Raw genomic sequence first — 57,671 nt, 5'->3', positions numbered from 1 at the left:
TTCTGCTTTTTTTTGCATTGCAGCTATGGAAATTAAATCCGAAGCAATTAATCCGAAACTTCAGGATTATACCCGAGTATCGATACTCCTATCTTTCCCTTTGCACTTTTCGCATTTGATTTGAATGATTAAAGGCGCTCTGCCTTTAGATACATCATCGATCATTTTTTCAATTAATTATCCATCGTTTACCGGCATTTTTTGCAGTACTTACTGATCTGTAGCGATCAGTGTGCGGGCATTTCCCGGTAAGCATATTCCGTACATCAAGATATGCGAATTTCAAAGAAGTCCTGCTGCCTGTTTATAGGCTTGCTAATAACAGCCTATACTTATGCGCAGCAACAAGGTAACACACCGGTTAGTTTAAAAACGCTGCTCAACAGCGTGAACCGAAACGCACCCACATTGCTAACCGATTCGGCAGCTATAGCGGTTAGGCAAGCCCAGGCCGCTGAAACCAGGAGCAGCTGGCTCCCTAACCTGAAACTAAATTACCAGGCAGATTATGGCACTAACAACAATGTTGCCGGCCCGTATTTTGGCTTTGGTATCATTCCTTCCAACTCCAGGGGGGTACGGCCCGAAAGCAATACCACCACCGTTTCAGCCAACGTTGGGGTAGCCGCGCTCGACTGGGAGATCTATAATTTTGGGGCCTATGGTGCTCAAAATAAAGTAGCCAACTCTGATATTCAGGTACAGCAAAACCAGTTTGCTGATTCCAAATATCAGTTGCAGGCTTATGCCATTGGCAATTACCTGCTCCTGACGGAACTGGAAAACTTCCTCACCATCCAGGCGCGGAACATAAAACGCAATCAGGAGATCCGCCGGTCGGTACAGTCGCTCGCCAAAAGTGGGGTAAGGGCAGGCGTTGATACCAGCATTGCCGAGGCCGAACTGTCAAAAGCCCGTTTGAACTATATCGAACTTAACAACCAGGTGAAGCAGGTACAGTTACAGCTTTCGGCTGTCAGCGGCTTACCCTATCAGACAATAGTACCCGATACCGCTGCCGAAACAAATCTTATCAATACCGCAACCGGCCTGGACCCTTTGGTGATCGACACCACCAATCATCCCTTGATCAATTATTATAAATCGGTATATCAAAATAGTTTGCAGCGGGAAACACTCGTCAAAAAAAGCTACAATCCTAAAATATTACTGGAAGGCGCCGTTTGGGGCAGGGGATCAAGTGTTGATGCTAACGACCATTTTAACAGCCTCAGCAGCGGATGGGGGTTCGACAGGAATAATTACCTGGTAGGTATAGGTGTTTCCTATAACCTGTTTGATATCCGTCGCCGCCAGTTAAAATTACGGACACAACGTGCCAATACCGATTACTCCCGGAAAAAGCTGGATGAGCAAAAGCAATTGCTGGCGGTCAATGCCAACCGGTCGGGCGTGGAGCTGCAAACCGCCCGCGAACGCCTGGTTGAGATCCCCAATCAGCTTAAAGCGGCTTCTGACGGGTACCGGCAAAAGCTGTCATTATACAAAAATGGGCTAACCGATATCATTGAGCTTAACGCCGCACTCAATATCCTTTACCGCGCCGAAACTGACTATGTACAGGCCAAATATGCCTATTCAAATGCCCTGTTCCAGCAGGCCGTTACCGGCAACCAGGTAAATACTGTATTAAACCTTTTAAAATAATTTAGCTATGTCAATGGTCACATCCGCACTTAAACGGCCCATCACAACGGTGGTGGTTACCTTGAGCCTGCTCATCTTTGCAGTGCTTAGTGCTATAAAAATACCGATAGATATTTTCCCAAAACTAAACCTGCCCACCATTTATGTTATTGAATCATATGGCGGTATGTCGCCGCAGCAAATGGAGGGTTTTTTTTCAACCCGTTTGCAAGACCAGTTTCTGTATGTAAACGGCATCAAAAGTATTACCAGTAAAAACATTCAGGGTTTAACTATGGTTAAGCTGAGTTTTTACGAGAGCACAGACATGGCCGAAGCACAGGCCCAGGTGGCTTTGCAGGTAAGCCGCGTAATGAGCTTTTTCCCGCCGGGAGCACTGCCGCCGCAGGTTGTAAGGTTTGATGCTTCATCGTTGCCCGTTGGGCAATTGGTACTATCCGCCCCCAATCGCAGCCTGAAGGATATTTATGATATGGCTGCTACTAAAGTAAGGCCGATGTTTGCTACTGTTCCCGGCTTATCGGCCCCGCCGCCGTTTGGTTCAAACGCCAGGTCCATCACCTTAAACGTTGATCCAAATAAATTAAGAAGTTACGGCTTGACGCCCGATGAGGTAGTAAGTGCGTTGGCTAAGTTCAATGTGATGTCGCCTTCGGGTAATTTAAGGTTAGGCAACACTATGTTTGTAACTACGGTTAATACGTTGATTAACCAAACAGATGAATTTGGCAATATCCCTGTAGTTACCAAAAACGGCGTTCCCATTTTGGTAAAAGATGTAGCCCGTGTTGCCGATGCTACCGACGTTACGGTTGATTATGCGCTGATTAATGGCAAGCGCTCTGTTTATTTGCCGGTAGTAAAAACCGCCGATGCCAGTACCTGGAGTGTGGTACAGGCTTTGAAAAAGAAGATTCCGGAAATTCAGGGCCTTTTACCCGACGACGTTAAAATCTCATATGAGTTTGATCAATCCATATTTGTGATAAACGCGGTAAAGAGCCTTATGACAGAAGGCGGTCTGGGCGCATTGCTCACCGGCCTGATGGTATTATTGTTTTTGCGCGACTGGCGAAGCAGTTTGATCGTGGTGATTACTATCCCGGTATCCATTTTGTTAGGTGTATTACTTTTAGGCTTATTCGGCCAAACCATCAATATCATGACACTGAGCGGGCTTGCCCTCGCCATAGGCATTTTGGTTGACCAGGCGACAGTAACTATCGAAAATATTCACCAGCACCTGGAGATGGGCAAAAGCAAAGCACAGGCTATTTATGATGCTTGCCAGGAAATCTCGTTCCCCCTATTGCTCATCCTGCTGTGTATCCTTGCGGTATTCGCGCCATCGTTTATGATGAACGGCGTGCCTAAAGCGATGTTTTTACCCCTGTCGCTATCTATTGGCTTAACGATGATCGTATCGTACATCATAGCGCAAACACTGGTGCCTATTTTATCAAACTGGCTTATCAAAGCCGAAACCTATCAGCATTATGAACATGGGAAATTGCATGCCCATGCCGGCGAAGCTTTAGACCGGCCCGAAGAAGGGCAGGTAAACCATCACCTGCAGCAGGAGCAAAACCATCCCGAAAAGAATGACCTGTTTGAACGGATAAAGATCCGTTTTATACACATCATTGAACGCTGGATGCATAACAAAAAACTAATTGTGCCTGTTTATCTCGTGGTTGTTTTGGGATTGGCCGGTGTGTGTTTTGTCACTATTGGAAAAGATATGATGCCGAAGCTCAACAACGGCCAGTTTCAGATCAGGATCAAAGAGCCGGATGGCACAAGACTTGAACGTACGGAAGACGGGCTGAAACAGGTTTTGCAAATCATCGACAGTACGGTGAACCATCATGTAGCTATCACATCGGCTTATGTGGGCATTGTGCCAAGCAGCTATGGTACCAGCAATCTTTATGTATTTAATACTGGTACACATGAAGCGGTATTACAGGTTAACCTTGATGAAGATTACCACATCAATATGGATGAGCTTAAAGATGCGCTCCGTAAAAACATAGCATCGCGCATGCCCGATCTCCGCATCACTTTTGAACCTATCGACATGACCGAAAAGATCATGAGCCAGGGTGCATCTACACCTATCGAAATAAGGGTAGCGGGTAAGGATATGGCGCAGATAGAAGGCTACTCGAACAAAGTTTTGGCCGGACTTAAAAAGATCAGCTACCTGAGGGATGTGCAAATCAGTCAGCCTTTAAAGTTTCCTGTGGTGGCAATAACGCTCGACAGGTTGAAAGCCGCCCAATTAGGCCTGGATATTAAAGATGTTGCCCGCTCGGTTACAGCAAGTACATCATCAAGCCGTTTTACCGAGAAAAACCTTTGGTTGGATGATAAATCGGCCTATACCTACCAGGTACAGGTGCAAATTCCAGAGTATGTGATGAATACAATGGATGAGTTGAAAGAGATCCCACTGGTGAAAGGCCAAAGTACACCTGTACTGGGTGATATCGCCAGCTTTAAGGTTAATTACGTTCCTGGTGAATATGACCGTACCGGTCCGCGCCGCTTCTTAACCGTGAGCGCCAATATTTACAAGAAGGATTTGGGCACTGCTACTGCCGCGGTGCAGCAGGTGATCAAAACTGTCGGGGCACCGCCTAAAGGCCTGATTGCTGAAGTTAAAGGTATGTCGAGCTTGTTGACAGAAACGCTCGACAGCTTACAGAACGGTTTGATGTTTGCCATTTTGGTGATCTTTTTATTGCTGGCCGCCAATTACCAGTCGTTTAAATTATCCCTTACAGTACTATCTACCGTACCGGCAGTAATATTGGGATCGCTAACAGCATTACTGCTTACCGGTTCAACACTTAACCTGCAAAGTTACATGGGCATGATCATGTCTACAGGAGTATCGGTGGCAAACGCCATCCTGATCGTAACCAATGCTGAAACCCTGAGACTGGATTATAAAGACTCTACAAGGGCAGCCATTACCAGTGCGTCCATCAGGTTAAGACCAATCCTCATGACCAGTTTGGCCATGATGGCAGGTATGATCCCGATGGCATCAGGGATGGGTGAAGCCGGCGAGCAAACCGCGCCATTGGGCCGCGCGGTGATAGGCGGCTTATTTGCCTCAACATTAGCCGCGCTGTTTATACTACCGCAGGTATTTGCCTGGGTACAGCAAAAAACCACTTATGATTCACCGTCCTTAATGAAGGACGTAAATGTTAATGAACCTCAACAACTTGAAACCTCCAATAGCTAATATTATGAAACTAAAATATATTGTACTGTTAAGCAGTATCAGCCTGATGGCCGCATGTGCAGGCAATCAAAAGCCGGTGGACCTCACAGAAACCCAAAAAACCAACCAAAAAGCAAGCGGATATGAAACCGGCAAAGTGTCGGAAAAAGCACTATCAAGCGAAGCCCGCCTTCCCGGCCAGTTAAAACCCTATAACGAGGTAAACTTGTTCCCGAAAGTAAACGGGTTTGTAAAAACCGTTTTTGTTGACCGTGGTACCTTGGTAAAAAAAGGACAATTACTGGTAACCTTAGAAGCGCCGGAAATGGAATCGCAATTGCAGGCTGCCGATTCCCGCTACATGCAGGCCAAAGAGAACGCAGTTGCCAGTAAGGAAAAGTATCAGCGTTTAAAAGAGGCTGCAAAAGAACCTGGATCAGTTTCTCCGCTTGAATTGGATAACGCTTTAGCAAAAATGAAAGCTGATGACGCAATGGCCCGTTCAGAAAGCTCGATCGTGGCATCTGTACGCACCATGCAGGATTACCTGAACATTCGTGCACCGTTTGATGGCATGATCATTCAGCGTAATGTATCCCCGGGAGCTTTGGTAGCCCCGGGTAAAGGTACAGACCTGCCGATGCTTATTTTGCAGGATATCCGCAAGCTGCGTTTAGAGGTTTACATCCCCGAAGATTTCGTAGACAAAGTTGACTTAAAGCAGCAGGTAAAATTCACTTTTAATGCTATGCCGGGGCAGGAACAAACAGCCAAAATCAGTCGCTCGGCCAATGCTTTAGGGAGTATGCGTTCTGAAGCTATCGAAATAGACGTACAAAACCAAAATGGAATACTAAAACCGGGAATGTATGCCGAAGTAAAGATCCCGATGCTTTCGGGCGCCAAATCGTTGTTAGTGCCCAACAATGCCATCATCCGGTCAACCGAGAGGGAATATGTAATAGCTGTAAAAGACGGCAAGGCAGCATTAATTGATATAAAGGAAGGATTATCCAGACATGACTCAACCGAAGTATTTGGGAACCTGAAGGCCAACGATATCATTCTTAAAAATGCCAGCGATGAGGTGAAGGAAGGGACGAATATTAATTGACGCAGTTAGAGGCAATGGCTAAGCGGTTTGGAACAACGCTTTTACATCCGGCCTCAAGGGCAGAGTTGTTGGTTTTATTGTTATAACTCATTAGTTCATGATACATGACGCATTGATTTTGTTTACTAATGTCCATATCAAACCCTTTACTTAAAATTGAGGCAAGGGTAGCTTTTGAAGAAGAGAGAGACATATTTTTTTACCTTTGCCCCTATGGAAACCATCACCTGGCATGATTTTGAAAAAGTAGAACTACGTGTAGGCACTGTATTGGAAGCAATTGATTTCCCGGAAGCCCGTAAACCTGCCTTCAAGGTAAGGGTCGATTTCGGTGAGTTTGGTGTCAGGTGGTCGAGCGCACAGATCACGAAGCATTATACCAAAGAAGAGCTGGTGGGCAGGCAAATTGTAGGCGTGGTTAATTTTCCTAAAAAGCAGATCGCCAATTTCATGTCGGAGTTCCTGGTTACCGGTTTCGCCGACGAGAACGGAGACATTGTGTTAACCGCTGTTGAAAAGCCTGTGCCAAACGGCAGCAAACTTATTTAAATGAGATATATCAGTTTTGAGGATGAGGCCTCTATATCGCCCGATGAATATTTTATGGGCGAGGCGTTAAAAGAAGCCCGCTATGCATTAGAGGAAGATGAAATCCCGATAGGGGCAATTGTGGTTTACAATGGCCGCATTATAGGAAAAGGGCACAATCTTACCGAACGGCTTAACGATGTATCGGCCCATGCCGAAATGCAGGCCCTTACTGCGGCCGCTAATTTAATTGGAGGCAAATACCTGCAAGGCTGTACGCTGTACGTTACTATGGAGCCCTGTGTAATGTGTGCCGGGGCTTCATACTGGTTCCAGGTAAGTAAGATCGTTTTTGGGGCCTATGATAACAAACTCGGGTTCGGCCGCATCAACCAAAAAATAACCCATCCCAAAACAGTGATCACCGGCGGTATCCGCGAAGCTGAATGCAGCCAGCTGGTGAAAGATTTTTTTAAAAGTAAGCGGAAGTAGGGTTGATGGTTCATAGTAATAAAAATAGCTATGAACCATTAACCATCAACTATGAACTAAAAGAAAACATGACAATTATTTAGAACAAAAACTTCAATCAACGCTTATATTTGTTACGTCACAACAAACAGTAAACTTTAAAATAAACAACTAAAATTATGGCATTTACCCTACCGGCGTTATCCTACGCTACTGATGCTCTGGAACCGCACATTGATAAACTGACCATGGAAATTCACCATGGCAAACACCACCAGGCTTATGTTACCAACTTAAACAAAGCTTTGGAAGGTAAGCCTGAGGCTGAAAGCAATATCGACGATATCATTAAAAATATCTCTAAATTCCCCGCTGCTGTGCGTAACAATGGCGGTGGCCACTACAACCATACCTTGTTCTGGACCTTGTTATCACCAAACGGTGGCGGCGAGCCTACAGGCGCTTTAGCTGATGCTATCAAAAGCACTTTCGGTTCATTTGCCGATTTCAAAACTAAAGTATCTGAAGCAGGTGCAACCCGTTTTGGTTCTGGCTGGGCATGGTTAATTGTTACTGCTGATAAAAAATTAGCTGTAACTTCCACTCCTAACCAGGACAACCCATTAATGGACATCGCTGAAGTTAAAGGTACCCCAATTTTAGGTATCGACGTTTGGGAGCATGCTTACTACCTGAAATATCAAAACCGTCGTCCGGATTACTTAGCAGCTATCTGGAATGTGATCAACTGGAACCACGTTGCCGAGCTTTACGCAAAAGCAACCGCTTAATATTATTTAAGCTCATAAACAAAAGCGGCAGGATCTGATGGTCCTGCCGCTTTTGTTTTACTTCATAACTCTTGCGCTCGTTTGTAACGAGCCCGAGAAGTTTGTTTATTTACCTTCCAATTATACACCCACGCTTAATCCCTGCAATAATCTACTAACTTTGTGGACTTTTTTATATCATGATCAAAAAGCCCATAGAAACCCTGCTCCGCGAATCGAAGGAGGAGGGGGAACATTCATTAAAACGCTCGCTTGGGCCCGTTAACCTTATTTTAATTGGGATAGGCATCATCATAGGGGCCGGTTTATTTTCGTTAACCGGTATAGCGGCGGGCCAGCATTCGGGGCCTGCGGTAACCATTTCTTTTTTAATTGCTGCTATTGGCTGTGCTTTCGCTGCCCTTTGTTATGCCGAGTTTTCGGCCATGATACCTGTTGCGGGGAGCGCTTACACCTATTCGTATGCTACCATGGGCGAGCTCTTTGCCTGGATCATAGGCTGGGACCTCGCGCTTGAATATGCCGTGGGCGCAGCAACAGTGGCCATCAGCTGGTCGCAATACCTTACTAAATTTTTATCCTGGTTTGACCTGTATTTGCCTCCACAGCTTACGCTTTCGCCTTTTGAAACTGCTAAGGCTGCCAATGGCAATATTATTAACGGAATCATCAATTTGCCAGCTGCGCTCATTGTGATTTTGGTTACCAGTATCATTATCCGGGGTACAAAAGGTTCGGCATTGGTTAATGCCATTATTGTAACCTTGAAAGTGGGCGTGGTGCTGGTGTTTATTGCGGTTGGATGGTCATTTATTAACCCGCAAAACTATCATCCCTATATCCCGCAAAATACCGGTGTTTGGGGCGATTATGGCTGGTCGGGCATATTGAGAGGGGCGGGATTAGTGTTTTTTGTATTTATTGGGTTTGATGCTGTATCAACTGCGGCGCAGGAGGCCAAAAACCCGCAGCGCAATATGCCTATCGGGATCATCGGCTCGCTGCTGATCTGTACGGTACTCTTTATTGTATTTGCGCACGTAATGACCGGAATGGCCAACTATAAGGAATTTATAGGTTCGGGCGCACCGGTTGCCATCGCCATTGAAAAAACGCATTACCAGTGGTTGAGCAAAGCTATTGTGCTGGCTATTTTAATAGGTTATACCTCGGTGATTTTGGTCGACCTGTTAGGCCAATCGCGTGTGTTTTTCTCTATGTCGAAAGATGGTTTGCTGCCTAAGGTTTTTTCAGAAGTGCATCCCAAATTTCGCACCCCCTGGAAATCGAATATTATGCTTTGCGCTTTTATAGCCCTCTTTGCCGCATTTGTTCCGATACGCGTGGTTGGTGAAATGACCAGCATTGGTACCTTGCTTGCATTTGTTATGGTTTGCGCCGGTGTACTTATTTTACGGAAGCAGCAGCCTGATATTCACCGGCCGTTTAAAACACCCCTTGTGCCATTGGTGCCGGTGCTGGGTATCCTGACCTGTTTTGCCATGATGACGTTTCTACCCGGCGATACCTGGTTGCGTTTGGTCATTTGGCTTGCAATTGGTTTGGTTATCTATTATACTTACGGCAAAAAGAACAGCGTTATCCGCAAAATGCTTGCAGATAAACAATAACGCCATCAATTGATGACCGAAGAGATTTTAAAACTAAAAGTTGAACGCATAAAATGGGAAACTCCAGATACGGCTACATTTTATTTGAGCAGTATTGATAGTAATCTTATCCCTTATACCGCAGGGCAGTTCATCACACTGATATTTAACCACAGGCAGGAAGAGATCAGGCGCTCGTATTCGTTAAGCTCGTCGCCCGATGAACCATACCCTGCAATAACTATTAAGCGCATTACCAACGGTGAAATATCCAGGTTTATGCTCACTAAAATAAAGGAAGGCGATGAGTTAACAGCATTAGCCCCTGCCGGCCGTTTTATCATCAGTGACCATCAGCAGGAAAAGGATCTGTTTTTATTTGCGGGCGGCAGCGGCATTACCCCTATATTTTCGCAACTGAAATATATTTTGAACCGGGAGGGTAAAAGCAGGCTAACCCTCATTTATAGTAATCAAAATGCCGCTTCCATTTTATTCAAAAACGAGCTGGATAAACTGGCAGCCAAACACCCCGAAAGGTTGACAATCATTTACCTGCTTAGCAGCGAAGGTAACCGACTCAACCCCGATAAGGTAGAAAAGCTGGTGAAGCAATACGCCAGCTTCAACCTGGCAAATGCTGAGTTTTACCTTTGCGGCCCGTTTGCTTTTATGCGAATGATCCGGTTCGACCTGGTGTATATGGGGATTGATCAGGTAAAGATCCGCCGCGAAAATTTTGTGCTCGAAACAGTTGCCGTAACAAGCAGCTTTACTAACTTTCCACCTAAAAACATCAAAATAAAATACCGGGGCGAGCTGCACGATATTGTAGTAGGCGAAAACCAATCCATACTGCAGGCCGCCCTGCAAAACAATATCCCATTACCTTATAGCTGCCGGGGAGGAATATGCTCTACCTGCATGGTTAAATGCACCGGCGGTAAAGTTGAAATGGTGAAAAATGATGTACTTACTGAAGCGGATCTTGCACAAGGATGGATCTTGACCTGCACCGGGCATCCCTTGGATGATGAGGTGGTTATTGGCCCCCCAGCCCCCTAAAAGGGGGAGTTATACCAGGAAGCGAAAGAATAATCAACGTAATCAGTGTATCAAAAATCAACGGTCGGTTGGCAAATGCTGCCTTACCGTCCTTCTGTGCACCACCGTTTTTACCTTTTTTGATTTGGATTTTTTGCGTTTGCCGAGCCAGATGATAAAGCCGGTGATTGGCAAGCTTGCACAAATCAAACTGGCCAAAAAAGCAATGGTCTTACCGGGAAGGCCTAAGATTTGCCCTACGTGAACATCATAGTTCATGTTATTCATTTTCATGCCGGCACTTTTTTGTTCATGCGCGGTACGGTTCAATAATTTGCCGGTGTATTTATCGAAAGAATAGCTATCACTTTTATAGTAGTGCAGGGCCTGTGCGTATGCGGTTACGCCTATGGCACCGGCTTTAGCAGCATCGTCATAAATTAAAAACATTTCGGCATTTGGCGAGGCGGCTTTGGCTGATAAATATGCTTTGTTGATAACCTGGGTGGTATCCATTTTACCATTCAACAACGAATCGGACTTGAAAACTACCTTTTCTTCGGGATGCGCTTTGCCCAAATTAGCGGCTGTGTAAATAGCTTCACGCATCCAGTCAAATGATATTGACAGACCTGTTATGGCCAATATGATGGCCACGCTGGTGGCATAAAAGCCCAAAACGTTATGCAAGTCGTAATTAACACGGCGCCAGCGGCCACCCCACTTAATAGTGAAGCTGCGTTTACGGTCGCTTTTACGTTTGGGCCACCAGAGTATTATGCCGGTGATCATCAGCACCACAAAAATTATCACCGATATGCCTACTACCAGGGTGCCGATATTAGCCGGGAGCAACAGGTATAGGTGAATATATTCAACAATAATAAAAAAGTTTGAAGCGGGGCTTTCGGTATGGGTGATCTTACCTGTATAAGGATTCAGATATACAAAAAGGAGGCCCTCTTTCTTGTCCGTTACCAACACCCCCGCAGGGCGACCGATACCGTAATAGTAAACATAACTGGCCGTAGCGCCTTTACGGCCTTTCAGTGCTTCGGCTTTAAGTATTGATGGTGCTATGTAGGGTTTAGCTTGTACCTCAACCTTACGGTAACTGTGTATCGCATCCTGGATCTCGTCCTGAAAGCAAAAGATACAGCCGGTTATACTTACTATAAATACCACCAGCCCGGATATAAATCCAAGCCAGCGATGTATAAACAACAGTGTTTTTTTAAAAGGTGTCATTCATTAAAATTTGTAACCGATACTTAAACGTACGTTTGTTGGTGCTTCTGCCTGCCAGCTGTAAACAGTTTTGCCGTCGGTGCTCAACCCCTCATGACCGCCTGAATAAAGGTATTTGTTAAGCACGTTATTTACATTTAACGCAAAACTCATCTTCTTGATCTGGTAGGATGCGCCTGCATCTAAACGGAAGTAGTTTGGCAGATCAGAAGTGCCTGTGCCGAGGCTCCATGGCAGGCGGTCAAGCTGCCACTGATATCCGGTTGAAAAGCCCAAACCTTTTAAGCTGCCGTGCTGTAAACGGTATGTTAACCAGGCATTGGTAACATGTTTTGCAAAGCCGGGAACAGGATTGCCAACATTTGCAGGGTCGGTATCTTTAGAAATCTTCGAATCGGTATAAGCATAGTTAACCATCAGGCTGAGGCCGGTTATGATTTCGCCGCGGGCATCAAATTCAACACCTTTTGTTTTAGTTTGACCTAATTGCAAAACGTAATTTGCTGCAGATTCACCATGTTTGTCGGGGTCGGTTACCAACTGGTTGTTTTTAAGGATCTGGTAAGCAGATAAGGTAGTATTCCACTTTCCATCAAACCAGTCGCGTTTTAAACCAAGCTCCATGTTGTTGCCTGTAATAGGCTTAACTTTTTGGCCGCCGTATATTTTACCTGTTTGCGGCACAAATGATTGATCATATACCGCATAAGCAGTTGTAGTAGGATCAATGTTAACACTTAACCCAAAACGGGGCGTAAATTTATGCCCTTTGGTATCGCCGGCATAAGGATCGGTTGTAGTGGCATGGGTGTAACGACCAGCTACAGTTAAACGCAATTTCTGATCAAAAAAGCCCAACTCATCCTGTACATAAATTGATTGATATTTTTCGGTATTTACAGCGTTTTTACCACGTTCGCTAAGTGGCACCGATCTATCAAACACAGGTAAAGTAACAGGGCCATTATTTGGATTGTGGATATTGAAAGGGTTTGCGGGATCAGGATCAAGTGAGCCTGATTGAAAATAATCCGGAATATAGTACTTGTCGCCAATATCAAGGCCGCTTAACAGGCGGTGAACAACTTTGCCTGTATTAAATTCGCCGTTTAAAAAAGCCTGGGCAAATTTGTTTTTGTTAACAGCATCCCATAAACCAAGGTTACGGTCAACATCGCCGTTGCTGCTGATGCTGTTTATCCAATAGCTATATGCCGTTTGCTTATAATAAAAATAAGCACCCTGCGCGGTAACTTTCCACTTGCTGTTAAAGGTATGCTCATAAGTTAAAAACGCACTTTGGTCCCGGATGCCCGATGATGGCGAATTTGAAGGCGCGTTAGTAAAGTTGCGCGGCAGTGTTGCATAGCCATCAGTGGAGAACAGGTAGGCGGTACCAAAGGCATTCATGCGCTGGTACTGGTAGGTATACTCGGCAGTGAGGGTATTTTTGCTGTCGAATTTGTAGCGTAATACGGGAGCGATAGCCGTACGGTTGGTAAAATCATACGGGCGCCATGATTTTGAAAGCTGGCCCATCAGGTTGAGGCGGTATTGCAGTTTACCGTTTTTAGTAAGTACGCCGTCAAAATCGGCAGTGGCACGGTAGCTGTTAAAACTGCCTGCAGTAAAACTGAATACCTGGCTGGTAGTGCCGGTAGGCTTTTTGGTAACTACGTTATAAAAACCCGAGGGGTTGCCGTTGGCCAGCATGAATGCAGCAGGGCCTTTTACAAATTCAATCCTGTCAACAAATGACATATCCTCGGTTAGCGGGCCCCAGGTAGCTTCGATGTTCATACCGTTGCGGAAAGGTGCAAGCCTGTCGCCACGGGCATTTACACGGGCATAATTGCCCCAATGCTCCTGCATGGTTAAGCCGCTCACATTGCGCGATACGCCTTCGAGCATGTTAAAGATCTGCTGGTCCTTGATCTGGTCGGAAGATACCACCTGGATATTTTGTGCCACTTCAAGTAAAGGCTCGTTTAACCTCAGGCTGGGTGAGGGGTCGTCGATCTTATATTTTTGTTTCCTGCCCGAAATTAAGACCTCACCAATTTGGTTGGCGTTTTCGCGCAGCATAAAGTTTACGGTAACGCGTTGTCCATCGGCCAGTTCAACTGCTTTTTCTTCAGAAGCCAGGCCCACAAACGTTACTTTAATGGTGTAGCTGCCCGGTTTTACCTTGTTAAAGGTAAACCTTCCGCTTTCGCTGGTAACCGTGCCTGCGGATATGCCATTACCTTTAAGGCTTACGGTTACACCGGGAACGGTTTGGCCATCGGCAGTCGTGATTGTGCCGGTTATGGTGCCGGGTTTTACCTCGGCCAGCGCGGGTATGTTGAAGAGCAGCAAAACTGCACATAATAAAAGAGGAGGAAGCTTACAGAAAGAGTGTATGGATTTGGACATTTTATTCAGGATTAACAGGAATGATAGGGTTGTTAACTTAAAGCAGGAACTGTAATACACTCCTGCTTTTTATTTAATGGCTGTTTTAAAATTTATAGGTTGCGCTTAATGCAAAACTTCTTAGTTTTTGAGGGTTAATGGTGGTGTAACCTATCCAGTATTTTTCATTGGTAAGGTTGTCAAGCATAGCGCCAAACCGGTATTTATTAGTATCATAAAATGCTGATGCTCCTAATACGGTGTAAGCCGGCAGGGTAAATACCCCAATGGCCCGGCTGTTTACGATCTTATTATCGCTGGCATAGTTGCCGCCGAAACCCAGACCAAAACCTTTCACTGCACCTTGATGAAATTTGTAGCTTATCCAAAAATTTGCCAGATATGGCGATGAGGCGGTTGCTGGCCGAAGACCTTCAACGCCGGCATCGGCGCTTTTGGTAAGCTTTGAATCATTATATGAAAAACCTGCTACGATGTTAAGGCCGATTATTGGGTTGGCTATTATTTCGGCTTCAAAACCTTTGCTGTATTGGGTTCCGTCCTGTACCGAAAGAATGGGATTTATGGTGGAAGGACGTACGATATTTTTCACTTTGATATCATAGTAACTTACCGTACCGCTCAATTTACCATCGAAGAGATCAAGTTTTACGCCACCTTCGATTTGATTGGCTTGCTCGGGCTTAAGCGGTCGGTTGTTTTCGGTAGTACCGGTTTTGTTGTTAAAGCTGTTTTGATAATTGGCAAACAGCGATATGTGGTCTTTAACGGGTTGGTAAACCAAACCAAATTTTGGCGAAAAGGCGGTTTGTTTATATGCCCCTGAAGTGGTTTGAGTTGTTGGGTCGTAGTTGCCTTTGTTGTCAAACCTGTCTACGCGTAAACCTGCCGATGCTATCAGTTGATCCGTAATATTAAACACATCAGAGATATAAGCGCTGTAGGTATTCCGTTTAAACATGGAAGGGTAGGTAAAACCATAAATGCCGGTAGCATAAAGGGCACCCATCGCCGCTTTGTTGAAATTGCTATAGTTTTGATTGCCGGTTACAGATACAGTATCGAGCGTACTGCCAAAAAAATATTGTTGCGAGTTTTCCCTGAAGAAATCCAGGCCGCCTACAAACCGGTTACGGAATTTACCTATTTTGAAGTCGCCGTTAAAGTTCTGCTGGATCTCCATCATGTCATCTTTACTTTTGCGGGTTGACTGATCGTTACGGGAAATAGAATCGCCTGGCAACAGGTAGTAGTAAGGGCCAAAACCGTCCGAATAGCTATGGGTGAGGCTCAGGTTGGTACGTGTTGTCCAGGCGTTGGAGATCTTGTATTTTACTTCGCCATAAAAATTCCTGTTTTGTGACGTTTGAGTCAGGTCATTTCCATGATAGCTTTGTTTGTAGTCGAGCTTGAGCTGATCGGCACGACTGTAACCCAGGGCATCGATGGTTTGTCCGTAAGGGAAAAAGAAAATAGATTTTCCGATATTGGTACCATATGACAGTTCAGCATCGGCACTAATGGTTAACCTGTCGGAAGCCTTATAAACAATGCTTGGGTCAATAACCACATTCCGCGAAAAGCCGTTGTTTTGGAAACTACCGTCATGATTAAAAGCAGTATTTAAACGGAAGAGTATCTTTTTATCTTTATCGAGCGGAGTGTTAATATCGGCGCTGCCCCGGTAAAAACCAAAATTGCCGCCAGATAAGCTCACTTCTCCGCCAAATGTATCATAAGGTTTCTTGGTAACACGGTTGATCAGGCCGCCATATGAGGTTAAAGAACTTCCGAATAAAGTAGCAGAGGGGCCTTTAATAATCTCAATCCTGTCGATGTTAGCCGCGTCAATGCCATTAGTTATAATCCCTGCAATGCCGTTACGCATGGTGCTTTGTACAATAAAGCCCCTGCTATTATAATAAGCGCCGCCATCGCCGCCACGACCGGTAGCTTCCCACATTTTTTGGATCCCAGGGGCATTTTTTATAGCATCATCAACAGAAAATATCAATTGTTCCTGCATCAACTGGCTGCTTATGGTATTATAAACTTGTGGGTTTTCGAGGTTGCTTAAAGGCATTTTGGCAACATCCTCGCTTCGTGAACGTTTAAATTTATTGGTTTTATTAGCATTTATATTTACTTCCTGCAAACCATGAATAGTATGATCAACAGTAATAACAGGCAACACAGTTGTTTGCCCGGCTGTTACGGTTACTGGTTTTTCCTGTCCTTTTGTGCCAACTTCAGATACTACAAGTATATAATCTCCTTGCGGGGCTTTAATTTCAAATAAGCCGTTTTCATTGGTTATGGTACCGTACCTGGTGCCTTTAAGTACTGCCGAAACGTTTTCGGCAGGCCCATTTTTTATGGTGATAATTTTACCTTTAAGAATGCCTCTGGCTTGCTGGGCAAGGGCCGGGATGGTGCCTATAAGTAGCACTATAAATGAAAGTGAAAAGATTTTTGAGAAAGATGGTTTGGGTTGATCCATTTTATTTAGACTAAATATAAATAATAGCGCAAAAGTAGTCAGGCGGGTGTTATAATGCAAATTATTTATAATAAATCTAAATAGTACACTTAATGTACTGTTGTTCAGATGCTTGTGGATATAAGAATGGAAAATTGCTAATCCGGTAAGGGATTGTCAAAGCAATACCACCGAAATTATTCAGAAAAAGAGTAGTTAAATTTAAGAATCATGTAAACGGGTTCCTTCCATAATCCTGAAGGCTGTCATCATCTAATGAAGCCTTGCGAAGTCCCCCAAACTTCGTGAGTCTGGTAGATAGATAAGCAATTACTAAATATCCATCACTTCCTTTTTCTTTTTGCTTTTCATCCGCTTTGGCACAAATTCCAGGATTTCAGCTTTCAGCGCTTCAATCATGCGGCGTTTTAAAAAGTTACGTTGTATCACAATGCTTACCTCACGGGCGGGTTCGGGCGATTTAAAATACCGCACCTTATCCAGCTGTTTTTCGCTAAGCTCAGACAGGGCCAACTCGGGGAGGATGGTAGCCCCGTTATTTTGGTCGACCATGCGTTTTAGGGTTTCAACGCTGCCGGTATTGTATTCAAAATGCTGAAAGCCACGGGTTGATTTCCGTCGCTGGCAAATATTCAAAACCTGCTCGCGCATACAATGGCCTTCGTTCAGGATCCAGATCTCCTCCATATCTATATCATCCGGCACAATATTCTTCTTTTTAGAAAGTTTGCTGTTTTTGGATACATAGGCTACAAAATTTTCATAAAATACAGGGATTTCGGTAAGGTTGTTTTCATGAAGCGGGGTAGAAAGGATGCCGCAGTCAAGCATACCGAGTTTTAGCTGTTGAATGATCTCTTCGGTAGTTTGTTCCCATACAATCAATTTTACCTGTGGATATTTTTCAATAAAGCCATGGATGATTTTAGGTAATATATAGGGCGAAACGGTAGGGATGATGCCTACCCGTAATTCGCCCGAAAGTTCCTTTTGCCTGTCGGATATAATTTCTTTGATCTTTTCGCTCTCAGACAGCATTACACGTGCCTGGGTAATTATTTCAATCCCTATTTCGGTAGGCACAACGGGCTGTTTGCTGCGGTCGAAGATCTTAACGCCAAGCGTGTCCTCCAGTTTTTGTACCTGCATGCTTAATGTTGGTTGGGTAACAAAACATTTCTCGGCTGCCAAAACAAAGCTGCGATAGGTATCAACAGCCACAATATACTCCAGTTGTGTGATAGTCATGTAATATAGATAAATGCTATGTAAAGGTAATAAATATTGATTTTATCTATTCAAATATTTCGCAAGGGCTGGATTATAAAAGCAACTAATATGAAAACAAAGAAGAAGGTTAAATACCGGTATTTCTAACAAACTAAAGTCCCGTGAAACGACCGCTTAAATATTGTAAAACAGCTTGCCTGTCCGTCTGTTAAAATAAATTTTTCTGCCGGATTTTTGGATATTATTATTTGTTGTGCAGTTCGGTTGATCTGCCAATAATTTCTCTTAAAACAAAACCATTAAATCCTTACTTTAGGATATATGCTTCCTTTATTAATTGCCGAACAAATTCGCGAGGGCGATGCTTATACTATCGCTAATGAACCTGTTGCTTCTATTGATTTGATGGAACGCGCCTCAAAAGCTTTTGTGGGTTGGTTCGTTAACCGTTTCCCCGATAAAAACGAGCCGATAACTTTTTACTGTGGTACAGGGAATAACGGCGGCGACGGGCTTGCCATTGCGCGTATTTTATGTGACCATCATTATAATAGGCTCAACGTTGTAATAGCCCGATTTTCTGATAAGGCATCGGTGGATTTTAACATCAATTTTGAAAGGCTAAAACAAACTTGCGTATCTATAAAAGAACTTGCCAAGGATGAAGAGATCCCGGCGGATAGCAGCCCGGTAATTATTGACGCCCTGCTCGGCAGCGGCTTGAACAAACCGCTCACCGGCGATTATGAACGGCTTGTTAAGTTCATTAATGATTTGGGCCGAACAGTTGTTGCAGTCGATGTACCCACAGGTTTTTTTTCGGAAGGGGAAGTAGTCAGGGATACTATTGCTATAGAAGCCGACCTTGTAATTACTTTTCAGCAGCCTAAAATCAATTTCCTGTTACCGGAATCGGCACCTTATATCAATTGCTGGGAAGCTGTGAATATTGGCATAGATGAAAAGTTTATCCAGTCGTTAAGTTCACCGTATCAGCTTGTTGAAGAAAAAGATGTGAGACAAATACTAAAACCACGTCGTCGTTTCAGCAATAAAGGCACATTTGGTCATGTGCTGATTATTGCAGGGCAGGCAAAAACCATGGGAGCGGCGCTATTAAGCTCATCAGCTGCAGCACACGCAGGTGCCGGCCTGACGACTGCCTGTATCCCCGAAAGTGGCTTAACCGCACTAAACAGTTATCAGCCCGAAATTATGGCCATAGTCAGGAATGGTGATGAGCAACCTTATATTGATTGGGATAAATTTAGTTCGATAGCTGTGGGGCCTGGTTTAGGCAAGGATGCCGAGGCCTTAACATTATTAAAAGCAATCATCAAAAACTATAAACAACCGCTGGTTATTGATGCCGACGCATTGAACCTGCTTGCAGAAAATAAGGCATTATTAACCCAGCTACCTGCGGGGAGCATCTTAACCCCGCACATGAAAGAGTTTGACAGGCTTTTTGGTGAACATACCAGTTGGTGGCAACGGCTGCAAACCGCTATAAAAAAGGCAAAGGAGTTAAACCTGTGTATCCTGTTGAAAAATGATTATACCATTATCGCAGCACCCAATGGCAAAGTATATTTTAACTCATCAGGAAATGCTGCTATGGCAAGCGGAGGTATGGGCGATGTACTTACCGGCGTAATAGCTGCTTTGCTTGGGCAAAAGCATCCGCCGGATCAAGCCTGCATCATTGGTGCCTATATTCACGGTAAGGCCGGCGATGAACTTGCATTGCCAAACCGGATGCATGTAGTTTTGCCCGGTAAGCTCATTGCGCAATTGCCCGTTACCATGGCAAAGTTAAGGGCATAAAAAAACGGCTGCAAGTATCATACAGCCGTTTTAATTAACTATTAACTGATCTTATAAAGAACTAAATACTCAAATCTGGGGGTTAGGGTTATCAGGTTCACTGTTTCTCGTTTATGTCCTAACTAATCATAAGACGTTTACACGTTCCTATTAGTTACAAAAAAACTAATAATTGGTTTTGGTTTTCGTTAAAAAAATGTTAAATTATTAACCCAGTGTAGTTTAGGTTTACACAAAATACAAGTAATTAACGTATAAAAATCGAAAAGCTTACATCATTTCGGAATAAATCCGAAAAAATGTAAGCTTTTAATCATTATTAAGCCCTGGGAGATCGTTTTCGCTTTAATATTTACCCATTACCACCATTTGTGATAGTGTTGGACTTTCACTACCGCCTCTTGGCTCAAGCGTTACCGCGAAGGCATCTGCCGAGGCTATCGCTTTCATGTTTTTGAATCCGCTTGAATCTGCTGTGGCGTCAAATACACCCAAATCAACAGGTTTGCCGGCCACCAGTGCCCAAAGCTGGTATTGATGCGCTTGGTCATTTGCAGGCAATTTAAGGCCTTCCATGTCAATCACCACTTTTTGTTTGGATGGGCTAAAGGCTACGGTCATCACCGACTCAGACGATTTTTCTGTCCCTTTCAGACGGATCAGTTTAAATGACGTATCCCTTAAAAGGTTCAGCTCGCTATCCTTGGCGCTAACCGTGGTGCTAAAATGCTGGTTTTGCAACTGCATGGCATTTAGCCGGGTATTGGTATCATTAAGGCGGTTGTAAAGGTTATACAAAGCCGCTGCGCTTGCTAACAATAAAACAAGGCATGCGGCAAATGCGTATTTATAAAAATTAATTTCTTTTTCTTTATAGGGCCGTGTAACCACAACGCTTTCCCGTTCTGTATGGGTTTGTGTAGGAAAGTCATTATCGTCGCCAAAATTAGTTAGTAAACTTCCCAATACGCGGCTACGTAAATATTCAGATGGTTCAATCGCGTTTTCTCCGGCATACAATTCCATTGAGCGTTCAATTTCGGCAAGCTCTGCCTTAATAGCAGGGTGCTTTGAAGCCAGTTCTTCAACCTGTAGCTTTTCGGCAGGGGTAACATCCCCTAATACGTAAAGCTCCAGTATCCCTGTTTCAATATATGCTTTTAAATCTTCCACTTCAATTAAAATGTTTTCTGAGTTCCTGGATAGCCATTCTTAACCGGGTTTTAATGGTACCCAACGGAATGCCCAATTCTTCGGCAGCTTCCACATGGGTATAGCCTTTAAAATAAACCAGCTCGATGATCAGTCTTTGCTCAGGTTTTAGTGTTTGCACTAAATTTTTAACCCCCATTAACTCAGGTTTGTAAACCGTGTTTCGTTGCTCGTCAATGAAAGTTACGTTATTTTCAATATCCTGGTTTTTATTCTGATTCTTAAAATCTTTCGATCTGGTCTTATCAATTGCAAGGTTGCGCGCGATATTAACCATCCAGGTAAATAAACGGCCTTTTTCCGTACTGTAGCTTGAAAAGGAATGCCAGATTTTTACAAAAGTTTCCTGTAAAACATCTTCGGCTATAGCGGTGTCATTTATAATGCGTGATATAACCCCGAATAACGAGGCCGAATACATATCATATAAAGCTTCGACGGCAATTTTTTCCCGGTGCCGTAATGACAACACCAGTTCTTCTTCTGACATCGATATTTTTCGTTTCTTACTCAACCCGATGAAGATATAAAGGAATTATCACATTTCAAACAAGTGTTTTTCTGCATGGTAAGATGAGCGTACCAGCGGCCCACTTTCAACATACCTGAACCCTTTTTGAAGACCCAATTCCTTATAACGTGCAAACTGATCGGGATGGATCCAGTCAATCACCGGATGATGGTTACGTGTAGGCTGTAAATACTGCCCCAGTGTAAGTATATGAACACCTGCAGCCAGCAAATCATCCATTGCTTCTAAAACGTCCTCCTCGGTTTCGCCCAAGCCAAGCATAATGCCTGATTTTGTACGCAAACCCGCTTCCGAAATATGTTTCAGGGCTTCAAGACTGCGGTCATATTTTGCCTGGATCCGTACTTCTTTGGTAAGACGCCTTACAGTTTCCAGGTTGTGTGATACAACTTCGGGCCTGGTTTCCAAAACGCGGGCAAGGTTATCCCAGTTGCCTTTAAAATCGGGCAGCAGGGTTTCTAATGTAGTATCGGGGCTTTCACGGCGAATGGCATTGATGGTTTCGGCCCAGATAATGGAACCGCCGTCTTTCAAATCATCACGATCGACAGAGGTAATAACGCAATGTTTTACCTGCATTAGTTTTACAGAAGTTGCTACGCGGTTGGGCTCATCAACATCAACAGCTAAAGGCCTGCCGGTTGCAACTGCACAAAATGAACACGAACGGGTGCAAATATTACCAAGGATCATGAAAGTGGCCGTGCCGGCACCCCAGCACTCGCCCATATTAGGGCAGTTACCGCTTTCGCATATGGTATGCAGTTTATGGGTATCAACAAGGCTGCGTACGTGAGCATATTCTTTTCCTGTAGGAAGCTTAACCCTAAGCCAATCAGGCTTACGTACAGGTTGGCTAACAGCAGGAACTACCGGCAATTCAATCATGGTACAAATGTAGTTAAAAACTGATTATAGTTGTTAGTCCATGGACGATGGTCCATAGCCTATAGAAGATATGATATATTCTTGATAAAAAAGATGAATATCTATACGCCAGGATGAAATCATCGACCATGGTCTATGGACTATCGTCATCAAATCTAATTCAGCACCTCTAAAGTTTCATCAACGGAGATGCCGCTGTGAGATTGGTCAAGAATGCATTCGCCATTTTTAATGAGTAACAGTTGGGGCGATTCGTGGTGTACCTCGAACAATTGCGCTACCTGGTTTGACAGGTCACGGTATTTGATCAGGTCTAGAAAGTAAAGGGGCATATTTTCGGGAAGATTATCCCAGTCAAGCTCAAAACGCCTTTTGGCCATCATGCTGATGGAGCAGCGCGTGCTATGTTTAAATATAAGGCTATATCCTTCTTGTTGTTTGATCGCCATTAGCTGATCGGCCGTCTCCAACGAAATCCAGTTCATATTATTAATAGTTAAAATGCTATAACGTAATTATAACACAAAAACTGTGTAGTGTGTTTAAACAGGTTTAAAAATGACAATTAACTGTTAACGGCCTGTTTTAGGATATGAACCATAAGCCGGGCATAATTTATTTGAGCAGGATGATGCTGTTGCAACTGCCGCGGCTATAAGTGCTATGTAAACTAATTTTTTCATGTTGAGCTAAAATTAATTGCTTTAACGGGTTTTAACTGTTTAATGTTTCAGCAAGGGCTGCCATTTTAATGGCTGTGATAGCTGCTTCGTCGCCTTTATTACCATGCTTACCGCCGGCCCTGTCAATAGCCTGTTGCTGATTATCAGTAGTTAATACACCAAATATAACAGGTTTTGAGTACTTTATGGCAACATTACTTACTCCGTTTGCTACCGCGTCGCAAATAAAATCAAAATGCCTTGTTTCGCCCTGTATTACACATCCCAGGCAAATTGCCGCGTCAAGGTTGCCTTTTTTTAATAACAGATCTGCTCCCGATGTAAGCTCAAAGCTGCCCGGTACCTGGTATGAAAAAATGTTTTCGGCCAGTGCGCCATTGCTTATCAGGCTTTGGTATGCACCCTGGTAAAGCGCATTGGTAATTTCGGCATTCCACTCGGCTACAACTATACCGAAGCGGTACGGTGCTGCTGATGGTATTTCGGTATTTGAAAAATCGGAAAGGTTTTTAAGATGGGTCGCCATTTGATTTCGGATGTTTTTATTTCGAATTTCGGAGGTTCGATTTCGGATTTTGTTAAGTGTTGTGATCAGCGATCAAAATCTGCCTATAAAAAAAATCGATTCCGAATTTAAAGGTATTTAAAACCAGATAAATCCGAAATCGAAATCCTCAAATCCGAAATTAAAATTATTGTTTCGCTTCGGCGCGGGCTATATACTCGTCGATATTTTGAGCTTCAGCGCTTTCAGGATATTCAGTTTTTATTCTTTTATAAGCTTCAGCAGCTTCTTTACTGTTTTTTTGAGCTTCATAAGTTAAACCTAACTTTTTAAGATAAAGCGGCGATAAAAATTTATTCTTTGCTTTATCAGCAGCTTTGCTGAAGTAAGTTTCTGCTTTTTCGTAATCTTTCAGTTCAACATATGCGTCGCCTGTGCTACCAAAAGCTTCGGCTGCTACCATGTTGTCGTCACCGCGGTAATTGGTTAGGTTATCAATAGCTTTACGGTAGTCACCTTTATTTAAATAAGCAGTGCCCAGGTAAAAATAAGCAAGGTTAGCAGCTTTGGTATTGCTGTAATCGCTGATGATCTTTTCAAAACCAGGGAAGCCGGCATCGCCTTTAATGGCTTTGTCCCAGTTTTTTTGCTGCCAAAAATCCTGCGCTTTGTACATTTGGTTAGCGGCAGTAACTTCACGTGGACCTAAGTATAATTTAATGTAAATGAAATAGATAGCAATAAGGGCAATAATGGCCCCTACAATAAATAGTAAGCTTTTCTGGTTCTCGCGTACAAATTTGCCACTCTGACCAAAATTGTTTTCTGGTGCTGCAACTTTGGTGTTCGCCTGGGTTTTTGACATTGTTGTTCTAAAATTAAGTTTGCAAAAATACGGTTTTCAAATTTACTGGCAATACCTTTTGTATTAAATCTTTAACGAGGGGTAGTTCATAGTTGATAGTTTATGGTTCATGGTCTTGGGTTTGTAGTTTTCAGGATTTAGGGAAGAGCAATTTTGTTTATAAATGACTATGGCCTATCAACCATGAACCATCAACCACTCACCAAAAAACATTAACTTTGCCATCTCATGCACCTGCAACAGCTGTCAGTTATTAACTTTAAAAATTACGATGAGGCCGAACTGGTTTTCAGCGAGGGGGTTAACGCTTTTACAGGTAATAATGGCGCCGGCAAAACCAATTTGCTTGATGCTATTCATTACCTGTCCTTATGCAAAAGCTATTTTAACCCGATAGACAGCCAGCAGATTAAGCAGGGTGCCGATTTTTTTATCATCACCGGCGTCTTTAATAAAAACAATCAGCCCGAAGCTGTTGCCTGCTCTGTAAAGCGCAATCAAAAGAAACAGTTTAAGCGCAATAAAAAAGATTACCAGCGCCTGGCCGATCATATCGGATTGTTACCGCTTGTAATGATATCACCAAATGATACCAGTATCATAACCGAAGGGAGCGAAGAACGCCGCAAGTTTATTGATAATGTGATATCGCAAACAGATAACCATTATTTAGATGAGTTGATCACCTATAATAAAATCCTTACCAATCGTAACGCGCTTTTAAAACAGGTAGCGGATACAGGGCGATATGATGCCGGCTTATTTGAAGTGATTGATGAGCAATTGAACGCTTCGGGCAATCGTATTTTTGAAAGGCGCCGGGCCTTTATGGAGGGTTTTGTTACTATATTTAATAAGCATTACAGTTTTTTGAGCGATAATGTCGAGCATGTTGACCTCGTGTATGAATCGCAACTGCTTGCCGATGATTTCGATAGTTTATTAAAAAAGAGTTTTGACCGTGACAGGGCGTTGGAGCGTACCACAGCGGGTATTCATAAAGATGATCTGCAATTCAATATCCATGGTATGGCCATGAAAAAGTTTGGATCGCAGGGGCAACAAAAGTCATTTTTAATTGCACTCAAGCTTGCACAATATACTTTTTTATATCAGCAAAAAGGATTTAAACCCTTGCTTTTGCTTGATGATATTTTTGACAAGCTTGATGACGGCCGGATTACCAAATTAATGCAGATGGTATCGAACAATGATTTTGGCCAGGTTTTTATAACCGATACCGGGGTTGAGCGGGTTGAAACCGTTTTTAATAAAATAGGGATACCTGTTAAACTATTTAAAGTAAAAGGAGGAGCGATTGATGCGTAAAACCAACGACAAAACACTGAAAGAAGCTATTGAGCAAATGCTTAATGTATATAAGATTAAGCGGCGTTTTGACGAAACCGGTGTTATTACTGCCTGGCCCGACCTGGTAGGCAAATCAGTAGCCAATCGCACCAAAGAGTTATTTGTGCGCGATAAGAAATTATTTCTGCGGATAGAATCATCAGTAATAAAAAATGAATTGATGCTGATGCGCAGCCAGATAATTGAAAAGATTAATAACGAAGCTAAAAGTGTGCTTGTTGAGGAAATTATCTTCCTCTAAGCATACGTAAGCTGTTATGCTTTAATTTGATATCATCCGTAAGCTTTGAATAAGCAAGAATGAACAGGCCGGGAATGGTAAGCGCAAGCTGGGCTTCGGGGTGTGTTCTGTAAAGCATTAGCGATCCAATAACCAACATCACCAGTATAAGTACGTAAAAGATGTATTTGAATAATGGTTTCATGTTTTGTGATATTATTGGTTGATTAAATTATGTAATATTGTTTAGGTGGATAATGTAAAGTTACAAAAAACGTAACCATAATTACAAAAAAAACGTAAAAAATTCGGGTGTAACTTTTGGTTTATATAATTACACCCGAAATAGGTTACTTAAAACCTTTCAAAAGCCGAGAAAAAGAAGTTTCCTTCAATGTCGGCATTCTCGTCAGAGTCTGAGCCATGAACGGCATTTTCACCAATTGATCTTGCATACAGGTTACGGATGGTACCTTCGGCGGCATCGGCCGGGTTAGTGGCCCCGATCAGTTTACGGAATTCGGCAATAGCGTTGTCTTTTTCAAGAATAGCTGCTACAATAGGGCCCGATGACATAAACTCAACTAATCCGTTATAAAAAGGGCGTTCTTTGTGCACTTCATAAAACTGGCCCGCTTTTTCGGCAGATAATTTAGTGTATTTAAGCGCCACAATTTTAAAGCCGTTTTTGGTTATAATGTCTAAAATAGCACCGATATGCCCGTCTGCAACGGCATCAGGCTTTATCATGGTAAATGTTCTGTTGTTTTTCATTGAAATAATTGTTTCTTTTTTGGGTTATTAATAGATTAAATGCCTTTGTTACGTTGGTTTTAAAACATAAGCTTACTGATGCTTATGATAACATTTAAAATTTGCGGCAAAAATAGGCTTTTGTAACTGTAAGATAAAGCTTTTTGAATTAAATTAGATGGTTTGTATTTCATTTATTTATTTAGCTTTGCAACTCTTTTTTTAAGAATTGATGTTAGATTTAGCTTCGCTTACTGACCTTTTAACGAAACCTCAAAAAATAGTGATCACTACCCATCATAAACCCGATGGTGATGCTATGGGGTCGTCATTAGGCTTATATAATTATTTGATACAGCAGGGCCATCATGCCAGGGTTATTGCCCCTACAGATTATCCTGACTTTTTAAGCTGGCTGCCGGGTAACGAGAATGTTATTATTTATACCGAGCACCGCGAAGAAGCTGCCGCCCTGATAGCAGATGCGAAACTTATATTTTGCCTCGACTTTAATGCGCTGAGCCGTATCAATGATATGGGCGAGCTGGTTGGCGAGAGTAATGCCTATAAGATCATGATCGATCATCACCTGGAGCCTGCCGATTTTGACGATTACAGGCACTGGGATATCAATGCCTGTGCTACCGCGCAGTTAGTGTATGATTTTATAGTAAACCAGCTTCACCACAAAGAACTTGTAAATAAAAATGTGGCAACCTGTCTTTATACAGGCATCATGACCGATTCGGCTTCATTCAGGCTTCCCAACACTACATCCGGAGTTCACCGCATAGTTGCCGATTTGATAGATGCCGGTGCGGTTAACTGGCGCATTCATGAGCTGGTGTATAATAGCGCATCTGAAAACAGGCTGCGCTTTTTAGGTCATTGCCTGGCTAATTGCCTGGAGGTATTGCCTGAGTTTAATACAGCTATAATTGCAGTTAACAAACATGACCTGGAACGCTTTGATGTTGAAACAGGCGACACGGAAGGTGTGGTAAATTATGCATTATCGATGGCAAGCATCCGTTTGGCTGCTTTCATAGTTGAACGAAGCGACAGGGTGAAACTTTCATTACGCTCAAAAGGCGAGTTCCCGGCCAACGAGATTTGCAAAAAATACTTCAATGGCGGCGGTCACCGCAATGCAGCCGGCGGCCATTCCGAGGGTAGCCTTGAACAGGTTATACAACAATTTAAACAAATTTTACCCGAATATAAAAAACTATTAATACAGTAAAAAAGTAATGATGAAAAGAAAACTGATGTTTCTGTCACTTGCGGCTATTGGATTTGCAAGTTGTAACGGTGGGTTTAAGCAGGGCGAAGGCGGCTTGCTTTATAATATCCACACCTCAAAAGGCAATCCTAAAGTTAAGGAAGGTGACTTTTTGACACTGAACATGATCCTCAAAACCGATAAGGATTCAATTATCAATAATTCTTATGATAACGGCCAGCCTATACCAACGCTGATGCCTAAACCTCAAACCAAAGGTGATATTGTTTCTGGCTTAGCATTATTGGGCGAAGGTGATAGCGCCACATTTAAAATAGCTGCCGATTCGGTATTTAAAGGCGGTCAGCAACGCCCGCCGGGCTTCAAAGGTAAATACCTGGTTTATACTATTAAAATTGAAAAGGTAGTTGCTAAAGGCGCACTTACCGAGCAAGTTTTCCGTGATCGCGTTACCCAATACATGAAAGGTCAAACCGACGCCCTTAAAGGTAAAGAGCCTGCTAAGATCCAGGGTTACCTGGATGCACATAAAGACCTGAAATTTGTAAAAACTGCATCAGGCTTAAATTATGCAGTTACTACACCTGGCAGTGGTGCTAACGTAGCAGTAGGTGATACAGCTGTAATTAATTATACTTTAAGGCTTGTTACTGGCAAAGTTTTGGAAACAAGTGTTAAAGCTGTAGCTGTAAAAGAAAAGATGCAGATCAACCCGATGAACCCTTATCAGCCAATCCGTATTCCGGTGGGTGAAGGTAAGGTGATCAAAGGCTGGGACGAAGCTTTTCAATTATTTAATAAAGGGACTAAAGCGATGTTGGTTATTCCATCATCATTAGGTTATGGCGATCAGGGAAGTCAGCAAATGCAACCTTATACGCCGCTTGTGTTTGAAGTTGAGCTGGTAAATATTGTCCACCCAAATCCAAATGCACCAAAACCGGTTATGCCGCAAATGCAAATGCCAACTCCGACAACGAAATAATTATTATGTTTTACAAGGCCTTTCCTGCTCAAAGCAGGAAAGGCTTTTTTATTTATAACTTATGAAAAAACATATTTTTTCTTTTTTATTGCCGGCGCTTTCTGCGCTTGCTTTAAACGCAGGTGCGCAAACGGCTGGTTTGCAGAAAACCGCTAAAGGCGCGCTTTACCAAATCTATACTGCTAACCCGGGCAACAAAGCTAAGATCAACGATGTGCTTACTTTTAACTTTATCCAGAAAACCGATAAAGATTCAGTACTGTTCAGTAGTTATAAGGCAGGACATCCCGTACAAGCCCAGGTGCAGGCCTCGCAAAATGTAGGCGACTTGATGGAAATATTCCCGCTGCTTGCAGCAAAAGACAGTGCCTTGGTTAAAATTCCAACTGATTCGGTATTTGTTGGTCATGAAGAAGCCCGTCCGCCATTTTTACCTAAAGGCAGCTTTCTTACTTTTATTTTAAAGATAGAGAAAGTTCAATCGTTAAATGATGCCATTGCCGAAAGGAATGCGGGCCTTGAAAAACTAAAACAAGCTGAAACAGCCGACAGAGAAAGCTATATTACGGCACATGGTCTTAAACCTGTTACTACAGCATCAGGCTTAAAATACGTGATAACCAGCCCAACAACCAAAAGAAAGCCGCTTAACGGCGATACAGTGCTGGTAAATTATACCGGAAAGTTGCTTAACGGGAAACTGTTTGATACCAGTATTGAAGCTAACGCCAAAGCGGCAGGCATACAACAGCCTGGCCGTCCGTATGAGCCTATAAGCGTTGTTTTGGGCGAGCATAGGGTAATATCAGGTTGGGATGAAGGTTTGCTTTTATTAAATGAAGGTTCAAAAGCAACATTTATCATCCCTTCAAACCTTGCCTACGGCGAACGTCCTTACGGATCGGAAATCCCCGGATACAGCACATTGGTGTTCGATATCGAACTGGTAAAAGTAAAACCAGGCAAACATGTCGCGGTTACCCCGAAACCGGCTGCTGGTAAAGCTCCACTAAAAAAAGCCGGCACAAAGAAACCGGCCGCTAAAAAGAACTGATAGTAGAAACCTCCCGCCAAATGCGGGAGGTTTTTTGTTGGTAGTCGTCAGGTAATTAATTGAAAGTATCGATACTTTACCGCTATAAATTCGTTATTAAGTATTCAAGGTTTATTTTTGCAGCATGGTTTTAACCGACACGCACACCCATCAATACTACGAAACCATTCCTGAAAAACGCGCGGCGTTAATGCAGCGTTGTATCGATAATAACATTACCCGTTTGTTTTTACCCAATGTTGATGCGGCTTCCGTTCCGCTGGTTTATGGTTTGGCGAATGAGTATCCTCAATATTGCTACCCGATGCTGGGCTTACACCCCTGTGATGTAAAGGAGAATTGGGAAGAAGAACTTTCGGCCATCATGAATGCCCATCAGCAAAACAAGATCTATGCCATAGGCGAGATAGGTATTGACCTGTATTGGGATAAAACGCATTTAAAGGAACAGGCAGATGCGTTTGTGAAACAGATCAACTGGGCCAAAAGCCTTGATCTGGCTATTGTGATCCACTGTCGCGATGCATTTGATGAGGTATATGAGGTGCTGAAGCAGGAAGCGGATGAAAAGTTACGGGGTATTTTTCATTGTTTTGGAGGTACTGTTGAGCAAGCCCAAAAAGTGATCGACCTTAATTTTTACCTGGGCATAGGTGGGGTAGTTACCTACAAAAACTCTGGGCTTGATAAAGTAATACCGGAAATTGACCTTAAACATATCGTTTTAGAAACAGATTCTCCGTACCTTACGCCTGTTCCGTTCAGGGGTAAACCTAACGAAAGCTCGTACCTGGTATATATAGCCCAAAAGGTGGCGGAGCTTCACCAAACAAGCATTGAAAAAGTGGCAGAGGTCACTACCGAAAATTCCAGGCTTGTATTCGGAATTTAAAATTGTTTAATATTTATATACAGCATAAACTTAATTAATGAGCCAAATTTTGATCATCTATACCGGAGGGACAATAGGTATGATGAGTGATCCGGTTACAAAGGTGCTCAAGCCTATCAACTTTGAGCAAATAATGGATAACGTGCCCGAGCTTGAAAAGCTTAACTGCCGTATCAAAGTACATTCGTTTGATGAGATCATTGATTCATCAAACATGAACCCTGAAATCTGGAGCGAGCTGGCCGGTTTGATCCAGTCAAACTATCATGATAATGATGGTTTTGTGATTTTGCACGGCTCGGATACGATGGCATATACCGCATCTGCATTAAGTTTTATGTTAGAAAACTTAGGCAAGCCCATTATTTTCACAGGCTCGCAATTGCCGATAAGCGCCATCCGTACTGATGCAAAGGAAAACCTGATGACGGCTATTGAAATAGCTAAAGCTAAAAAGAATGACCGCGCCCGCGTGCCCGAGGTTTGTATCTATTTTGATTATAAACTGTTCCGTGGTAACAGGGCTTTTAAATATAATTCATCAAAGTTTGAAGCCTTCCGCTCGCCAAACTATCCTATATTGGCCGAATCGGGCGTTCATTTACGCTTTAGCGCGAACGATATCAGACTGCCAGAAGACGAAAGCTCGTTAATTGTACACAACAACCTGGTGAATGATGTTGGCGTATTGAAGTTATACCCGGGCATAAGCCCTAAAGTGGTTGAGAACATTTTAAGCGCCGACGTGCGGGGTATAGTAATGGAAACCTTCGGGGCCGGTAATACCACAACCGACAGTTGGTTTATCGATTTGCTTAAAAACGCTATCGACAGCGGTAAGGTGATCCTTGATATTTCGCAATGTAAGGTAGGTACGGTTGAACTCGGCCGTTACGAAACCAGCAAACACCTCAAAGATATCGGTGTAGCCAACGGCTATGACATGACCTTTGAATCAGCTGTTACCAAAATGATGTACCTGCTGGGCCAAAGCGATGATCCCTTGCAGGTAAAAGAATGGCTGGAAACGGATTTGAGAGGCGAGATTACGGTATCGTAAATTCATCGATTACTGTTGTATTGAATATGAAAATTTGACAGATTTTTAACGCGAGGCCTTCGAAGACTTACGAAGTTTCAAAAACTTCGTAAGTCTGGATTGGTTAATAAGCGGAGATGTTCATGTAAGATTTAAAATATCCTTCTATTAATAAGCTTCATAAAACTATCTTTAAATTTTTCGCTTACGGGTATGTGTTTATCGGCGATATAAATATGGTTGTCCTGAATTTTTACCAGTTGTTTGGTATTTACAATATAGGAGTTGTGCACCCGCACAAAGGGGGCCGAAAGCTGCTCTTCAATATCCTTGAGCCTGCGGTAAATTAATAACTGTTCCTGACTGGTAACAAGCCGTACATATTCCTTTTCGCCTTCAAAGTATAAAATCTCGTCCAGTAGGATCCTGCGTAATACCTTGCCCGATTTTATAAAGAAATAGCCCTCATCATTAACCGGGGTTTGTTGCATCATAGGTTCGGACTTGCCAAAATACCCTTCAATTTTTTGCATGGCTGCCAGGAAACGTTTCAGTGTGATTGGTTTCAGCAGATAATCAATAGTTTGATAGGTATAGCTTTCGGCAGCATACTCCGAATAAGCAGTGGTAAACACAATTTTGGTTTGCGGTGGAAGCAAGCCTGCCAACTCCATACCCGTTAATTGCGGCATGTTGATATCCAGGAAAATAAAATCAACCTTATTGGTTTTTAAAAAGGCCAGTGCCTCAAGCGCGTTATAACATTTGGCTTTAAGCTGCCACTGCGTACTTTGCTGCACCAGGATCTCCAGCAGGTTAACCGCGTTAGGTTCGTCATCAATTATGATACAGCTTAAATTCATGCTATCGGGATCTTTAAAAACGCGGCAAAGGTGTTGTTACTTTTATCAATTTTCAGGTCAAAATTTGAACCGTACAGCATGGTTAGCCTTTTGGTTAAGTTGACAATGCCGAAACCGGCAGCGCGTTTGCTTGCTACTTCGGCATGGATAGCATTGTTGGTTTTAAAAAAAAGATAATCACCCTGCTGAACCAAAGATATACCAATAAGGTTTTGTTCGCTCGATTTGTCGATGCCGTGCTTAAAAATATTCTCTACAAAGGTCATGAGCAGCATAGGCGGGATGCGGAGATCTGAATTGAAGTTTTTTTCAAAAAAAACAACCATCTCATGCCTGATCCTGATTTTTTCTAATGCGATGTAGTTTTCAATGAACTGTACTTCGGTACCGATGGCTACATCATCCTTGGGGCTTTCATCAACAAAATAGCGCATAATGTCCGAAAGCCGCTCAATTAATGCTGCGGTACGGGGGGCCTCACGGTAAGCTTCGTAATAAATATTATTAAGTGTATTGAACAAAAAGTGCGGTTGCACTTGTGATTTAAGCAGGTTCAGTTCGGCCTGGCTTTTTTGAATCATAATCTCTTCCGTTTGCTGCTTTAGCTTAAAATAAGCTATTGCTATACGAAAGATCAGGCTCATAATGAAAATGAGCACTCCGCCCGAAACATAATTAATGATGGCTTTTTGACTGATATGCTCTGGTGTTTTTGCAAAAAAGGTATTATAAATAAGCAGGGTTGAATAACCCCGGAGCACACCCGTTGCCACTAAAAAAATGATGACAAGTAATACATACCAAACATATTTTTCCTTTTGGTAAAATACAGGATACAGGAAGAGGATGTTACCATATATGATAGCCGCGTAAAACGTAGTGTTAACAATGGTATAAACAGCCGATTGGCCTGCTCCATCCATCGGCAGATAAGAAAAAAATAGCAACAGCGACACCGCTAACCATATCAAGAGCTGGAGTTGTGTAATGGAAGGGCGGGTCTTAAATAGTTGCATTTTTAAAATTACTAAGCTTTTTGTTTGTGGATGCCGGTTTTAAATAATTGCCGGCATTTATTCAATAAATGGCACTAAATGTTCAATAAGTTGGTCTGCAGGTATATTATTGAATAAATACAGTAGTAGGCTAAAAAGAACGCGGCAGTGGTTTAACCGGTTTGATAGGATGGTTAATAAAAGGCAGTTTTGAATTGTTAACAGAAATGTATCCTTATCAAACCATCAAATTATTATGAAAACCGAACAATTAGCCGAAAAAATAGTAGCTGTAAGCCTTAGCTTGTTGCTGCTGCTATCGCATACGCCTAAAGTATTTGCTCAAACTGATACCATCCGTGTAAAGGACAAACGCCTGATTACATCGGCGCTTAAACCCGGGCTAAAGCAATACCTTGTGTATTTTCAAAATACAAAGGACAACCGAAGCCTGAAATTTTGGCTTTGGCTGCGCGATATAAACCTCGAAACCCGTAACGGTGAAAAGGTATTTACTATCACCCAGCACTGGTATGGCAGCGATAGCTTATCATACCGTTCCATTTATTCCGTTAATAAAGTACCTGATTTCGCGCCGATTTATCATTCAGAAACCATCGGCAAAAAAACAAAAGCCTTTAACTGGGCTGCCGATAAAGTGATAAGTGCCGACACCGTTGCCAATAATGAGGCTAAGAATTTTAAGCTTGATTTTACCTTCGCCAACTTTAATTGGAATTTAGACATTGAAACCTTCGAGATGTTACCGCTTGCCGAAGGCAAAAGTTTTGCTATCCCCTTTTATGAGGCCGGGATCCCTGCACCGCTTTATGTTTTATACAAAGTAACCGGCAGCGAGTTAATTACTACATTGGATGGTAACAAAGTTGATTGCTGGAAGCTATATAACGAAAGCGATTACAATGGCCGCCATTTTACCGAAACCTACTGGATCAGTAAAAAGAATCATGAGTTTTTAAAAGAGGAGGATTCTTTTGGAGGGGGTTATCGCTACAAAATAAAAATGATGGGTGCCGCGACTAACCTGCTGCCGAGGTTTGCGAAGTAAAATAAATTAAAAGAATATACCAATCCTCTTGAAAAACAGCCGGGGCTATGATACTAAAATCATAGCCCCGGCCTTTGGTATAAGCAGTTAATAGTTTACTGATTCAACCCAAATGCTTCCCATCCCGATGCGGTAGCCCGGTTACAGGTCATGGCTTGCGTACCGTTTTCACTGGAAATGAATTTGCCGTTGTTGCCGCGCAACGTTATTTTTCCGTCGGTGGTAACTATCCAGTCAAATGTTTCCCAGTCGCTTGGCGTGGTGCGGTTACAGGTGATGGCTTGTGTGCCGTTTTCGGACGAAACATATTTACCCATGCTGCGCAGGTAGATTTTGCCGTTGCCTGCGTCAAGAACGGTGAAATGTTCCCAGTCGCCGGCGACGGTGCGGGTGCAGGTCATAGCCTGCGTGCCGTTTTCGCCGCTTACATATTTACCATTAAAGCCTTTAAGCGATATTACAGTGCCTATTGGAGGAGCTGGCGGAGGATTGGTAGTTCCGCCGGTAATAATAGTGTTCATGGCCGAAAGCAGGGAGTTGGCACCTGAAGCGTCGCCGCCCAAATCCCAGATCATCATGCCGCCTGCCTGGTTAAGTGCCAGGGTGGTTTTGCTTTTAATAGTTGGGATACCGTTATAGCCAAAAGTTTGAAAGGTATCCGAGTTAGGGCTACCGCCTATCGCTAAAACATCAACATAGTTCATGGTCGAATAATCGTACCGGTTATCCCTGGCATAAAACGGAATCCCCAGAATAGTTTTGGCTGCAGGTAAACCACGGTTTGCCCAATAGCTTAAACAATCAACAGCCGATTGGTAGGTAGAGTGCTGGAAGTTGTTGTCGTCATAATCCATGATGTTGATCCAATCAAGGATAGAGAACATATTGTTGGTAACGTAAGTAGCCCCAACCGAGATGGAGGCGATGGTACATAACCTGCCGCTGTTATGCATGGCAGTTGATAGTTCCTGCAGTAATAAATAAAAGTTATTGGTTTCGGTACCTGCCGATGGGAACTCCCAGTCGATATCCACACCATCAACATTGTACTGGTTACAAAAGTTGACCATATTATTAACAAAAGTGGTACGGTAACCGGCATTGGCTACAATAGGATGGAAGGCATCGCCGCCACCACCGCCACCGACAGATATCATTACTTTAACATTATGGCTGTGTGCGTTTGATACCAGGCTGGTGAATTTTGAAAGGTTATCAAGCGGGTTCAGCCCCCCGGTGTTGTTGGGGGTAAGAAAAGCATAATTAATATGGGTTAGTTTGCTGTATTGTACTGTATTCACATCGCCCTGCCAGCTGGGCAGGTAACCTATTACTTTAAAGGAGGTAATAGGTACGGCATTGTTAACAGTAACCGGCTTGCTGCTGTTATCGGTGTTTGAATCGCTGCCGGTTTTAAACTGGTTCATGTTATCCTTTTTACAGGATGATAGTGCTGCGATTGCGACCAGAAAAAGGCCAAGGAGGTAAGGGTTAAGTTTCGATCTCATAAGTTAAATTTGTTAAGTGGTTTTAGATGTATTATTTGGTTTATAAATAAGCCGGGCAATAAAACACAAACCTGTTAACCAAATTCATGATACTTATGAATATCATATACTAATACCAGGAAAGGCGCGTTAATAGGTGTAATAGATGTTTTTGTATTGGTAAAATTATATAAACATCTTATTATAAATACCTTATAATAACCTCAATACGATTCGATCACAAGCGTGGTAGTGCTTTTGTAGTGTGATGATATACGGAGAAAACCCGCCTTCCCGACAAAAAAATATTTTGATGATACGCTTAACTCACAGTTTATATATTATTATAGACGGGAAAAAGCGTTCAGTGGGGAAATCGCTTACCGATTTAAAACCAGATAAGCGGGTGCCTGATGGGTAAATTTCGGATAACTTCTTCAACCTGAGGGTTATGATCCAGTTTTTGCCAGGTTGTTAAACATGCTTTTTCATGGTAGGCATTAGCGCCAAATAGCAGGAAAGGCTGCGCAATAGGCCAGTTGTCCCAATACATTACGTCGGGTTTTAAAGTCCATTTACTTTTATCTGCCACGAAAGGATATAAATAACTTATTCCTTTTTTGATGGATTTGCCATCCGGTGTTTCAAAGTTCCATAAGTTATCCTGCGGGCTTGAAAGGATCTGGCACAGCATGGTCATGGCATCGAGGTTAAAAATAGAGTAGCCATAGGGTTTGGTACGTGCCATCTCTAAGGGGAAGCTGCCGTCGGTGCCCATTTGGCGGGGGAGCAATATCGTTTTGTATCGCACGCGAATCGAATCGAGTACTACTTCATTTTTACAAAGTTTGGCAAAGGAGGCTACCTGCATAGCCCAGCAGGTGGCGTGGTTGTTTTTAACATCCCTTTCCTGGATGCCGGGTTTACTGGTCATGAGCCAGTTGGTATAATCGGTAAACCATTTTTTAACAGCGGCTGTAGTTTCGGCGTCCATAACTTTTTCCATAACGATAATGCCTTGCGCAACTTCCATCAGGTGAATGGTGTCGATAATGCCATAATTACGGCCGGTGAACTGCCCTTTAACTGCCTGGGCGAACCAAAGACTTGGATTCATTAACGTTTCGGGATCAATAAACCAGGCTTTAAGGTGGATTACAGCCTGGTTAACATATTTTACATTTCCGGTTATTTTATAGGCCGATGCCAGGGCGCCGATGATCTTGCTAAAGCGGATCATGGCTTTGCGGTGTTCTACAAAGTTATCCGGGTTGGTCATGCCATCGCGGTTGATGTAAGGGCCATCGGGGTTTTTAGGATCCGGCCAGAAATAATCGGCTTCTGAAAAAAAGTCGTGTTTACCGCCCGCACTTCTGGGTGAAGATGTCGCTGTAACTGTAACCGGCTGTTGCTGCATGGCCCAGGCGGCCTCGGTCATTATTTGCTTTTTAAGGATTTGTTCGGCAGTTTTTTCTACAGGTGATTTATCTGGTTTTGATTGTCCGGACGTAAAAGCAAATTGCGTTAAAGTTGTAACAGCAATTAAAATTGCGGTAAATATTTTTTTCATGGCGATGGTTTATAATGGCACCGACAAGATAACGATAGTGTATAACTGTTTTTGGTGTGTAGGGCATCGACGGAAGCATTTTTTCACGACAACGTTGAAGTAAAAAACGCTTAGCACGTTTATTCTTCATTAGGTTCTCCAGGCAAATGGCATAACTATTGATTAAATAATCTACATCAGTATGTAAAAAGCGTTATTCAGCCATAAAATTATGGTTAGGCACTATAAACATTATGCCAACGTTTTTTATGTTTACGCAAATCATTAGATATGAAAACTCTAAAAACACCTTTATTAGCTCTTGCAATAGCTGTTTTAGCTATCACTACCCAAGCCTGTAAAACCAAAAAAGCGGTTGTGCAAACACCGCCGCCGGCCCAGCCAACACAACAAGCTGCAACACCTCCGCCCGCACCAAAACCGGCGCCAACCCCTCCGCCGGCACCTGCTCCTGCACCGGAGAAACCGGATTATAATTTCAGCAATATCCAGTTTGAGTTTAATTCGGCGGTGTTAAAAACTGCTTCGTACCAAACTTTAGATCATATTGTTAAAGAACTGAAAAAAGACCCGTCGGCGAAATTTGTTTTAAATGGCAATGCTTCTGCCGAAGGTACTGCCGAGCATAACATGTCATTATCTGTAGATAGGGCAAACTCTGTAAAATTGTACCTGGTAAACAGCGGTGTTAATGGCGACAACCTTACTGTAAAAGGCTGGGGCGAAAGCAAACCGATAGCTGATAACACTACCGAAGATGGCCGTGTACTTAACCGTCGTGTTGAGGTTAAGCTGGCACAGTAAATAAAAACTTTTAATAAATGTAAAAGGCAGTTCACATTGGGCTGCCTTTTTTTGTTGCGCAAAATTATTCGGTGTCGTTAACTAATTAAAAAATGGAGAACAGGTTATGGAAAGTTCGCATAAAAGGCCTTATTGGTTTTAGTAATAATATTTAATAATTTTATGATTACTATAAACCTCCTAAAAGTATAAGCGCCATTTTTTACTTTAGCATATATACCTAAATCGTCTGCCTTATGTTAAAAAAACTGTTTCTGTATTATTTACTGGTTTCGCCGCTTTTGTGCCTGGCTCAAACTAAAATAACGGACCGGGTTAATAACATAAGCGGTAAGTATGAGCCTTCGATCGATCAGGTTGCAATTAAAGAGCCGGGGCTATCCAATGTCATAAATAAGCTTAAGGAGTATAAAGTTTCATATATCGCCGAAAAAGTTTATTTACATTTTGATAAACCCTATTACGCAGCCGGTGATACTGTTTACTTTAAAGCTTACATAACCGCAGGCGACAGGCACGAACTATCAGATATAAGCGGTGTATTGCACGTCGAACTGGTCAATGCAACAAACAGGGTTGATCGGTCAGTTAAACTACAGATAACGGATGGTGTGGCCTGGGGGGATTTCGCCCTGCCAGATACTTTACCTAAGGGCAATTATCACATCCGTGCATATACTAAATGGATGCAAAATCGGGGCAGTAACAACTATTTTGACCGGGAAATTAAGATTGGGTCGATCAGTAATAAAATAGCTGAAAGCGCTACTAAAGGACCATTGCCTGTTGCCAGTAATAAAATAGATGTGCAGTTTTTTGCCGAAGGTGGCAATATAATAACCAGTATTCAGTCTAAAATAGCTTTCAAGGCTATTGGTACCGACGGAACAGGTGTTAATGTTAGCGGGATTATTACCGATGATGAAAATAATCAGATAGCCACATTTGCTTCGTCGCACCTGGGGATGGGTTGTTTTTACCTGAAAGCCCAACCGGGTAAAAGGTATAAAGCCGAATTTAATTATGCCGACGGAACAAAAAATACTGTCAATCTTCCAATACCTATAGAAAATGGAGTTAGCTTATCTGTTGATAATAGTGAAATTCCCCGTGCTATTGTTAAAATAAATGCTGCTGATGCTTTTTACAAGCAAAACAAAGGAAAGGATTTTACATTACTCATTTATTCCGGCGGCACAGCTTCAACAATCGCCTGTAGGTTAGATAGTCAGTCAATAACACGTAATATTTTAAAGCGGCGTTTAAAAACAGGAATAGCTACCATTACATTATTTTCTGCCGCTAATGAGCCCCTTTGCGAACGCCTGATCTTTGTGCAAAACTACGATCAGATGAGCCTGGCTGTTAATAGTCCCAAAACAGGTTATAAAAAAAGGGAACGGGTTGATATAAGTCTGAATGTAAAGAACAGGGCGGGCGACCCGTCAGTTGGCCATTTTTCGGTATCAGTTATAGATGAAAACAAAGTTCCGGTAGATGAAAATTCGGAGCATACCATATTAACCGATTTACTGTTAACCTCAGATTTAAAAGGAAATGTAGAACAGCCAAACTATTACTTTACCAATATAACTAAAGAGTCTGTGAAAAATCTCGACCTTGTAATGCTTATCAACGGATACCGGGGTTTTGAATGGAGGCCGGTATTGGATAATAATTATTCTGCGACAGCATTTCAGCCGGAAACGGCTTTGGAGATAAGGGGAACGGCCAAAATATCCGGAGGAAGCGCCATGCACGAAGGGACGGTTTCTTTAATATCTTCAAATCCAACAACCGTATTGAGTGAGCCAATTAACGAGAATGGTAGTTTTGTGTTTCGTAACCTTTTCTTTACAGATACCGAGAGGTTTATATTACAAGCTGTAACAGCTAATGGCGATAATTCAACGAAATTGACTTATAATGAAGATAATCAGCCGCTGATTGTTATATCACAGGTCCAGGATCACGCACCTGATAATGTTAATTTATCAATGACCAATTACCTTGAAAATAATAAGTTACGGCAAGAAGATTATCTGAAGTATAACAAAGTGAAGATGTTGAAAGAGGTAAAGGTCAAAGCTGTTAAAAGAAATGATTACCGCTCATCGGCATTAGGAGGGGCGGGGAGTGCCGATCAGGTTATACACCTTGGGCAGCTCCCTGTTACAGGTTCATTAACTCAAATGGTGGAGAGCAGGGTACATGGTGCACGAGCGTACGCAATGTTAAGAGGAGATTTTGATGGGTTAGTGATCTTAGATGGGGTGCCAATAGATAAAGCCATTTCAGGAACCTCTGTACCTGGTGGGAGCCGCCTCGATTTTATAAATGCATCAGATGTTGAAACCGTTGAATTATTTTATGGTTCGGACGCGGCAATTTACGGTGTGCGGGCAGGGCATGGGGTAATCGTAATAACTTCTAAAGCCAGAGGCGGCCTTACCGAAAATGAGATCACATCAACCGGGATATTGCCAATCTCTGTTCCCGGCTTTTATAAAGCCCGTATATTTTATTCGCCCAAATATGAAAATCTTGAACAAGCCGGTAACCGCCCCGACCTCCGAAGCACCATTTACTGGCAGCCCGAATTAATTACCGGCAATGACGGTAACGCTTCATTCAGTTATTTCAATGCCGATGGGCAGGGGAGGTATAGGGTTGTTATTGAAGGTATAGATGAAAATGGTAACCTTGGGCGGCAGGTATATAGGTACAACGTTCGATAGATCTATAGCAACTTTCAGTTTATCCTTAAACAATAGGTTTTGATGTACATCCCAAAAATGATACGATTTCACCAAGTATCGTTTTGATGTACATCCCAAAAATGATACGATTTCACCAAGTATTGAGCCGTTTTGTGTAAAATGATTGCTTTAATTTGGAATGTGTAAAACTGTCCGTAGTGCTATATGTTCAGGCATAAAAGCCCCGGTCATTTTTTAACTTTCCTGCTTTATTGAAAACGTAAATTTAACCGAACTGGCGCAGGTATTTTGATCACCTATGAATAAATATAAACTATATGCCGGCTTATTTTGTGCCGGTGCAATAGCGCTTGTTTCAGTTGCGTGGCAAACTAAAGCTATGAAGCAACCTGAGCCGGCAAGGAAACGCCCGAATATTATCGTGATCATGGCCGATGATATGGGTTTTTCTGATCTGGGCTGTTATGGCGGTGAGGTGAATACCCCCAACATCAATTACCTTGCTCAAAATGGTATTCGCTACAGGCAATTCTATAACACATCGCGTTGCTGCCCAACAAGAGCATCTTTACTTACCGGTTTATACAATCAACAGGCAGGCATAGGCAAAATGACCGACGCCGAAGACGAACCCGGATATCTCGGTCATATAACAGACAACGCGGTAACCCTTGCCGAAGTTTTGAAATCCGCAGGTTACCATACCGCCATGTCGGGAAAGTGGCATGTGTCCAACACCAATGGGCAGCCTAACGCGCAGGACCAGATGGCCTGGTTAAATCATCATAAAGATTTTGGCGATTTTTCGCCCATTGGCCAGTACCCAACCAGCCGCGGGTTCGAGAAATTTTTTGGGACCATTTGGGGCGTGGTTGATTTTTATGATCCTTTTAGTTTGGTTAGCGGTACTAAGCCCATTAAAACCGTCCCCAAAAACTACTATCATACAGATGCTATTAACGATACTGCGGTAGCTTATATCAAAGGCTACGCTAAATCGTTAAAGCCGTTCTTTTTGTACGTTGCCGAAAATGCACCGCACTGGCCGCTGATGGCAAAGCCAGAGGATATTGCCAAATATAAAGACACCTACAAAGCGGGCTGGCAGGAAATCCGCGAAGCGAGATACAAAAAGATGCTGAAGCTTGGGCTTATTGATCCTGCGAAAACAAAGCTATCCGATCGCTGGAAAGGTGATCTGCAATGGGAAAACAATCCTGATAAAGAGTGGGATGCCATGGCCATGGCTGTTCATGCCGCCATGATCGACAGGATGGACCAGGGCATTGGCCGCATTGTTAAAACGCTGAAAGAAACGGGGCAGCTGGATAACACGCTTATCGTTTTCCTGTCGGATAATGGGGCAAGTGCTGAAAACTGCGCTGCTTATGGTCCGGGTTTTGATCGCCCTAATGAAACCCGCGACGGACGGAAAATTGTTTATGCCACAAAGAAAGAAGCTTTGCCAGGCCCGGAGACTACTTATTCGTCAATCGGGCCGCGTTGGGCAAACGTAGCCAACACGCCGTATGAATATTGGAAAGCCGAATCATATGAAGGAGGTATCCATACACCGATGATTGCCTTTTGGCCAAAGGGAATTATTGCTAATAGAGGTGGCTTTAATGACCATGTGGGCCATGTGATGGACTTCATGGGTACCTTTGTTGAGCTGGCTGGGGCCAAATATCCTAAAACATATAAGGGGCACAACATTCCACCGACTACAGGTATCAGCCTGGTGCCAGGTTTTAAAGGCAAACAAACTCCCGGTCATGAGGATTTGTTTAACGAGCACTTTGGCGCGAGGTATGCGCGTTCAGGAAACTGGAAGCTGGTATCGCTGAGTAATGATACTACCTGGCATTTGTACGATCTGTCGCAGGATAAAACCGAAACCACCGATCTGAAATCGAAATACCCGGAAAAAGTGCACCAATTGGATAGCCTTTGGCATATCTGGGCAAATACGCACCAGGTTTTTCCAAAGCCGGGAAATAAGAGTAAATAATAAAAAAACCAACAATAAATTAAAACCAAAAGTAAAACGTAGTTTATGAACCGCATTTTTAAAAAAACGTACTTGCTTGTTTCCGGACTGGCAGCATCGTTTGTTGCACAAACAGCGCTGGCACAAGATAAGATGCCGTCTTATCCGCTGATCACGCACAACACTTATTTCAGCATCTGGTCAAACACCGATAAGTTAAATGAATCAACCACCAAGCACTGGACCGGGAAAGATCAATCGTTACTGGGCCTCATTAAGGTTGATGGCAATTACTACCGTTTTATGGGCGCATCGGCCGTTAATTATAAAACCATTTTAGCAGCTACCGACGAAAAATCGTACAACAGTCAATACCTGGCCGAAACTGCCCCGGCAGAAGGCTGGGAAAAACCGGGCTTTAATGATCAGGGCTGGAAAAGCAGCGCTGCGCCATTTGGCGATGAACGTGCAGGCAAAGGCACTGAATGGAGAGGTAAAGACATTTGGGTTCGTCGTAAATTTAATATTGCCGAATTACCGAAAGGCCGTTTAATGTTGAAAATTTATCATGATGATGAAGCCGAAGTATACCTGAACGGCCAGCAGATTGCTGCCGAAGGTGGTGCTAACGGCGATTTTGAAACTGTTGCATTGCCTGCCAGTGCAAAATCGAATCTGAAAGCAGGCGAAAACGTTTTGGCTATCCATTGTAAAAACACCGGTGGCGGCTCGTTTATTGATGCCGGTCTTGCTGAAGAAGTGTTGAGCAAGGATGACGAAGCCGTTAAACTGGCTGAGCAAACCAGCGTTAAAGTTACAGCTACCCAAACCGTATATAACTTTAAAGCAGGGGAGGTAAACCTGAAACTTACGTTTACTTCGCCATTGGTTATGGGCGATTTGAAATTACTTACCACCCCGGTATCATACATCACTTACCAATTGAAATCAACCGATGGGAAAGCTCATGATGTTCAGATCTATCAGGGGGTATCAAGTAATCTGGCTGTAAATACACCATCACAGGAAGTTACTGCGTCAAAATACAGTCAGAACGGCCTTAAGCTGTTAAAAGCGGGCACCGTGGAACAACCCGTATTACAGAAAAAAGGTGATAACCTGCGTATTGACTGGGGCTATGTTTATGTTGCTTCGTCAACCGCCGGAGCTAAACAATACATCACTCCCGAAGGTGAGGCGGTATCATCATTCCTGGGCGCCCAAAAAGGTGAAACTACGGCTACTGGTAAACAATTCATGTTAAGCACGGTATTACCATTTGATAAAGTGACTGCTGCGCCGGTATCTAAATTTATTTCGGTTGGGTATGATGATATTTATGCTATTCAATACTTTAAAACCAATTTAAGGCCATGGTGGAGGAATGCTCCGGGTGCTACTATTGAAGGCGTACTGAGCGATGCTACCAAAGCTTATGCTAAAGTGATTGGCACTTGTGTAAAAACAGATGCTAAGATCTGGGCCGATGCGGTTAAAGCCGGTGGTGAAAAATATGCTAAGTTATGTGTAATGGCTTATCGTCAAAGTATTGCCGCGCACCAATTGGTTAAAAGCCCGGAGGGCGAATTGCTGTTCCTATCCAAAGAGAACTTTAGCAATGGCTCAATCAACACGGTTGACATTACTTACCCTTCGGCTCCAATGTACCTGCTATACAATCCTGATTTGTTGAAAGGTATGATGAACGGCATCTTCTATTTCAGCGAAAGCGGTAAATGGAATAAACCTTACTCATCGCACGATTTAGGTACTTATCCATTGGCCAACGGCCAAACTTATGGCGAGGACATGCCGGTTGAAGAAAGTGGTAACATGATTATCCTTAACGCTGCTTTAGCAAAAGTTGAAGGCAATGCCAACTATGCTAAAAAACACTGGAAAACATTAACTATTTGGACTGAGTATCTTGCTAAATCAGGTTTTGATCCGGGTAGCCAATTGTGTACTGATGATTTTGCCGGTCACCTGGCACACAATGCCAACTTATCAGTAAAAGCTATTGTAGCCATTGACGCCTACGGCGAATTAGCCGGTATGTTAGGTGATGCCGCAACCGCTAAAAAGTACAAAGCTATGGCTAAAGACATGGCTAAAAAATGGGAATACAAAGCCAACGCGGGCGATCACTACGGCCTGGTGTTTGACAGCAAAGATACCTGGAGCCAGAAATACAACATGGTTTGGGATAAAGTGTTGGGCTTGAAATTATTCCCTCAAAAAGTGTACGATACCGAGCTTAAATACTATTTAGCACACCAAAAAGAGTTTGGTTTGCCGCTTGATAGCCGTAAAACCTACACAAAAAGCGATTGGATCCTTTGGACTGCATCTATGGCCGATAACAGAGCTGATTTCAACGCTTTAGTTGCTCCGGTTTACAAATTTGCTACCGAAACTTCATCACGCGTACCACTAAGCGACTGGCACGAAACTACCAACGGTAAAATGGTAGGCTTCCAGGCGCGTAGCGTAATTGGCGGCTATTATATGAAAACTTTAAGGGATAAGTTGGCGGCTAAGTAAAGCCACCAACTTTAATAATTGGAAAGGGAGTCTGCATAGCAGGCTCCTTTTTTTGTTCTGGTATATTTTTATACATTTAGATCTGACTTCACTACAAAAGATAAACGACTAAATCAATTTTAATGCGGAGAGTAATAATTGTTATATTAGGATTAGCCCTAATGGGTTTTATCGGCACTTGTATTTATTTCGTTGCTGGTGTAAGCTCTACCATCCCACCGATAAAAAAGTATGTATTCTTTGGTAATGTCAATAGCTTTTTATTGGGAATGCAAAAATATGCGGCGGCTGATTCGGAAATACTCTTTAAAATAACAGATACGACTGGAAATAAGCAAAACGGCTATGGAATTTATATGAATCTTGAGATAAGAAATTCGAACTCAGACATAGAATACAATTTAAAATGTGGAGAAAAAGACAACGAAGGCATACGAAGTACAATAGTCAAACTAATTGGGATCCACGATAAAAATAATTACAAATTAGGGGGGTATGGAATAGAGGGCATCGGAGTTAGACAAATGGTATCTGATTTTGAAACTGGCTTCTTAGTTAAATTAAAAGAAAAAGAAGGGGTTGCTGTCAAACCATATATTGACAATCACAGATAAATCAAGCTTGTTAATCGGTTTTTTACCCCCCTCCCTCATCTTTCCCTAACATTACAATCATCATAATTTGATATCCAATAATTAGGTTTTATGACTATTTTCATGGCTCGTTAGCTATAATAATTTCTATGCCGCTCCCCTTGAAAAAAATATTGGTTAAAACGCTTAAAATAAGCGCCATCACCGTTGTTAGTTTATTGCTGTTGATGTTCCTGTTACCTTATCTTTTTCCCGAAACAGTGACTCAGAAAATAAAGCAATGGGCCGCCGGCAGCGTAAACAGCAAGCTTTCGTTTTCGAGTACGCGCTTATCATTTTTTAAAAAGTTCCCGTCGCTAACCCTTACGCTTAATGATTTTGTGCTGAATGGCAGCATACCTTTTCAAAATGATACGCTGGTTTCTGCTAAAGAAATTTCATTGGCTATCGATCTTTCTTCGGTTTTTAAAAGCAAGATCAATGTAAACAAGATCTATCTCGACCATGCACTGATCAATATCCAGGTTGACAGTGCCGGTAAAGCCAATTATAATGTTTACAAATCATCTCCTCCCAAACAGGATAATAAAGCTGATACCGCCAGTGCATCGTTAGGCATTGAACAGATCCTGATAGACAAAAGCCACCTGGTTTATGACGACCGCTCGCTGCCCATGAAGATCAACGCACGGGAACTGAACTACAAAGGAAGCGGTGATTTAAGCAAAGACATCTTTGACCTTTATAGCCACGTAGATGCCGCTTCGGTAGATTTTTATTACGGCAATAAGGCCTACGTGCTCAGGAAAAAAGTAAATGCCGATCTGGTTACCAGTATCAATACCAAATCATTGGCCTTCGCATTTCAAAAAAACGACCTGCTTATTAACAAGCTGCCGGTTAAATTTAAAGGCCGGTTTGAATTCCTGAAAGATGGTTATGATATGGATTTCAAGATCAGGAGCGATCAGAATGACCTTGGTGACGTTTTTACCGCCATTCCGGATGAATACGCCAAATATGTTGATAACATGGATATCAGCGGTAATGGCATCATCCAGCTTGATCTTAGCGGAAAGTACATCGCCTCAAAAAATATTATGCCCAACCTGGGTATCAGCATGAAAGTGCGCGACGGTTCCATCGTTAACAAAAGTACTCCTGCGCCGGTTAAAAACCTGTACCTGAATATGGATGCCAGTTTGCCTGGCCTCAACCCCGACAGTTTAAAAGTTAATATTGATTCGGTTTATTTTAATATTGGTAAGGACTACTTTGGTTCGGTGCTGAAATTAAAGGGAATCAAATCGCCATATATTTATGCTAAAGTGAATACCGAAATTGACCTGGAGCAATGGTACAAGGTTTTTGGCATTAAACCATTCCAGGTAAAAGGAAGGTATGGTTTGCATTTACTGGCCGAAGGCAAGTACACCACCGGCATCAGGAAAACGGGACTAAGGCAAAAGATTGATACCGTGATAACCAGTATTCCCCAATTTAAACTCAAGTCGACATTCAGGAACGGGTATTTTAAGTATAGTAAATTGCCGCAGTCCATCAACAATATCAGTTTTGACCTGGATGTCGCTTGTCCGGATCATAACATTGCCAATGCCACTGTGAATGTGCGCAACCTGAACATTAATGCACTTAATAATTACATCAAAGGCTATCTGAAATTAAGCAATAAGGCTGGTGCATTGATTGATGCCGGGTTGAATGCTAAATTCCATTTAGACGATATCAAGCAGTTTTATCCGGTTGATAGCATTGATTTCCGTGGTGATTTTGATGCTAACCTGCAAAGTAAAGGCAGGTATATTCCGGCCCGCCGCATCTTCCCGGTTACGAATGCTGAGATCAATCTAAAAAACGGATACATCCAAACCAAATACTATCCGCACCCAATGCAAAGTGTACAGGTTAGCGTAAATATTTTTAACAACACAGGCTCGTTAAAAGGGCTTAAGGTGGATATTAAAACGGTATCCTTCAATTTTGAAGGCCAGCCATTTTTACTGAGGGCCAATCTCCGCAATTTTGATGACCTTGACTATAACGTAACTTCTCGAGGTAGCCTGGACCTGGGTAAGATTTACAAAGTGTTTGCCGTAAAAGGATATGATGTGAACGGGTTTGTAAGCACCAACTTTAAACTGAAAGGTAAGCAAAGTGATGCAACCACCGGCCACTATGATAAGCTGGACAATTCGGGCAGCATGAAAGTGAAGAACATCAAGCTTACTACCGAGCTGTTCCCTAAACCATTTTTTATCACCAACGGCGTATTCAGCTTTAACCAGGACAAAATGAAGTTTGATCAGTTTAAGGCTAACTACGGTAAATCGATAGTGGTGCTTGACGGTGCTTTATCTAATGTGATAGGCTATGCCATGCAGCCAAATTCGCCATTGAAAGGCGAGTTTAATCTAAAGAGTGATTTGATTATTGCCGATGACTTCATGGCCTTTGCCGGTGTGCCTGCGTCTGCCAAACCAACCAAATCATCTGGTGTGATCCTGGTGCCTGCAAACCTTGATCTTAATTTTGCTGCTGACGTTAAAAAAGTAAAATACAGCGGTTTGGATATCAGTGACGCCAAAGGCGCAATGAATGTTACCAACGGGCAGATCGTACTTAAGCAAACTGGTTTCAGCCTGATAGGTGCCCCTGTAGTGATGGACGCCACTTATGGCAGCATCAATCCGCAAAAAGCATTTTTTGATTATCACATCAATGCGAAAGAGTTTGATATTCAGAGGGCCTACCGCGAAATCAAGTTGTTTCATGATATGGCAACTTCGGCCGAGCATGTACAAGGTATTGTATCTTTAGACTATAAGCTTGCGGGTAAGCTAAACAGCGATATGAAACCGGTTTATCCATCATTAAAAGGCGGTGGCGTACTTTCTGTAAAACAAGTAAAAGTATACGGATTGAAATTATTAAGCGCGGTTGGCAAGCAAACCGGTCATGACAGTGTTGGCCACGGTGATGTGAAAAAGGTTGATATCAAAAGTACTATAGCTAACAACATCATGACTATAGAACGAACCAAAATGCGGATTGCAGGTTTCAGGCCAAGATTTGAAGGACAGGTGGGTTTGGATGGCAAACTGAACCTGAAATTCAGGCTGGGGCTGCCGCCCTTCGGTATCTTCGGCATCCCGATGACTATCACCGGTACCCAGGATAAACCTATTATCCATTTGGGCAATGGCAAAAAAGAAGATGAGCTGAAAGAAACGCAGGAAGAAGAATAAAAGCGGGTTGAGCAGACTGGCGAATTCATTTGTGAAAGAAATAGAAGCGAGGATTGTGCGAAGAGCAGGTAGGTGTACGCCAGTATTATGCCGACCCCGAAAAAGGCGACCAGGAGCTGGCTATATTCGGCACCGCAGGCTTAATGCCGACCATGAAGGGATCTCGATTTATAAGTTGAATGATACAACGGGTTACATTCTGGTATCCGGTCAGGGCGCCAACCGCTTCCAGATTTTCAGCAGGGAAGGCACAAAAGCAAACCCTTTTGAACATACACTTTTGAAAATAGCCAACGTTGCCGCCAGACAAAGTGATGGCAGTGACGTAACCGCCACTCCTTTAAATGGTACCTTTAAACATGGCATTTTTGTGGTAATGAGTACCGATAAAACTTTTCACTATTACCGCTGAGAAGACATAGCGGGCAAAGAACTTAAGGTAAAATAGTAGCACAAAAAACTCTCGTGTGGCCATATCTTTTTTATTTTACTATTAAAAAAAAATGTCATTTCGACGAGCTCTGGGTGGTATTTGTGCGTTGGAGGCGAGGAGAAATCTTCTACGCCCTGCTTTTACAAGCACAGTTGCAAAGCTTAATGTAGAAGATTTCTCTTTAGCCCCATCGTTCATGCCCGTCCGGCTCTATCGAAATGACATTTTTTAAATATGTACACACACAGTAGCCTTCAGATAGGGTTGGGGCGAAAGTTGTTTTTACCAGAATCATAATAGCTTATTTATAATATCTAAAAACTCCAGCTGAAAACTTTCACCTTTATCCTCGTTATACCATTTCTGCAATGCTATCTTTTTTTCGCTCATTTCAATATGGTCTTTCACCATTTGCAGGTATAATCGCTGGCATTCGGCCGGTCGCGGCCCCCATGTCGCAAGGTCTTGATTATTTTCATCTGCAATAACGATCTTGGGTATTGACCGGGTGCCATTGGTAAGGTAACTTTCAATCAAGAATGGCGGCGAATCCCTTAGCTGATAATCAACTTTAATAAGCGGGTTTAGTTCCGAAAGGCGATGCAGGAACGGTATAGTATGCGAAGCATCGCCGCACCAGGCCTCGGTAATAACCGTCCATAATTGTGGTTTGCTGATCTTTTCGATGGCATTTGTCAAATCCGGGTTCAGTACGCCAACCTTTAGCCAGCGCTGCTGGCGCGACCAATTAAGCTTTGTATAATTTAAATAATCCGGGTTATCGTACGGAGCACGCGGATTAGGGCTGTTCAAAATATCGAAAAATAGCTGCTGATATGCTGTGAAATCCATAATAATTGCATTTGGCGCCATTTATGGCACTTCCTTTTACGATATGAAATTAAATAATGTGCGTGTGAATTTTGTTGATGTAGATTAATTTCGATAACCTTTACCGGGCTATGATTAATATACTATGTATTTTTGATTATCAAAGCGGGGTACATGAAAATTAAAATAAACAAACTGCTATTAACAGCAATTAGCCTGGTGTGCACCGGCGCTTTATCTGCCTACAAATATTCGCCGGCCAAAAATGTTCCGGTTAAGTTTAAGCAGATCATGGGCGCCGATATTTCATTTATCCCTCAGTTGGAAGCTGAGGGGCATAAGTTTTATGATAACGGCGTAAACAAGGACCCTTTCACCATTTTGAAAGATCATGGCTTTAACTATGTACGGCTTCGCATATTCAATAATCCTAAGGCCGATAGCGGGTACTCGGCAAAAGGCTATTGTGGTTTGGAAGATACCAAGAAGATGGCTCTGCGTATTAAAGAAGCCGGAATGGGCTTCTTACTCGATTTTCATTACAGTGATAACTGGGCCGATCCCGGTAAGCAATACAAACCCGCCGCCTGGAAAAAGCTCAACAACCAGCAACTGCAGGATTCTATAAAGGCATTTACCCGGCTTACCTTGCTGGCCCTAAAAAAGCAGGGCACGCTGCCCGATATGGTGCAGGTAGGTAACGAAATTAACCACGGCATTTTATGGCCCGACGGCCGTGTCAAAAACCTGGATACCCTGGCTGGCTTTTTAAAGGCTGGCATTAACAGTGTCAAAAGCGTGAGCAGCAACATCAGGGTAATGCTGCATATTGCCTGCGGCGGGCAAAATGCAGAATCAAGATACTTTGTAGATAACATGCTCAAACGCGGAGTTAATTTCGATATCATTGGCCAATCATATTATCCCGAGTGGCATGGCACACCGGATAGTTTACGCAACAACCTTACCGACCTCGCCGCCCGTTATACACAGGATGTGATAGTGGTGGAATATTCGCGGCGCAAACGCGAGGTAAATGATATAGCTTTTTCACTACCTGGTAATAAAGTTAAAGGCACTTTTATTTGGGAGCCCTTTAGCTGGGGCGAAACCTTTGTTGATAAACAGGGAAATATTAATGCGCATATGGCTACTTATGACAGCATTAGTAAACAATACCATATTCGGCTGTCCCTTGAATAGGAGGATCATGATACGCTTTGGCTTTATCATAGGATAAGTACAGGCAATTCCAATTTGCAGAGTCACTATATGTAGCTTCTTAAGGCGATTTTTCTAAAAATGCTTTGCATGTAGAATAATTGTTATATTGACATCAAATTTGCGATGCCTATTTATCGCAGCCACAATAAACCACAATGAAGATATTCCGGTTCCCCCTCCCGCTTAAAACGCGAAAAGAACGATCGTTTTTGATGTTTCCTGTTGTAAGTACGCTGATGTTATTTGTAGGGTGCAATCATGAGCCCTCTGCCAACTCACAACAACCCTTGTTTAAACTGTTGCAGCCGGAACAAACCCATGTTGATTTCGCCAATACCTTAACCGAAGGATTAAACACCAACGTGCTGATGTACGAGTATTTTTATAACGGTGGTGGCGTGGCTGTTGGCGACTTAAACGGCGATGGCTTGCAGGACCTTTATTTTACCGGCAACATGACCGATAACAAATTGTACCTGAACCAGGGCAATATGCAGTTTAAGGATATCACTGCTGATGCCGGAGTAGCAGGCAGGCCCGGTCCCTGGAAAACGGGGGTTACCATGGCCGATGTTAACGGTGACGGTAAGGTGGATATCTACATATGTTATTCGGGTAAAGTACGGGCCGGGAAGCGGGTTAACCAACTGTTTATAAACCAGGGAAACAATGCCGCAGGTGTGCCCATGTTTAAAGACCAGACCGCTGATTTTGGCCTCGATTTCCCATCATTCAGTACACAGGCATACTTTTTTGATTATGACCGGGACGGTGACCTCGACCTGTTGTTAATTAACCACAACCCAGGCCGGATCAGTATTATGGATGATGCCTTTGTTAAGGAGATGTCGGCCAAAAGGGATAACGAATCGGGGATCAGGCTGCTGCGGAATGACAATAATCATTTTACTGACGTTACCGCCGGTGCAGGCATTATCAATACGCCACTATCATATGGCCTTGCAGCCGGTATCGCCGATATTAACGGCGATGGATGGCCGGATATCTACGTATCCAATGATTACAGCATTCCCGACAGGTTGTACATTAATAATGGGAAGGGCAGTTTTGCCGATGAGCTCCAGAAACAGATTGGTCACAGCTCGTTTTACTCTATGGGGAATGATGTCGCCGATATTAATAACGACGGCAAACCCGATATCTACACCCTGGATATGCTTCCCGAGGATAACAAGCGGCAAAAACTGCTGTTCGGTATTGATAATTACGAGGCCTTTGACCTGAACCTGAGGGTGGGCTTTTATTACCAGTACATGCGTAATATGCTGCAGGTCAATAACGGCAATAACTCGTTCAGCGAGATAGGACAACTGGCAGGGATCTCTAATACAGATTGGAGCTGGTCGCCCCTTTTTGCCGATTACGATAACGATGGCTGGAAAGACCTGTTTGTAAGTAACGGATATACCCGCGACTATACCAACATGGACTTTTTAAAGTTTATGGGCGATAACATCAAAGACAGACGCGTAATGCGGCAGGACCTCCTGGATATTGTTAACCAGATGCCATCATCGCAAATGAAAAGTTACCTGTTTAAAAACAACGGTAATACAACGTTTACCAATAAAAGTGAGCAATGGGGCATAACGATGACATCAAACAGTAACGGCGCCGCTTATGCCGATCTGGATAATGACGGTGACCTTGACCTGGTGGTCAATAATATCAATCAACCGGCTTTTGTTTATGAAAACCAGGCCGCTAAACAGAATGATAATCATTATTTAGCTTTAAAATTAAACGGCAGCGGTGCAAACACGCAGGGGGTAGGCGCTAAGGTGAGCATTTATTCGGGCAATAAAACGCAATACCTGGAGCAAATGCCAAACCGTGGTTATCAGTCAACCGTGTCAACGATACTGCATTTTGGCCTGGGGAAAGATAAGCAGGTTGATTCATTAAGGATTACCTGGCAAAGCGGCAAAACACAGTTACTTCAAAAAGTAAAAGCTGATAAACAAATTGTCTTAAATGAAAAGGATGCGTTAGGCACCAGTCCTGCACAAAAACAAATTAATCCGATATTTAAAGAGGTGCCGGCCCCTATCGCAGGCAGCGAAATCGATAACACTACCAATGATTTTAAACGGCAGCCGTTAATGGTTAACTCGATATCATTTTCGGGTTCCGTCCTTACTAAAGGTGATGTAAATGGCGATGGGCTCGAGGACATTTATGCCGGTGCGCATGATGGCAAAGCCGGTGTTTTATACCTGCAGCAAAAAGATGGGAGATTTATCAGCAAGGCTCTTGCCGCCTTTGAAGCCGATAAAAACAGTACCGATGCCGCAGCTTTATTTTTTGATGCCAATGGCGATGGCAAGCCCGATCTGTATGTAGCCTCTGGTGGCTATGCCGATTATAAACCGGATGACGCGCTGCTGCAGGACAGGTTATACCTTAACGATGGTAGAGGAAACTTTAGCAAAGCTAAAGGTGCCTTGCCCAAAATGATCAGCAGTAAAAGCTGTGTAAAAGCGGCCGATATCAATGGAGATGGTTTTCCTGATCTGTTTGTTGGCGGAAGGGTAATACCCGGGCAGTATCCCGAAGCACCCGAAAGCTATATTTTGATCAATGATGGCAAGGGGCATTTTACCAATGAAACTGCAAAATATAACCCGGCATTGAAAAATATAGGGATGGTGACCGATGCTGCCTGGGTTGATATGAACGGTGATAAAAAGCCCGACCTGGTGCTGGCCGGCGAATGGATGCCGATCACGGTTTTTGAAAATAGCGGTGCTAAGCTAACCGATGCCACAACAAAATACTTTGATAAAAAATATGCCGGCTGGTGGAACTGTTTACAGGTAAGCGACATCAACCATGACGGCCATCCGGATATTATAGCCGGAAACATCGGTTTAAATACGCAATGTAAAGCAAGCGATGCCGAGCCTGCGGAAATGTTTTATAAAGATTTTGATGATAACGGCTCCATTGACCCGATGCTTTGTTTTTACATCCAGCATAAAAGTTACCCCTTTGTAAGCCGCGATGAATTGCTTGACCAGATGAGTGTAATGCGCGGCCGGTTCCCCGATTATAAAAGCTATGCCGATGCTACCATGGACAAGATTTTTACTGCCGAAGAGATGAAAGATGTAAAAAAACTGACAGCCAATGAACTGGCTACAGCATGTTTTATCAGTAATGCACAAGGAAAATTAAAACAGGCGACGTTGCCTTTACAGGCTCAGTATTCGCCGGTTTTTACCATTACTTCATTTGATTACGATCATGATGGCAAGGAGGATCTTTTGCTTTGCGGCAACATCAACAAGGCCCGCATCCGTTTCGGTAAATATGATGCTAATTACGGCGTATTGCTTAAGGGTGATGGCAAGGGTAATTATCAATACATAAACCAGCAGCAATCGGGCTTCAACATCCGGGGCGATGTCAGGAGCGTGCTTCCATTAAATAACGTTTTACTATTTGCCCTTGATAAAGGCAAACTAAAGGCATACAAGCAATAATACAAAGGCAATGAAAAAACTGTTAATGCTAATACCTGCCTGCGGCTTATTTGCGATGATAAGCTGCAGCCCGAAAAAGCAACCCGAACTAACCAACCAGGACGTGAGCAAAGTTGTTGGCCATATGACCAGCGTAATGATCCATGATGTTATCAATCCACCATTGGCCGCCCGTTTTTTTGCTTATACCTGCCTTGCCGGGTATGAGGTAGTTGCCGAAAACGACAAACAGACCAACAGTATGCGCGGTGTATTAAATCAATATCCCGATATCAAACACCCCAAACAAAATACAGGTTATAATTATCAGCTAAGTGCGGTACTGGCCATGTTTGAAACATCTGCCAGGCTGTTACCATCGGGTACGTTGATGCTGGGCTACGAGTCTTCCTTTATTGACTCGTGCAAAAATATTGGCTTCAGCAGCGAAGTGATCGACAGTTCAAAAAGCTATGCCAAAACAATCAGTAAACAGATCCTGGCTTATGCCAAGGCCGATGGTTACCGGAAAATAAATAACTATCCACGCTATAAGCTTAAGCAAACACCCGGTAGCTGGGACCTGACCCCGCCTGCTTACATGTTGCCGGTTGAACCATATTTTAACACTATCCGGCCTATGACGCTTGATTCGGCCGCACAATTTGTTCCTGATGCGCCTATTCCATTTTCAACGGATAAAAACTCAACTTTCTATAAATACCTGCAAATGAGCTATGCCAAAAGCGGTAACGGCTTAAAGCAGGAAGAAAAAGATATTGCCAACTTTTGGGATTGTAACCCTTTTGCTGTTCAAAATGACGGGCACATGCTCATCGGCCTAAAAAAGATCTCGCCGGGGGCACACTGGATGGGGATAACGGCCATTGCATGTAAGCAGGCTAAAGTAAACTTCTCTAAAACGGTGCAAATCAATACCGCTGTAGCCATAGGCCTGCTGGATGGTTTCATTTGCTGCTGGGAAGACAAATACCGCACCAACCGCATCAGGCCCGAAACGGCCATCCGCAGGTATATAGACCCGCATTGGAAACCCCTGTTGCAAACTCCGCCGTTTCCGGAGTATATCAGCGGGCATTCGGTAGTTTCGTCAACAGCTGCTGTTATCCTCACGCATTATTTCGGCGATAACTTTAAATATACCGATGATGTGGAAGTAAGTTATGGCATCCCGCCAAGGCATTTCAGTTCGTTTACCCAGGCTGCTAAAGAAGCCGCTATTTCCAGGTTTTGGGGCGGTATCCATTTTATGGATGCTATTGATAATGGTATTATTCAGGGAAATAAAGTGGGCAACCTCGTTGTTGCTAAAATGAGCGGGCAAAAGAAATCGTAGATATAAGCATGGTTGTTATGAGCGGTGGCGAAAGGGTTTTTCGATAAGTGGAGTTGCTATACAGGGCGAAGATGGTGCTTTCATCTCTCATGACAACTTAAAAAGGGTGTCATGCTGAGTGATTTAAAGCTGTAGGCTCTGAAGGGGAAATAACAAGAGAGGGCCTGTCATTCTGAGTGTTTAAATCCGTGGCCTCTGAAGGTGAAATGACATAGATTTGCTGAACCGTGCAGTGTGGCCGACCGAGTTATAGTGCTTATTGCCTGTTGCTGAGTATGGTTCCGAAGCAAGAGTCTGAAGGTATGGTACGATCCCTTGTGTGGGTGATTTGTCCGATGGGTAGCCTGTCTTTTCTTTAAACTCCTTCGGGCACGGTTTAAAAAGCGTTATAAGTATGGAAAAGATGCATTTTCATGCGGCAGGTATAGATATTGGAGCCCGCAAGGTATTTGTGGGTCTTGAAGGCCAGCCGGTTCGTTCGTTTGAGACTTTCACCAGTGATCTGGTATCACTT

The 57,671-nt window shown here is 43.0% G+C and carries 45 protein-coding genes; 28 read left to right on the top strand and 17 right to left on the bottom strand.

What is annotated here, in order from left to right:
• Positions 1–273: 273 nt before the first annotated feature.
• From BLS28_RS22780 to BLS28_RS22745, 8 genes are all read left to right on the top strand, one after another.
• Positions 274–1,668, top strand: coding sequence for a TolC family protein (locus BLS28_RS22780; RefSeq protein ID WP_091172790.1), 1,395 nt, complete (start codon positions 274–276; stop codon positions 1,666–1,668).
• A 7-nt stretch (positions 1,669–1,675) separates the two neighbouring features.
• Positions 1,676–4,927, top strand: a complete 3,252-nt coding sequence (locus tag BLS28_RS22775) for an efflux RND transporter permease subunit (protein WP_091172786.1) — start codon at positions 1,676–1,678, stop codon at positions 4,925–4,927.
• Positions 4,928–4,931: 4 nt separating this feature from the next.
• Entirely contained in the window at positions 4,932–6,020 is a 1,089-nt protein-coding gene (locus BLS28_RS22770; protein WP_091173127.1) for an efflux RND transporter periplasmic adaptor subunit, read from the top strand.
• A gap of 213 nt (positions 6,021–6,233) precedes the next feature.
• Complete coding sequence (locus tag BLS28_RS22765; RefSeq protein WP_091172783.1) at positions 6,234–6,569, top strand: tRNA-binding protein; 336 nt, start codon at positions 6,234–6,236, stop codon at positions 6,567–6,569.
• Positions 6,570–7,040: a nucleoside deaminase gene (locus BLS28_RS22760; protein ID WP_176844544.1), complete on the top strand. Its 471-nt coding sequence runs from the start codon at positions 6,570–6,572 to the stop codon at positions 7,038–7,040.
• A 158-nt stretch (positions 7,041–7,198) separates the two neighbouring features.
• Positions 7,199–7,810, top strand: a complete 612-nt coding sequence (locus tag BLS28_RS22755; RefSeq protein WP_091172779.1) for a superoxide dismutase — start codon at positions 7,199–7,201, stop codon at positions 7,808–7,810.
• Between the two features lie 179 nt (positions 7,811–7,989).
• Positions 7,990–9,441 carry an amino acid permease gene (locus tag BLS28_RS22750; protein WP_090531017.1) on the top strand — a complete coding sequence of 484 codons (1,452 nt, stop codon included), beginning with the start codon at positions 7,990–7,992 and terminating at the stop codon, positions 9,439–9,441.
• A 12-nt stretch (positions 9,442–9,453) separates the two neighbouring features.
• Complete coding sequence (locus BLS28_RS22745) at positions 9,454–10,485, top strand: ferredoxin--NADP reductase (RefSeq protein WP_090531014.1); 1,032 nt, start codon at positions 9,454–9,456, stop codon at positions 10,483–10,485.
• A 57-nt stretch (positions 10,486–10,542) separates the two neighbouring features.
• On the opposite strand, the gene BLS28_RS22740 is transcribed toward BLS28_RS22745, so the two are convergent.
• From BLS28_RS22740 to BLS28_RS22725, 4 genes are all read right to left on the bottom strand, one after another.
• Entirely contained in the window at positions 10,543–11,712 is a 1,170-nt protein-coding gene (locus tag BLS28_RS22740) for a PepSY-associated TM helix domain-containing protein (RefSeq protein WP_091172776.1), read from the bottom strand.
• A gap of 3 nt (positions 11,713–11,715) precedes the next feature.
• Entirely contained in the window at positions 11,716–14,127 is a 2,412-nt protein-coding gene (locus tag BLS28_RS22735; protein WP_091172774.1) for a TonB-dependent receptor, read from the bottom strand.
• Positions 14,128–14,212: 85 nt separating this feature from the next.
• Entirely contained in the window at positions 14,213–16,627 is a 2,415-nt protein-coding gene (locus tag BLS28_RS22730) for a TonB-dependent receptor (protein ID WP_091172772.1), read from the bottom strand.
• 312 nt (positions 16,628–16,939) lie between these two features.
• Entirely contained in the window at positions 16,940–17,875 is a 936-nt protein-coding gene (locus tag BLS28_RS22725) for a hydrogen peroxide-inducible genes activator (protein ID WP_091172769.1), read from the bottom strand.
• A 303-nt stretch (positions 17,876–18,178) separates the two neighbouring features.
• Here BLS28_RS22725 and BLS28_RS22720 point away from each other — a divergent pair, with 303 nt between their 5' ends.
• On the top strand, positions 18,179–19,684 hold the full coding sequence (locus BLS28_RS22720; RefSeq protein WP_091172766.1) for an NAD(P)H-hydrate dehydratase: 1,506 nt from the start codon (positions 18,179–18,181) through the stop codon (positions 19,682–19,684).
• A gap of 345 nt (positions 19,685–20,029) precedes the next feature.
• Here the strand turns inward: BLS28_RS22720 and BLS28_RS22715 are convergent, their stop codons facing one another.
• The 6 genes from BLS28_RS22715 to BLS28_RS22690 all read right to left on the bottom strand — a co-directional run bounded on the left by BLS28_RS22715 (position 20,030) and on the right by BLS28_RS22690 (position 24,369).
• The gene (locus BLS28_RS22715; RefSeq protein WP_091172763.1) at positions 20,030–20,857 is read right to left on the bottom strand and encodes an anti-sigma factor; all 828 of its coding nucleotides are present in this window, start codon (positions 20,855–20,857) and stop codon (positions 20,030–20,032) included.
• 1 nt (position 20,858) lies between these two features.
• On the bottom strand, positions 20,859–21,386 hold the full coding sequence (locus BLS28_RS22710) for an RNA polymerase sigma factor (RefSeq protein WP_311084057.1): 528 nt from the start codon (positions 21,384–21,386) through the stop codon (positions 20,859–20,861).
• A 48-nt stretch (positions 21,387–21,434) separates the two neighbouring features.
• Positions 21,435–22,316, bottom strand: a complete 882-nt coding sequence (gene lipA, locus BLS28_RS22705) for a lipoyl synthase (protein WP_091172755.1) — start codon at positions 22,314–22,316, stop codon at positions 21,435–21,437.
• Positions 22,317–22,471: 155 nt separating this feature from the next.
• Positions 22,472–22,801, bottom strand: coding sequence for a bacillithiol system redox-active protein YtxJ (ytxJ, locus tag BLS28_RS22700; RefSeq protein WP_091172751.1), 330 nt, complete (start codon positions 22,799–22,801; stop codon positions 22,472–22,474).
• A 229-nt stretch (positions 22,802–23,030) separates the two neighbouring features.
• Positions 23,031–23,525, bottom strand: a complete 495-nt coding sequence (ribH, locus tag BLS28_RS22695) for a 6,7-dimethyl-8-ribityllumazine synthase (protein WP_091172747.1) — start codon at positions 23,523–23,525, stop codon at positions 23,031–23,033.
• Positions 23,526–23,691: 166 nt separating this feature from the next.
• Positions 23,692–24,369: a tetratricopeptide repeat protein gene (locus BLS28_RS22690; protein ID WP_091172741.1), complete on the bottom strand. Its 678-nt coding sequence runs from the start codon at positions 24,367–24,369 to the stop codon at positions 23,692–23,694.
• Positions 24,370–24,597: 228 nt separating this feature from the next.
• Here BLS28_RS22690 and recF point away from each other — a divergent pair, with 228 nt between their 5' ends.
• Positions 24,598–25,698, top strand: a complete 1,101-nt coding sequence (gene recF / locus BLS28_RS22685; RefSeq protein ID WP_091172737.1) for a DNA replication/repair protein RecF — start codon at positions 24,598–24,600, stop codon at positions 25,696–25,698.
• Positions 25,691–25,981: a DciA family protein gene (locus BLS28_RS22680; RefSeq protein WP_090530976.1), complete on the top strand. Its 291-nt coding sequence runs from the start codon at positions 25,691–25,693 to the stop codon at positions 25,979–25,981. The genes recF and BLS28_RS22680 overlap by 8 nt, the downstream gene beginning before the upstream one ends.
• Here the strand turns inward: BLS28_RS22680 and BLS28_RS22675 are convergent.
• Both BLS28_RS22675 and BLS28_RS22670 read right to left on the bottom strand, forming a co-directional pair.
• A complete protein-coding gene (locus BLS28_RS22675; RefSeq protein ID WP_091172734.1) occupies positions 25,968–26,165 on the bottom strand; it encodes a hypothetical protein in 198 nt (65 codons plus the stop codon). The genes BLS28_RS22680 and BLS28_RS22675 overlap by 14 nt on opposite strands.
• 149 nt (positions 26,166–26,314) lie before the next feature.
• Positions 26,315–26,734 (bottom strand): nucleoside-diphosphate kinase, encoded by a 420-nt coding sequence (locus tag BLS28_RS22670; RefSeq protein WP_091172728.1) that lies wholly within the window; start codon positions 26,732–26,734, stop codon positions 26,315–26,317.
• A gap of 211 nt (positions 26,735–26,945) precedes the next feature.
• Between BLS28_RS22670 and BLS28_RS22665 the strand changes: the two genes are divergently transcribed.
• The 5 genes from BLS28_RS22665 (at position 26,946) to BLS28_RS22645 (ending at position 31,947) form a co-directional block, all read left to right on the top strand.
• Positions 26,946–27,956, top strand: coding sequence for a DHH family phosphoesterase (locus tag BLS28_RS22665; protein ID WP_091172725.1), 1,011 nt, complete (start codon positions 26,946–26,948; stop codon positions 27,954–27,956).
• Positions 27,957–27,963: 7 nt separating this feature from the next.
• Positions 27,964–28,941: an FKBP-type peptidyl-prolyl cis-trans isomerase gene (locus tag BLS28_RS22660; protein ID WP_091172720.1), complete on the top strand. Its 978-nt coding sequence runs from the start codon at positions 27,964–27,966 to the stop codon at positions 28,939–28,941.
• Positions 28,942–29,002: 61 nt separating this feature from the next.
• Positions 29,003–29,995 carry an FKBP-type peptidyl-prolyl cis-trans isomerase gene (locus BLS28_RS22655; protein ID WP_091172717.1) on the top strand — a complete coding sequence of 331 codons (993 nt, stop codon included), beginning with the start codon at positions 29,003–29,005 and terminating at the stop codon, positions 29,993–29,995.
• Positions 29,996–30,119: 124 nt separating this feature from the next.
• Positions 30,120–30,887 carry a TatD family hydrolase gene (locus tag BLS28_RS22650; protein ID WP_091172714.1) on the top strand — a complete coding sequence of 256 codons (768 nt, stop codon included), beginning with the start codon at positions 30,120–30,122 and terminating at the stop codon, positions 30,885–30,887.
• A 37-nt stretch (positions 30,888–30,924) separates the two neighbouring features.
• On the top strand, positions 30,925–31,947 hold the full coding sequence (locus BLS28_RS22645; protein ID WP_090530955.1) for an asparaginase: 1,023 nt from the start codon (positions 30,925–30,927) through the stop codon (positions 31,945–31,947).
• A gap of 131 nt (positions 31,948–32,078) precedes the next feature.
• Here the strand turns inward: BLS28_RS22645 and BLS28_RS22640 are convergent, their stop codons facing one another.
• Together BLS28_RS22640 and BLS28_RS22635 are read right to left on the bottom strand one after the other, a co-directional pair.
• On the bottom strand, positions 32,079–32,789 hold the full coding sequence (locus BLS28_RS22640; RefSeq protein ID WP_091172711.1) for a LytR/AlgR family response regulator transcription factor: 711 nt from the start codon (positions 32,787–32,789) through the stop codon (positions 32,079–32,081).
• The gene (locus BLS28_RS22635) at positions 32,786–33,805 is read right to left on the bottom strand and encodes a sensor histidine kinase (protein ID WP_091172708.1); all 1,020 of its coding nucleotides are present in this window, start codon (positions 33,803–33,805) and stop codon (positions 32,786–32,788) included. The genes BLS28_RS22640 and BLS28_RS22635 overlap by 4 nt, the downstream gene beginning before the upstream one ends.
• A gap of 235 nt (positions 33,806–34,040) precedes the next feature.
• Between BLS28_RS22635 and BLS28_RS22630 the strand changes: the two genes are divergently transcribed.
• Entirely contained in the window at positions 34,041–34,853 is an 813-nt protein-coding gene (locus BLS28_RS22630) for a DUF3108 domain-containing protein (RefSeq protein WP_091172704.1), read from the top strand.
• A gap of 95 nt (positions 34,854–34,948) precedes the next feature.
• On the opposite strand, the gene BLS28_RS22625 is transcribed toward BLS28_RS22630, so the two are convergent.
• Together BLS28_RS22625 and BLS28_RS22620 are read right to left on the bottom strand one after the other, a co-directional pair.
• Entirely contained in the window at positions 34,949–36,361 is a 1,413-nt protein-coding gene (locus BLS28_RS22625) for a glycosyl hydrolase family 18 protein (RefSeq protein ID WP_091172698.1), read from the bottom strand.
• 367 nt (positions 36,362–36,728) lie between these two features.
• Positions 36,729–37,910: an alginate lyase family protein gene (locus BLS28_RS22620; protein WP_091172695.1), complete on the bottom strand. Its 1,182-nt coding sequence runs from the start codon at positions 37,908–37,910 to the stop codon at positions 36,729–36,731.
• Between the two features lie 270 nt (positions 37,911–38,180).
• On the opposite strand from BLS28_RS22620, the gene BLS28_RS22615 reads away from it, so the two are divergent.
• The 8 genes from BLS28_RS22615 (at position 38,181) to BLS28_RS22585 (ending at position 50,239) form a co-directional block, all read left to right on the top strand.
• Positions 38,181–38,714 carry an OmpA family protein gene (locus tag BLS28_RS22615; protein ID WP_090530934.1) on the top strand — a complete coding sequence of 178 codons (534 nt, stop codon included), beginning with the start codon at positions 38,181–38,183 and terminating at the stop codon, positions 38,712–38,714.
• 236 nt (positions 38,715–38,950) lie between these two features.
• A complete protein-coding gene (locus BLS28_RS22610; protein WP_091172693.1) occupies positions 38,951–41,452 on the top strand; it encodes an MG2 domain-containing protein in 2,502 nt (833 codons plus the stop codon).
• A gap of 280 nt (positions 41,453–41,732) precedes the next feature.
• Complete coding sequence (locus BLS28_RS22605) at positions 41,733–43,445, top strand: arylsulfatase (RefSeq protein WP_091172690.1); 1,713 nt, start codon at positions 41,733–41,735, stop codon at positions 43,443–43,445.
• A gap of 45 nt (positions 43,446–43,490) precedes the next feature.
• Positions 43,491–45,968 carry a glutaminase family protein gene (locus tag BLS28_RS22600; RefSeq protein WP_091172687.1) on the top strand — a complete coding sequence of 826 codons (2,478 nt, stop codon included), beginning with the start codon at positions 43,491–43,493 and terminating at the stop codon, positions 45,966–45,968.
• A 122-nt stretch (positions 45,969–46,090) separates the two neighbouring features.
• Positions 46,091–46,582 (top strand): hypothetical protein, encoded by a 492-nt coding sequence (locus BLS28_RS22595; protein WP_143020847.1) that lies wholly within the window; start codon positions 46,091–46,093, stop codon positions 46,580–46,582.
• Between the two features lie 140 nt (positions 46,583–46,722).
• Positions 46,723–49,827 (top strand): AsmA family protein, encoded by a 3,105-nt coding sequence (locus BLS28_RS22590; protein WP_176844543.1) that lies wholly within the window; start codon positions 46,723–46,725, stop codon positions 49,825–49,827.
• Positions 49,828–49,880: 53 nt separating this feature from the next.
• The gene (locus BLS28_RS31415; RefSeq protein ID WP_256337516.1) at positions 49,881–50,006 is read left to right on the top strand and encodes a hypothetical protein; all 126 of its coding nucleotides are present in this window, start codon (positions 49,881–49,883) and stop codon (positions 50,004–50,006) included.
• Entirely contained in the window at positions 50,003–50,239 is a 237-nt protein-coding gene (locus BLS28_RS22585) for a phytase (RefSeq protein ID WP_256337515.1), read from the top strand. Before BLS28_RS31415 ends, BLS28_RS22585 begins: the two co-directional genes overlap by 4 nt.
• A gap of 312 nt (positions 50,240–50,551) precedes the next feature.
• Here the strand turns inward: BLS28_RS22585 and BLS28_RS22580 are convergent, their stop codons facing one another.
• Positions 50,552–51,112: a thioredoxin family protein gene (locus tag BLS28_RS22580; RefSeq protein ID WP_091173119.1), complete on the bottom strand. Its 561-nt coding sequence runs from the start codon at positions 51,110–51,112 to the stop codon at positions 50,552–50,554.
• 153 nt (positions 51,113–51,265) lie between these two features.
• On the opposite strand from BLS28_RS22580, the gene BLS28_RS22575 reads away from it, so the two are divergent.
• The 3 genes from BLS28_RS22575 (at position 51,266) to BLS28_RS22565 (ending at position 57,157) form a co-directional block, all read left to right on the top strand.
• Positions 51,266–52,294 (top strand): glycoside hydrolase family 53 protein, encoded by a 1,029-nt coding sequence (locus BLS28_RS22575; protein WP_091172680.1) that lies wholly within the window; start codon positions 51,266–51,268, stop codon positions 52,292–52,294.
• Positions 52,295–52,470: 176 nt separating this feature from the next.
• Positions 52,471–55,821, top strand: a complete 3,351-nt coding sequence (locus tag BLS28_RS22570) for a VCBS repeat-containing protein (protein WP_218134497.1) — start codon at positions 52,471–52,473, stop codon at positions 55,819–55,821.
• A gap of 10 nt (positions 55,822–55,831) precedes the next feature.
• Positions 55,832–57,157, top strand: coding sequence for a vanadium-dependent haloperoxidase (locus tag BLS28_RS22565; protein WP_091172678.1), 1,326 nt, complete (start codon positions 55,832–55,834; stop codon positions 57,155–57,157).
• The last annotated feature ends 514 nt before the right edge of the window (positions 57,158–57,671 follow it).

This window comes from Mucilaginibacter gossypii (genome assembly GCF_900100945.1).
In the GTDB taxonomy this organism is placed as follows: Bacteria; Bacteroidota; Bacteroidia; order Sphingobacteriales; family Sphingobacteriaceae; genus Mucilaginibacter; species Mucilaginibacter gossypii.
The sequence above is the reverse complement of the archived record's forward strand: the minus strand, read 5'-3'. Positions and strand labels throughout refer to the sequence as shown.

Excerpts from the sequence above, each read along its gene's own strand:
- BLS28_RS22650 (WP_091172714.1), top strand. The coding sequence starts at position 30,120 with ATGGTTTTAACCGACACGCACACCCATCAATACTACGAAACCATTCCT.
- BLS28_RS22720 (WP_091172766.1), top strand. The coding sequence starts at position 18,179 with ATGCTTCCTTTATTAATTGCCGAACAAATTCGCGAGGGCGATGCTTAT.
- BLS28_RS22575 (WP_091172680.1), top strand. The coding sequence starts at position 51,266 with ATGAAAATTAAAATAAACAAACTGCTATTAACAGCAATTAGCCTGGTG.
- BLS28_RS22755 (WP_091172779.1), top strand. The coding sequence starts at position 7,199 with ATGGCATTTACCCTACCGGCGTTATCCTACGCTACTGATGCTCTGGAA.
- BLS28_RS22735 (WP_091172774.1), bottom strand. The coding sequence starts at position 14,127 with ATGTCCAAATCCATACACTCTTTCTGTAAGCTTCCTCCTCTTTTATTA.
- BLS28_RS22740 (WP_091172776.1), bottom strand. The coding sequence starts at position 11,712 with ATGACACCTTTTAAAAAAACACTGTTGTTTATACATCGCTGGCTTGGA.
- BLS28_RS22750 (WP_090531017.1), top strand. The coding sequence starts at position 7,990 with ATGATCAAAAAGCCCATAGAAACCCTGCTCCGCGAATCGAAGGAGGAG.
- BLS28_RS22675 (WP_091172734.1), bottom strand. The coding sequence starts at position 26,165 with ATGAAACCATTATTCAAATACATCTTTTACGTACTTATACTGGTGATG.
- BLS28_RS22770 (WP_091173127.1), top strand. The coding sequence starts at position 4,932 with ATGAAACTAAAATATATTGTACTGTTAAGCAGTATCAGCCTGATGGCC.
- BLS28_RS22595 (WP_143020847.1), top strand. The coding sequence starts at position 46,091 with ATGCGGAGAGTAATAATTGTTATATTAGGATTAGCCCTAATGGGTTTT.
- BLS28_RS22580 (WP_091173119.1), bottom strand. The coding sequence starts at position 51,112 with ATGGATTTCACAGCATATCAGCAGCTATTTTTCGATATTTTGAACAGC.
- BLS28_RS22760 (WP_176844544.1), top strand. The coding sequence starts at position 6,570 with ATGAGATATATCAGTTTTGAGGATGAGGCCTCTATATCGCCCGATGAA.
- BLS28_RS22670 (WP_091172728.1), bottom strand. The coding sequence starts at position 26,734 with ATGAAAAACAACAGAACATTTACCATGATAAAGCCTGATGCCGTTGCA.
- BLS28_RS22565 (WP_091172678.1), top strand. The coding sequence starts at position 55,832 with ATGAAAAAACTGTTAATGCTAATACCTGCCTGCGGCTTATTTGCGATG.
- BLS28_RS22655 (WP_091172717.1), top strand. The coding sequence starts at position 29,003 with ATGAAAAAACATATTTTTTCTTTTTTATTGCCGGCGCTTTCTGCGCTT.
- ytxJ (WP_091172751.1), bottom strand. The coding sequence starts at position 22,801 with ATGAACTGGATTTCGTTGGAGACGGCCGATCAGCTAATGGCGATCAAA.
- BLS28_RS22745 (WP_090531014.1), top strand. The coding sequence starts at position 9,454 with ATGACCGAAGAGATTTTAAAACTAAAAGTTGAACGCATAAAATGGGAA.
- BLS28_RS22660 (WP_091172720.1), top strand. The coding sequence starts at position 27,964 with ATGATGAAAAGAAAACTGATGTTTCTGTCACTTGCGGCTATTGGATTT.
- BLS28_RS22570 (WP_218134497.1), top strand. The coding sequence starts at position 52,471 with ATGAAGATATTCCGGTTCCCCCTCCCGCTTAAAACGCGAAAAGAACGA.
- ribH (WP_091172747.1), bottom strand. The coding sequence starts at position 23,525 with ATGGCGACCCATCTTAAAAACCTTTCCGATTTTTCAAATACCGAAATA.
- BLS28_RS22780 (WP_091172790.1), top strand. The coding sequence starts at position 274 with ATGCGAATTTCAAAGAAGTCCTGCTGCCTGTTTATAGGCTTGCTAATA.
- BLS28_RS22600 (WP_091172687.1), top strand. The coding sequence starts at position 43,491 with ATGAACCGCATTTTTAAAAAAACGTACTTGCTTGTTTCCGGACTGGCA.
- BLS28_RS22725 (WP_091172769.1), bottom strand. The coding sequence starts at position 17,875 with ATGACTATCACACAACTGGAGTATATTGTGGCTGTTGATACCTATCGC.
- BLS28_RS22690 (WP_091172741.1), bottom strand. The coding sequence starts at position 24,369 with ATGTCAAAAACCCAGGCGAACACCAAAGTTGCAGCACCAGAAAACAAT.
- BLS28_RS22615 (WP_090530934.1), top strand. The coding sequence starts at position 38,181 with ATGAAAACTCTAAAAACACCTTTATTAGCTCTTGCAATAGCTGTTTTA.
- recF (WP_091172737.1), top strand. The coding sequence starts at position 24,598 with ATGCACCTGCAACAGCTGTCAGTTATTAACTTTAAAAATTACGATGAG.
- BLS28_RS22620 (WP_091172695.1), bottom strand. The coding sequence starts at position 37,910 with ATGAAAAAAATATTTACCGCAATTTTAATTGCTGTTACAACTTTAACG.
- BLS28_RS22640 (WP_091172711.1), bottom strand. The coding sequence starts at position 32,789 with ATGAATTTAAGCTGTATCATAATTGATGACGAACCTAACGCGGTTAAC.
- BLS28_RS22765 (WP_091172783.1), top strand. The coding sequence starts at position 6,234 with ATGGAAACCATCACCTGGCATGATTTTGAAAAAGTAGAACTACGTGTA.
- BLS28_RS22710 (WP_311084057.1), bottom strand. The coding sequence starts at position 21,386 with ATGTCAGAAGAAGAACTGGTGTTGTCATTACGGCACCGGGAAAAAATT.
- BLS28_RS22635 (WP_091172708.1), bottom strand. The coding sequence starts at position 33,805 with ATGCAACTATTTAAGACCCGCCCTTCCATTACACAACTCCAGCTCTTG.
- BLS28_RS22610 (WP_091172693.1), top strand. The coding sequence starts at position 38,951 with ATGTTAAAAAAACTGTTTCTGTATTATTTACTGGTTTCGCCGCTTTTG.
- BLS28_RS22630 (WP_091172704.1), top strand. The coding sequence starts at position 34,041 with ATGAAAACCGAACAATTAGCCGAAAAAATAGTAGCTGTAAGCCTTAGC.
- BLS28_RS22680 (WP_090530976.1), top strand. The coding sequence starts at position 25,691 with ATGCGTAAAACCAACGACAAAACACTGAAAGAAGCTATTGAGCAAATG.
- BLS28_RS22730 (WP_091172772.1), bottom strand. The coding sequence starts at position 16,627 with ATGGATCAACCCAAACCATCTTTCTCAAAAATCTTTTCACTTTCATTT.
- BLS28_RS22605 (WP_091172690.1), top strand. The coding sequence starts at position 41,733 with ATGAATAAATATAAACTATATGCCGGCTTATTTTGTGCCGGTGCAATA.
- BLS28_RS22645 (WP_090530955.1), top strand. The coding sequence starts at position 30,925 with ATGAGCCAAATTTTGATCATCTATACCGGAGGGACAATAGGTATGATG.
- BLS28_RS22775 (WP_091172786.1), top strand. The coding sequence starts at position 1,676 with ATGTCAATGGTCACATCCGCACTTAAACGGCCCATCACAACGGTGGTG.
- BLS28_RS22625 (WP_091172698.1), bottom strand. The coding sequence starts at position 36,361 with ATGAGATCGAAACTTAACCCTTACCTCCTTGGCCTTTTTCTGGTCGCA.
- lipA (WP_091172755.1), bottom strand. The coding sequence starts at position 22,316 with ATGATTGAATTGCCGGTAGTTCCTGCTGTTAGCCAACCTGTACGTAAG.
- BLS28_RS22665 (WP_091172725.1), top strand. The coding sequence starts at position 26,946 with ATGTTAGATTTAGCTTCGCTTACTGACCTTTTAACGAAACCTCAAAAA.